This window comes from Pseudomonas sputi (genome assembly GCF_021603585.1).
Classification (GTDB): Bacteria; Pseudomonadota; Gammaproteobacteria; order Pseudomonadales; family Pseudomonadaceae; genus Aquipseudomonas; species Aquipseudomonas sputi.
Genome location: NZ_BQHI01000001.1, coordinates 225,530 through 281,177 on the forward strand (window position 1 = coordinate 225,530; position 55,648 = coordinate 281,177).

Below are 55,648 nucleotides of genomic sequence, written 5' to 3' on the forward strand. Positions count from 1 at the left end.
TTGGCGCGTTTGCCGTGGCTCTGATGATGTCTTCCCTGGTGTTGGCCGAAGGCGGCGGCGACCGCACTTTCGACAGAATGATGGCTGCCAGTGACCGCTCGATGGAGGTGTTTGCTGCGAAGGAAAAGGCCCGTGATCCGGTCGTCGTGAACGACAAGAAGGACGACAAGACCCAAGACCTGTAAGCGTGTCGCCAATGAATGAGCCCGTCATCGCGCATCGATGATGGGTTTTTTTATGAGTCGTGTTTTGAAGGAAACGAATATGAAAACGCTAAAGCTGTTGGCGTTCACCGCTGTCATGGCGATGTCCTTGAATGTGTTGGCCGAAGGCGGTGGCGACAGAACGTTCGACCGGGCGCTCAGCGCCAGCACCAAAGCCATGGAGCAGTACGCGGCCAGTCAGGGCAAAGCGGCGCCGGTGGTCAAGGAATACGAGTACGGAATGAAGCTGGATGTGAAGAAGGTGGTGAGTGTTGTCCGGCCGAAAAATGAATGCGCGGTCGTGCCGGCTGCAATGACTTATGAAGACTCGAAGGGCGAGCTCAATACGGTCATTTACAACGTAATGGGCAATTGTCGTCAGCAGGGTGGCTGACGCTCATTCCGGCTGAAGCGCCCGGTTCATGTTCAGTGAGTCGGGCTTTTTTTCATCCATAAAAAAGGCGTCCCGAAGGACGCCAAAGATTCACCTCTTACCAAAGGAGCAAGGAGCTTCTAAAGGTGAATGGGCATTGCTCGTGAAACTCAGAGAATCGCCAGCGGGTATTCGACGATTACCCGCACTTCATCCAGATCCGACTCGAATGCGGTGGCCCGGGTCGTGGCCTGGCGCAGACGCAGCGACAGGTCTTTCATCGAACCGCTTTGCACCACGTATTTGACTTCGATATCACGCTCCCAGCGCTTTTGGTCGGTCAGCGGATTGCCGTCGGCATCGCGGCGCATGTACACGGCGTTGGCGTTGGAGTAATCGGCGTCGGTGCCGCGTGCGTAACGGGTCATGAACGACAGGCCTGGCACGCCATAGGGGGTCATGTCGAGGTCGTAGCGCGCCATCCACGAACGCTCTTTCGGCGAGTTGAAGTCGCTGTACTGGATCGAGTTGTCGAGGAAGATCGAGTCGGACTGGCGCAGATAATCGAAGTCGTCGTTGCCGTTGTTGCGCTGGTGGGAGAGGGCGACGGAGTGGGCGCCGAGCTTCACGCCAACGCGGCCGCTCCAGATGTTGTTGTCGAACTCGCCGAGCAACCGTTTACCTTCGTCGACCGCCTTGTAGTAATTCAGGCCGCCGAACAGCGACAGGTCATCCGACAGCGGATACGTCCAGGCGGTGCCGGCGTAATACTGGTTCCAGGCATCTTTGAGGCGGCTGGAGTACAGGCTGAAACTGAGGTTTTTGTTCAGCGCGTAATCGCCGCCGCCGTAAGCGATCCACGGCGAATTGACCGGGCCGGCATAGAAGGTCGCGAAGTTCTCGCGCAGGTCGCTGGACACCGGTTGGCTCATCGCATGCAACCGCCCGCCCTGAATCGACAGACCTTCGATGCTGGTGTTGGACGCCGTCACACCGCGAAAGCTTTCCGGCAGCAATCGCGAATCGCCCGCCGCGACCACCGGGTTGGCCGGGAACACATCGCCGACCTTCACCACGGTATCGAAAGCGCGCACTTTGGCGGCGCCACCGACCTTGGTGTATTCGTCCCGCGCTTTACCGTCGCTGTTGACCGGCAGTACATCGAACGAACTGCGGCCACCGTTGCGGCCGTCGCCGGTGTCGAGCTTCAGGCCGATCATCGCAAACGCATCCACCCCGACCCCGACGGTGCCCTGGGTGAAGCCGGATTCGAACTTGCCGATGATGCCGTGGGCCCAGGCTGCGGAATATCCATTGCCGGTGGGGCTGGACTGGCCGTTGCGGTGGTCACGGTTGAAGTAAAGGTTACGGTTGAGCACCGTCAGGCTGCTGCCTTCGATAAACCCTTCGGGTTTTTCTTCTGCAAACACCGTGGACGGCCCGGCACCGACAACCACTGCCAGAGCGGCCATCGATATTTTTGTGTTGTTAACCATCAATCACTCCTTGGGTTCGGCAGAACGGGAACGTGCGTCGGCGTGGGTTTTATTGTTCGACGGGCAAGGGCCCGCCGGCATGGTCGCCGGGTGACATCGTTGCAGGCTGCGGATAACGCGGAGGTGATGGGGGAATTACAATTTTGTTAGATCCCGGAAGTCAGGTCAGTGCCGCAAGGTGGTCGATCGTTTGTGGAAAACGCTCGACCAGTCGAATGAGTGTCGTCGCTTGGGCATTTGGCGTTGCTCGACCTTGTTCCCAGTTTTCGAGGGTTCGAGTGTTGGTTCGCAGGTACATGGCGAAAACTGACCGGGAGAGGTTGAGTTGCTGGCGGATCGCAACAACTTCCTCGGCAGTGATCGGCAATAGTTTGGGTAACTGGACTTTGTGGGTGCGAAGGGTGACCTTGCCTTGGCGCTCGTCGGCCAAAGCCTCAAGGCCCTCCATCAGTTCGGAAAAAATGTCACGTTTCATATTTGGGTTCTCGTGTTGATTTCTGTATCCAGCGCCTGTTTGAAGACTCTTTTCTGGGAAGGCAACAGATCGTCTTGCTCGTTTTTGCTGTACACGGTGAACAACCAGAACTGGTCGAAACCAGACCACCAGTAATAAATCACTCGTAATCCGCTGCGCTTGCCCTTACCGCGTCGTTGGTCGCAGAAGCGAATTTTACGCAGCCCGCCCGTGCCTTCGATGAGATCGCCCGCTTCAGGATTTTTCAGCAGCTCCAACTGAAAGCTGCGGAACAGATCATCATCCAAGTAGTCGTCCCGGTGCTTCTGGAACGCGGGTAATTCGATAAAAAGAGCATCCATGTTCTGTACGTTACCTGCGTATAGTTTTGTCCCGATGATCGAATTGGTCAAGGCCTCCAGGCCATCCTTTTCGCCCCCTTTTCAACGGTAGTCACCAATAGTAAAAACACCTGTAGGACGAGTCGGCCACTGTGGTGGGAACGTTCGACTGTTTAGGGAAGAGCCTTGCGATTGACGCGCCGGAACAATCCGCAGCACTATCTGCCCATGACTGCCCAACTTCAAAAAACCATGATGTGCTCCTCTATGACCGCTTCCGGCGGGCCATAAGGTCATGCATGTCTGGTCAATGACGTGTAACCCTAAGCCCCGCCAGAAATGGACGGGGCTTTTTCATTGCCCGTCCGCACATGGCTCAAGGAGAGAGAAATGTTCGAAATGAAAAGAGCCAACCCGGACGATGCCGGAATAGCGTTCGAGATTCGGCGACTGGCGATCCGGCATCAATGCATCGGTGCCTACAGCGAGCAGCAAATGCTCGACTGGACAAAGGGCTCGGCGGCAGACGGTTATGACACGCTCATGCAAAAGCATTTCTATCTGGGTTGCGTTGAGGGTGAGCCCGTGGCAACCGGCATGCTCGATCTGGAGCACTGCGAGATCGGCGCAATCTTCATTCATCCGGATTTCATGCAGCGCGGGCTGGGTAAGCGAGTGCTGCAGTTTCTGGAAGCGCTGGCACAGGATCTGGGACTGGCAGAGGTTTGTCTGGATGCGACGTTGAATGCCGCTGACTTTTATCGGCGTTGCGGTTACGTCGGAGAGGGGAGTGCGATCTATCAATCGCCTTCAGGTCTGCAACTGGTGTGCGTGCCGATGGTGAAAAAATTAAAGACGGTCTAGACGCAAAAACGGCACCCGAAGGTGCCGTTTCTGTTTGTAGCCAACTATCGCTGAGCGATCAGCCCGCCAGGCCCGATTGCTGAACCAGGGTCAGCAACGGCTGCGGGTAAACACCCAGGAAGAACGCAACCACAGCGATCGCCAGCAGCATCACGCCGCCTGCTTTCTGTTCCCAGTGCAGTTGGGCGTCGTGGCGGCGCAGGTTGGGTTCGATCAGGTACAGGGTGACCATCACGCGCAGGTAGTAGAACACGCCGATGGCGCTGCCCAGAACCAGCGAACCGACCAGCCACCATTGGTGCGACTCGACACCGGTGGCGATGATGTAGAACTTGCCGATGAAGCCTGCAGTCAGCGGGATACCGGCCAGGGACAGCATCATCACGGTCAGGACGGCGGTCAGGTACGGACGGCGCCAGAACAGGCCGCGGTACTCGTACAGCGCGTCTGCGTCACGGCCGTTGTACGGCGAGGACATCAGGGTGATCACGCCGAAGGCGCCGAGGCTGGTGATCACGTAGGTGACCAGGTACACGCCGATGGCTTCCACCGCCAGACCCTTGCTCGCCACCAGTGCGATCAGCAGGTAGCCGAAGTGCGCGATGGACGAGTAACCGAGCAGACGCTTGAGGTTGCTCTGGGTCAGGGCCAGCAGGTTACCGAACAGGATCGAGGCGATGGCGATGATGGTCAGCACGTTGCTCAGTACGCCACTGCTGGCGGCAGGGGAGATCTGGAACAGACGAACCATCACGGCGAACACGGCCACTTTCGAAGCGGTGGCGAGGAACGCGGCCACCGGTGCCGGAGCACCTTCGTACACGTCCGGCGTCCACAGGTGGAACGGTACCAGCGACAGCTTGAACGCCAGACCGATCAGCATCATGCCCAGGCCCAGTTGCGCCAGCGAGCTTGGCAGGCCGGTCGCGGCCAGGGCCTGACCGATGCCGACGAAGCTCAGCGAGCCCGAGTCGGCGTACAGCAGCGCCATACCGAACAGCAGGAACGCGGAACCGGCGGCCGACAGCACCATGTACTTGATGCCGGCTTCCAGCGAACGCTTGTTGAAGAAGGCGTAGGCCACCAGACCGTAGACCGGCACCGACAGCAGTTCCAGACCGATGAACAAGCCGGCCAGGTGCTGCGCGCTGACCAGAACCAGGCCACCGGCGGCGGCCATCAGGATCAGCAGGTACAGTTCTTCACGGTTGCCCGGGTAACCCGAACCGCCGTCGCCGAGGTAGGCGTGGGCGAGGGTTACACAGGCGAGGGTGGCGACCAGGATCAGCGCCATGTACAGGCAGGCAAAGGTGTCGATCTGCAGCAACGGGGTCACGGCCAGAGGCGCGACTTTCAGGGCTGGCAGGATCGACAGCAAGGCCAGATTCAGACCCGCCACCGAAATCAGGAAGGTCTGCGAGTGGTTGCGGCGCCAGGCGATTGCCAGCATCACCACGATAATGGTGAGGCTGGTGATCAACAGTGGCGCTAGCGCAATAAAGTGTTGAATCGTGAATTCCATAGCGCTCTTACCGGGCCGAAGCGAGTTGAGTGAAGGCGGTGCCGAGCCACTGCTGCACGCCATGCATCGTGGCGGCGGAGGTGTCGAGGAACGGTTGCGGGTAGACGCCGAGGTAAATCAGCAGTACCGCAAGGCCCAGCACCATGATCAGTTCGCGACCGTCCATGCCGTGCAGGATCGAATCCGATTTCGACGGACCGAAGTAAGCGCGGTGGATCATGATCAGCGAGTAGACCGAACCGAACACCAGACCGGAGGTGGCAATCGCGGTGATCCATGGTGCACTGGCGAACGTACCGATCAGGATCAGGAACTCGCCGACGAAGTTACCGGTGCCCGGCAGACCCAGCGAGGCGGCTGCGAAGAACAGGCTGATCGCCGGCAGGTAAGCGATACGCGACCACAGACCGCCCATCTCACGCATGTCACGAGTATGCAGGCGCTCGTACAGCTGACCGCTGAGGATAAACAGTGCCGCGGCCGACAGACCGTGCGCCAGCATCTGGATCACTGCACCTTGCAGGGCCAGTTGGCTGCCGGAGTAGATGCCGATCAGTACGAAGCCCATGTGGGAAACGGACGAGAAGGCGATCAGACGCTTGATGTCGGTTTGTGCGAACGCCAGGAATGCTCCGTAGAAAATCCCGATCAGACCGAGGGTCATGGCGATCGGCGCGAACTCGGCCGAGGCGTTCGGGAACAGCGGCAGGGCGAAACGCAGCAGACCGTAGGCCGCGGTTTTCAGCAAGATACCGGCGAGGTCGACGGAACCGGCAGTCGGCGCCTGGGCGTGAGCGTCAGGCAGCCAGGAGTGGAACGGAACCACTGGCAGCTTGACCGCGAAGGCGATGAAGAAGCCGAGCATCAGGATGTACTCGGTGGTCATCGACATCTTGGTCTTCAACAGATCGGCGTAGTTGAAGGTGATTACGCCGGTGCTGTTGTAGTTGACCAGGACCAGACCGAGGATCGCCACCAGCATGATCAGGCCGGAAGCCTGAGTGAAGATGAAGAACTTGGTCGCGGCGTAGATCCGGGTTTTCTTGCCGTCCGAAGAACTGTGACCCCAGAGCGCGATGAGGAAGTACATCGGCACCAGCATCATTTCCCAGAAGAAGAAGAACATGAACAGGTCGAGGGCGAGGAACACGCCGACAACGCCGCCCAGGATCCACATCAGGTTCAGGTGGAAGAAGCCAACGTGACGTTGAATCTCTTTCCACGAGCAGAGTACCGACAGAATACCCAGCAGACCGGTCAGCAGGATCATCAGCAGCGACAGGCCGTCGAGGGCCAGGTGCACGTTGATGCCGAAGCGCTGGATCCAGACGTGCTTGAACTCAAGCGCCCAGGTCGGATCGGCGCCAGGCGCCGGTGCAAATGAATAGTCACCGTGGGCCCACAGCCAGAGGCCGAGGGCGAGTTCCAGGGTCATGGTCAACAGCGCAATCCAGCGGGGGAGGGTAGCGCCGAAGCGCTCACCCATCCAGCACAGCAGGCCGCCGATGAAGGGGATCAGGATTAGCCAAGGCAGAATCATGACGGGCTCGTTTCCTTTCGCAAATTCGCAAGGTTCATATCAGACCGCTACCAGCACGACAGCGCCGATGACCAACACGGCACCAGCAGCCATCGAGGCGGCGTACCAACGCAATTGACCGGTTTCGGTACGGCTCAGGGCAGTGTGACCCCCCTTGGCCATGCGCGGGATCAGACCGATGGTCTGGTCGAGCGGGTCTTTGCGCAGCATGTGGCTGATCGCAAGGTACGGCTTGACGAACAGTTTGTCGTAGATCCAGTCGAAGCCCCAGGCAGCGAACCACCAGGCCGAAAGGAGACGGCCGATGCCGCTGTTGGCGATCGCGGTCACGAAGCGACGCTTGCCGAGGAACAGCAGGGCCGCCAGCAGGATACCGGCCAGGGCGATGGCGCCCGAGGCGATTTCCAGACTGTGCTTGGCTTCGCCACCGGCATGGCCAACGCTCTCAGGCAGTACGCCGTGCAGCGGTGGAACGATCATGGCGCCGACGAAAGTCGACAGCACGATCAGCACCGACAGCGGCAGCCAGTGAGCGATGCCGTGACCGGCATGGGCTTCGGTCTTGGCTTCACCGTGGAACGCGATGAAGATCAGGCGGAAGGTGTACAGCGACGTCATGAATGCACCGACCAGACCTGCGTACAGCAGACCGTGGTTGCCGCTGGCGAACGCTTCCCAGAGGATTTCGTCCTTGGAGTAGAAACCGGCGGTCACCAGCGGCAGGGCGGCCAGAGCGGCACCACCGACGATGAAGCTGGCGTAGGCCAGCGGCAGTTTCTTCCACAGGCCGCCCATCTTGAAAATGTTCTGCTCGTGGTGGCAGGCAACGATCACCGCACCGGAAGCAAGGAACAGCAGGGCCTTGAAGAAGGCGTGGGTCATCAGGTGGAAGATCGCGCCTTCCCAGGCGCCAACGCCCAGCGCCAGGAACATGTAGCCGATCTGGCTCATGGTCGAGTAGGCGAGGATACGTTTGATGTCGGTTTGCACCAGCGCAGCGAAACCGGCCAGCACCAGGGTCACACCACCGACGATGCCGACCAGGTGCAGGATATCCGGCGCCAGGGCGAACAGACCGTGGGTACGGGCAATCAGGTAAACACCAGCAGTCACCATCGTTGCGGCGTGGATCAGTGCCGAAACCGGGGTAGGACCGGCCATTGCGTCCGCCAGCCAGGTCTGCAGCGGCAGTTGCGCCGATTTACCGACCGCACCACCCAGCAGCATCAGGGTCGCCAGCACGATCCAGAAATCGCCGACCTTGAAGTGCTCAGGCGCCTTCACCAGCAGTTCCTGGACGTTCAGCGTGCCCAGTTGCTGGAACAGGATGAACAGGCCGATCGCCATGAACACGTCGCCGATGCGGGTGACGATGAAGGCTTTGAGTGCGGCGTTACCGTTGTTGCGGTTGCTGTAGTAGAAACCGATCAACAGGTATGAGCACAGGCCCACGCCTTCCCAACCGAAGTAGATGAACAGCAGGTTATCGCCCAGGATCAGGAACAGCATGCTGGCGATAAACAGGTTGGTGTACGAGAAGAAGCGCGAGTAACCGGCTTCGCCACGCATGTACCAGGAGGCAAACAGGTGGATCAGGAAGCCTACGCCAACCACCACACCGAGCATGGTCACGGACAGACCATCCAGGTACAGCGCGAAGTTGGGCTGGAAACCTTCCACCGACATCCAGCGCCACAGCACCTGGGTGTAGACGCCACCTTCCGGTGGCGCGACGTTGAACTGCCAGATCACGTAGGTCGCGACGATGGCAGACAGGCCGATGGAGCCGACACCGATCAGCGCCGACAGGTTTTCCGAGAAGCGGCCGCGGGAGAACGACAGCAACAGGAACCCGATCAGAGGGAATACGAAAGTCAGAAAGAGTAGGTTCATCCGCGCATCTCACTGGCAGCGTCGATATCGAGCGTGTGGAAGCGGCGATACAGTTGCAGCAGGATCGCCAGGCCAATACTGGCTTCGGCGGCTGCAAGGCTGATCACCAGAATGAACATGATCTGTCCATCCGGTTGCGCCCAGCGGGCGCCCGCAACGATGAAGGCCAGGGCAGAGGCGTTCATCATCACTTCCAGACTCATCAACACGAACAAAATGTTGCGGCGGACCATCAGGCCGACCAGACCAAGGCAGAACAGGATGCCGGCGACGGCCAATCCATGTTCGAGAGGGATAGCAGGCATGTCTTACTCCTTCGCCTCGTTACGGCCCAAATGGAACGCCGTGACGGCTGCGGCGAGCAGCAGCATCGAGGCGAGTTCGACCACCAGCAGATACGGACCGAACAGGCTGATGCCCACGGCTTTTGCATCGACGGTGGTGTGGCCGATGGCCTGACCGCTCTGGTGAGCGAACAGCACATACAGCAGTTCGGCCAGCAGCAGGGCGGCGAGAATCACCGGCCCCGCCCAGATGCCGGGCTTGAGCCAGCTGCGTTCCTGCTGAACCGAGGCGGGACCCAGGTTCAGCATCATCACCACAAACACGAACAGCACCATGATGGCGCCAGCGTAGGCGATCACTTCCAGCACGCCGGCGAACGGCGCGCCGAGTGCGAAGAAGGTCATGGCCACGGCGATCAACGAAATGATCAGGTAGAGCAGGGCGTGCACAGGATTGGTGTTGGTGACCACACGCAGTGTGGACACAACAGCGATACCCGATGCGAAATAGAAAGCGAATTCCATCGTTCTTCCTTAAGGCAGCAAGCTCTTCACGTTGATCGGCTCGGCTTCGTTTTGTGCGGCGCCTTTCGGCTTGCCCGCAACGGCCATACCTGCAACACGATAGAAGTTGTAATCAGGGTTTTTGCCGGGGCCGGAGATCAAAAGATCTTCTTTCTCGTACACCAGGTCCTGACGTTTGAACTCGGCCATCTCGAAATCCGGCGTCAGCTGGATCGCGGTGGTCGGGCAGGCTTCCTCGCAGAGACCGCAGAAAATGCAGCGCGAGAAGTTGATACGGAAGAAGTCCGGGTACCAGCGACCGTCTTCGGTTTCAGCTTTCTGCAGCGAGATGCAACCCACCGGGCACGCCACGGCGCACAGGTTGCAGGCTACGCAGCGTTCTTCGCCATCGGGGTCGCGGGTCAGGACGATACGGCCACGGTAGCGTGGCGGCAGGTAGACCGGCTCTTCCGGGTATTGCAGGGTGTCGCGCTTGCGAAAGCCATGACCGAAGATCATGACCAGGCTGCGCAACTGGGTACCGGTACCCTTAATGATGTCGCCAATATATTTGAACATGGGTCAAATCCTCACTGAACCGCAACTGCAGGCGTGTTCCACAACACGATTGCAGCGGTCACCAGCAAATTGATCAGGGTCAGTGGCAGGCAGAATTTCCAGCTGAAATCCATCACCTGGTCATAGCGCGGACGCGGGATGGAAGCGCGCAGCAGGATGAACAGCATGATGAAGAACGCGGTTTTCAGTGCGAACCAGACGAAGGACAGTTGCGGCAGGATGCCGAACGGACCGTGCCAGCCACCGAAGAACAGGGTGACCAGCAGCGCCGAGATCAGGATGATGCCGATGTATTCACCGACGAAGAACATGCCCCATTTCATACCGGCGTATTCAATGTGGTAGCCGTCGGCCAGTTCCTGTTCCGCTTCCGGCTGGTCGAACGGGTGACGGTGAGTCACGGCCACGCCAGCGATGAAGAAGGTACAGAAGCCGAAAAACTGCGGAATGATGAACCACAGATTCTGCGCCTGGTACTCGACGATGTCGCGCATGTTGAACGAGCCGACCTGCACCACGATGCCCATCAGGGCCAGGCCCATGAACACTTCGTAGGACACGGTCTGCGCCGAGGCACGCAAGCTGCCGAGCAGGGCGAACTTGTTGTTACTGGACCAGCCGGCGAACAGCACCGCGTAGACCGACAGACCGGCCATGGCGAAGAAGAACAGCAGGCCGATGTTCAGATCCGCCACGCCCCAGGTCGGGGTGATCGGGATGATCGCGAACGCGATCAGCAGGGCGGACATGGCCACCACCGGTGCCAGGGTGAAGATCACCTTGTCGGCAAACGGCGGAGTCCAGTCTTCCTTGAAGAACATCTTCAGCATGTCGGCGGCGATCTGGAACATGCCGAACGGGCCAACGCGGTTCGGACCGTAACGGTCCTGCCACCAGCCCAGCAGGCGACGCTCGACAAAGCTGAGCAACGCGCCTGCGACCACCACGGCCAGCAGGATCACGATGGCCTTGATGACCGTCAGGATCACATCGATCACTTCAGGGGTGAACCAGGTCATTGCGCTGCCTCCTGCAGACCATCAACGGTTTGGCCGAAAATCGCCGGCGGAATGCCTGCCAGACCGGCCGGCAGTGCAACCAGGCCAGCGCCCAGCTCTTCATTGATGCGCAGCGGCAGACGCAGGGTCTGGCCGGCAACGTTGAGGCTCAGCAGCGCGCCGTCGTTGACGCCCAGGCGATCCGCTTCGGACTTGGCCAGTGCAACGTAGGCGGCCGGGATACGTTCCTGGACCGGTGCGGCTTTCGACGAGTTCTCGTCGCTGCCGAACAGGTGGTAGAACGGCACGGCTTGCCAGGTGCCCTGGGCCGGGTTGAACGCGCGCGGAACACTGGCGAACCAGTTCAGCGAATCACCGCTGCTTTCGATCAGGCGGGTGCCCGGATCGCCAGCGCGCAGGTGACCACCGACTTCGTCCTGGAACTTGTTCCAGGCTTGCGGCGAGTTCCAGCCCGGCGACCAGGCGAACGGCACCTGCTGACGCGGTTCGGCAGAGCCCGAGTAACCTTCCATCGAGAAGGCGAACGCGGTGTCCTTGTCTTGCGGGGTGCGTGGTTCGTGAACGCTGATGTCGGCGCGCATTGCGGTGCGACCGGAATAACGCAGCGGCTCACGGGCCAGTTTCAGACCCTTGATGCGGAACGAGGCGGACGGCGCGGCGTCGACGATACGGGCCAGTTGCGGGGTGCTCGAAGCAACCGCAGCGGTCACGTGGTCGAGTTGCGTCCAGTCGATCGGCTGGTTCAGCAGGGTGGCGCGCAGGGCATGCAGCCAGCGCCAGCCTTCGTGGACCAGAATGCTCGCGTCCATGTATTGCGGGTCGAAAACCTGGAAGAAGCGCTGGGCGCGACCTTCCTGGCTGACCAGGGTACCGTCGCCTTCAGCGAAGCTGGCGGCTGGCAGCACCAGATGCGCGCGGTCGCTGGTGGCGGTCTTCTGATGATCGGCAACGATCACCACTTGCGCAGCGTTCAGTGCCGCATCGACCTTGGCCTTGGCGGTGCGGGTGTACAGATCGTTTTCCAGCACGACGATGGCGTCGGCCTTGCCGTCAATCACTGCTTGCAGCGCAGCGTCGACCGATTCGCCACCGAGCATGGCCAGACCGAGGCTGTTGGCTTCCGGCACGATCAGGCTGATCGAACCGTTCTTCTCGCGCAGCTTCAGGGCCTTGGCGATATTCGCAGCCGCTTCGATCAAGGCTTTGGAACCCAGCGAAGTACCGGCGATGATCAGTGGACGCTTGGCCGCGAGCAGTGCGTCGGCGATGCGCTTGGCCAGTTCCAGGGCTTCGGCATCCAGACCTTCAACGGCAGGGGCGCTGGCGTCCAGGGCGTGAGCCACGGCGAAACCGATGCGCGCCAGGTCGTCGGGAGCGGCGTGTACGCATTCTTCGGCGATGTCGTCGAGCTTGGTTTCAGCCAGGCTGGCGATGAACAGCGGGTTCAGCTCGTGCTGGCCGATGTTCTTCACGGCGGCGTCGAGCCAAGGCTGGACGCGCATGGCTTCGGCCATGTCTTCGGCCTTGCCTTTTACCGACTGACGCAGGGCCAGGGCCATGCGGGCGGCGGTCTGGGTCAGGTCTTCACCGAGGACGAACACGGCGTCGTGGTCTTCGATGTCGCGCATGTTCGGCACGGGCAACGGGCTGTCTTTCAGCACTTGCAGGACCAGACGGATGCGCTCCAGCTCGGAGGCTTCGATACCGGAGTAGAAGTGCTCGGCGCCCACCAGTTCACGCAACGCGTAGTTGCTTTCGAGGCTGGCACGCGGCGAACCGATACCGACGATGTTGCGACCGCGCAGCAGGTCGGCGGCTTTGTCCAGCGCAGCATCCAGGCCAAGCCTGGTGCCGTCGGCCAGCAGTGGCTGACGTGGACGATCGGTGCGATTGACGTAGCCATAACCGAAACGGCCACGGTCGCACAGAAAGTACTGGTTCACCGAACCGTTGTAACGGTTTTCGATGCGCCGCAGTTCGCCGTAACGCTCGCCCGGGGAGATGTTGCAACCGCTCGAGCAGCCATGGCAGATGCTCGGCGAGAACTGCATGTCCCACTTGCGGTTGTAGCGCTCGGAGTGAGTCTTGTCGGTGAACACACCGGTCGGGCAGACCTCGGTGAGGTTGCCGGAGAACTCGCTTTCGAGGGTGCCGTCTTCAACGCGACCGAAGTACACGTTGTCGTGGGCGCCGAATACACCGAGGTCGGTGCCGCCAGCGTAATCCTTGTAGAAACGCACGCAGCGGTAGCAGGCGATGCAGCGGTTCATCTCGTGGGAAATGAACGGGCCCAGTTGCTGGTTCTGGTGGGTGCGTTTGGTGAAGCGATAACGGCGCTCGTTGTGGCCGGTCATCACGGTCATGTCTTGCAGGTGGCAGTGACCGCCTTCCTCGCACACAGGGCAGTCGTGCGGGTGGTTGGTCATCAGCCATTCGACGACACTGGCGCGAAACGCCTTGGATTCTTCATCGTCGATGGAGATCCAGGTGTTGTCGGTAGCAGGGGTCATGCAGGACATGACGATGCGACCACGGGTGTCGTTCTCGTCGGTGTACTGCTTGACCGCGCACTGGCGGCAGGCCCCGACGCTACCAAGCGCGGGGTGCCAGCAGAAATAAGGGATGTCGAGGCCCAGCGACAGACATGCCTGTAACAGGTTGTCTGCCCCGTCGACTTCGAGCGCTTTGCCGTCTACGTGGATAGTGGCCATGGTTCAAAGGTCTTCGTTGGCCCGGTGTTAGCGGGCGTGGCTAATGGAATCTTGTTATCCGTCCGAATCCAGTCAGCCCCGAAAGGCGTCATCGGACGAAAGGCGAAGGGCACGGACCCTTCGCCTTTTTTAAGCGTTTACGCGCCGACTGTGATCGGCTTCGCCAGAGGCGGGACGGCGGCGCTTGCGGGCGCGATACCGGCTTCGAACTCTGGACGGAAGTATTTGATGGCACTGCCCAACGGTTCCACGGCACCCGGTGCGTGAGCACAGAAGGTCTTGCCCGGGCCGAGGAAGTTGACCAGGCCCAGCAGGGTCTCGATGTCACCCGGCTGGCCGCGGCCTTGTTCGATGGCCATCAGCAGCTTGACGCTCCATGGCAGGCCATCACGGCAAGGGGTGCAGAAACCGCAGGATTCGCGGGCGAAGAACTGCTCCATGTTGCGCAGCAGGGACACCATGTTGACGCTGTCGTCCACCGCCATGGCCAGGCCGGTACCCATACGGGTGCCCACCTTGGCGATGCCGCCGGCGTACATTTGTGCATCGAGGTGTTCCGGCAACAGGAAACCGGTACCGGCGCCACCTGGCTGCCAGGCCTTGAGCTTGTAACCGTCGCGCATGCCGCCGGCGTAGTCTTCGAACAGCTCGCGACCGGTCACGCCGAATGGCAGTTCCCACAGGCCAGGGTTCTTGACCTTGCCGGAGAAGCCCATGAGCTTGGTGCCCATGTCTTCGCTGCCGTCGCGGGCCAACGATTTGTACCAGTCCACGCCGTCGGCAATGATCGCCGGCACGTTGCACAGGGTTTCAACGTTGTTCACGCAGGTCGGTTTGCCCCACACGCCAACGGCGGCAGGGAAGGGCGGCTTGGAGCGCGGGTTGGCGCGGCGACCTTCGAGGGAGTTGATCAGTGCGGTTTCTTCACCGCAGATGTAACGCCCGGCGCCGGTGTGGACGAACAGCTCGAAATCGAAGCCGCTGCCCAGGATGTTCTTGCCCAGCAGGCCCGCTGCCTTGGCTTCTTCCACGGCACGGTTCAGGTGCTTGGCGGCGGTGGTGTACTCGCCACGCAGGAAGATGTAGCCCCGGTAGGTTTTCAGCGCGCGGGCGCTGATCAGCATGCCTTCGATCAGCAGATGGGGCAGTTGCTCCATCAGCATGCGGTCTTTCCAGGTATTCGGCTCCATTTCATCCGCGTTGCACAGCAGGTAGCGGATGTTGATGGATTCGTCCTTTGGCATCAGGCCCCACTTCACGCCAGTGGGGAAGCCTGCACCGCCGCGACCCTTGAGGCCGGCGTCTTTCACGGTCTGGACGATGGCGTCCTGATCCATGTCGGCAAAGGCCTTGCGCGCAGCGGCGTAACCGTTTTTGGCCTGGTACTCGTCGAGCCACACGGCTTCGCCGTCGTCACGCAGGCGCCAGGTCAGCGGGTGAGTCTCGGCCGAACGCTGGATGCGGTTGGCGGGACCGAAAGAAGTCAGGGTCATACGTAGCCCTCGAGCAGTTTGGCAACGCCGGCAGGCTGGACATCGCCAAAGGTGTCGTCATCGATCATCAGCGCCGGTGCCTTGTCGCAATTGCCGAGGCAGCAGACCGGCAGCAGGGTGAAGCGACCGTCGGCAGTGGTCTGACCCAGGCCGATACCCAGGTTGTTCTGGATTTCGCTGACGACCGACTCGTGGCCGCCGATGTAGCAGACCATGCTGTCGCAGACGCGAATGATGTGACGGCCGACCGGCTGACGGAAGATCTGGCTGTAGAACGTGGCCACGCCTTCAACATCGCTGGCCGGGATGCCGAGGATTTCGCCGATGGCGTACAGCGCGCCGTCCGGCACCCAGCCACGTTCCTTCTGGACGATCTTCAGGGCTTCGATCGACGCCGCGCGCGGGTCTTCGTAGTGATGCAGCTCATGCTCGATGGCCGAGCGCTCGGTTTCACTCAGGGTGAAACGGTCTGTCTGGATAAGCGTGCTGTTCATGCTTAGCGGTCCACGTCGGCCATAACGAAATCGATACTACCCAGGTACGCAATCAGGTCCGCGACCATGCTGCCTTTGATCACCGAAGGGATCTGCTGCAGGTGGGCGAAGCTCGGAGTACGGATCCGGGTACGGTAGCTCATGGTGCCGCCGTCGCTCGTCAGGTAATAACTGTTGATGCCCTTGGTCGCTTCGATCATCTGGAAGGATTCGTTGGCCGGCATGACCGGGCCCCACGAAACCTGCAGGAAGTGCGTGATCAGGGTTTCGATGTGCTGCAGCGTGCGCTCTTTCGGCGGCGGCGTGGTCAGCGGGTGATCCGCCTTGTACGGGCCTTCCGGCATGTTGCGCAGGCACTGGTCGATGATTTTGACGCTCTGGCGCATCTCTTCGACGCGAACCATGCAGCGGTCGTAGGCATCGCCGTTGGCGGCCAGCGGCACTTCGAACTCGAAGTTCTCGTAGCCGGAGTATGGGCGCGCTTTACGCAGGTCGAAGTCGCAACCGGTGGAACGCAGGCCGGCACCGGTGACGCCCCATTCCAGGGCCTCTTTGGTGTTGTACTGGGCAACGCCGATGGTACGACCCTTGAGGATGCTGTTCTGCAGGGCGGCCTTGGTGTATTCGTCGAGGCGCTTTGGCAGCCATTCAACGAAGTCTTTCACCAGTTTTTCCCAGCCGCGCGGCAGGTCGTGAGCGACGCCGCCGATACGGTACCAGGCCGGGTGCAGACGGAAACCGGTGATGGCTTCGATCACCGTGTACGCCTTCTGGCGGTCGGTGAAGGTGAAGAACACCGGGGTCATCGCGCCGACGTCCTGGATGTAGGTACCCAGGAACAGCAGGTGACTGGTGATCCGGAAGAACTCGGCCATCATGATGCGGATGACGTCGACCTTCTCGGGCACCTTGATGCCGGCCAGCTTCTCGACCGAGAGCACGTACGGCAGGTTGTTCATCACGCCGCCGAGGTAGTCGATACGGTCGGTGTACGGAATGAAGCTGTGCCAGGACTGACGCTCGGCCATCTTCTCGGCGCCACGGTGGTGGTAACCGATGTCCGGAACGCAATCGACGATCTCTTCGCCGTCCAGTTGCAGGATGATGCGGAACGCACCGTGCGCCGAAGGGTGGTTCGGCCCCAGGTTGAGGAACATGTAGTCCTCGTTCGGGCCGGAACGCTTCATGCCCCAGTCTTCAGGGCGGAAGCGTGCGGCTTCTTCTTCGAGCTGTTGTTTGGCCAGGTTCAGGCTGAACGGATCGAATTCGGTGGCGCGCGCCGGGAAGTCCTTGCGCAGCGGGTGACCTTCCCAGGTCGGCGGCATCATGATGCGCGACAGGTGCGGGTGACCTTTGAAGTCGATGCCGTACATGTCCCAGACTTCACGCTCGTACCAGTTGGCGTTTGGCCAGATGCTGGTGACGGTCGGCAAGCTGAGGTCGCTCTCGGACAAGGCGACCTTGATCATCACGTCACTATTACGTTCCAGCGACATGAGGTGATAGAACACGGTGAAATCGGCACCGCCCGGCAGTCCTTGACGCTTGGTGCGCAGACGCTCGTCCACGCCGTGCAGGTCATAGAGCATGACGTACGGCTTGGGCAGGTTGCGCAGGAAGGTCAGGACTTCGACGAGTTTGGCGCGGGCCACCCACAGCACCGGCATGCCGGTGCGGGTCGGCTGAGCGGTGAACGCTTCGGCGCCAAAACGGTTGTTCAGTTCGACGACCACATCCTGGTCGTCTGCCTTATAAGGCGGGATGTACAGAGCACTGCCTGTAGTCATGGTTATTTTTTCGCTTTCGGTCAACGTAAAGAATGAAGCCAGCTTCTCGTTTCTTTGAAACAGATCTGGATCAGACTTCGTCAGGGCTGCGCAGGTTGGTGACTGCGATTCGCTGTTCGCGGCGCTGTTCCTTCTGCGAAGGCATGTCGGCGCGATAAACGCCTTGATCGCCAACGACCCAGGACAGTGGGCGACGCTCCTGGCCAATGGATTCCTGCAACAGCATCAAGCCTTGCAGAAATGCTTCCGGACGGGGCGGGCAGCCAGGTACGTAGACGTCAACGGGCAGGAACTTGTCCACCCCCTGAACCACGGAGTAGATGTCGTACATGCCGCCGGAGTTGGCGCACGAACCCATCGAGATTACCCACTTGGGCTCGAGCATCTGCTCGTACAGGCGCTGAATGATCGGCGCCATCTTGATGAAGCAGGTCCCGGCGATAACCATGAAGTCGGCCTGACGCGGTGATGCCCGGATAACTTCGGCGCCGAAGCGCGCGATGTCGTGGGGCGCCGTGAAGGCAGTGGTCATTTCCACGTAGCAGCACGACAGGCCGAAGTTGTACGGCCACAGGGAGTTCTTACGTCCCCAGTTGACCGCGCCACTCAGCACGTCTTCCAGCTTGCCCATGAAAATGTTTTTGTGGACTTGATCCTCTAACGGATCGGAAACGGTTTCCCGCTGGCCGATCGGATACTGCTCGTTAGGAGCATCGGGGTCGATTCTGGTGAGATTGTATTGCATTGCCAAAGCCTCATTGTTTCAGCTTCGCCTGCCGCTTGCGACGAGCTTCCGGAGCCCAGTCAAGGGCGCCCACTCGGAACAGGTAGACAAGACCTGCCAACAGAATTGCTATGAAAACGAGAGCTTCGACGAATCCGGTCCAGCCGCTTTCGCGGACGGACACAGACCATGCAAAGAGAAAGAGGGCTTCGATATCGAAGATCACGAACAGCATCGCGACCAGATAGAATTTGGCTGAGAGCCGCAAGCGGGCGCCACCGGTAGGTAGCATGCCGGACTCGAACGGTTCGTTTTTGCTGCGGCCCCAGGCTTTTGACCCGAGGAGGCTGGAGACGCCGAGCATGAAGGCGCACAGGCCGACTACACCCAGAAGGAAAATGGCAAAGCCCCAGTTGTGGGCCATGAGTCCTGTCGCTTCGGGCATGCTGGAAATCCTTAACAGAGAGCAAAGGTCTCTGAGCTTGATAAAGAAATAAGGCAGTGACGATATGTCGCAGCAATCAATCGCGCTGATTTTATGGCTAAACACCCTGCAAGTAAAATTCCTATAGCGAAATTATTTATTGGAATAAGGACATAGCGCACCTCGAAGCTCCCGCAGCCCATGCGTTGCGGGCATTAGCCGGGATTTCACGAATTATGTTTTGTGGGAAATGTAACGAACATAGTTATTGCTAAATGATAATTGATATCGTTTGCAGCGGTTTCGTAACTGTTTAACGGGTCAGTAGTTGGGAAGTTGTCTTATATACGCGTTACTGCAAGTAGCGGCGGCGCCCGTTTTAGCCGATTTTTGCGATGCGGATACCGCTCTGGATCAATGTTTTGCCTGACAGGCTTTGCCAATTGCTGAGGAGTCCGGAAAGGCTCAGGCAAAAAAACGCCCCGAACCAGTCGGGGCGTCAGTTTTTCGGCAATGCGGTTAGCTTTCTATACGATCCGCAAAGGCCGTTCGCTCAGTCGAAGTCGATCAGTGGAACTGTTCTTCTTCGGTCGAACCGGTCAGCGCGGTCACCGAGGACGTGCCGCCCTGGATCACGGTGGTCATGTCGTCGAAGTAGCCGGTGCCCACTTCCTGCTGGTGAGCCACGAAGGTGTAACCCTTGGCGGCGTCAGCGAATTCCTGCTCTTGCAGCTTCACGTAGGCAGTCATGTCGTTGCGGGCGTAGTCGTGCGCCAGGTTGAACATGCTGTGCCACATGTTGTGAATGCCGGCCAGGGTGATGAACTGGTGCTTGTAACCCATGGCGGACAGTTCGCGCTGGAACTTGGCGATGGTCGCGTCGTCCAGGTTTTTCTTCCAGTTGAAGGAAGGCGAGCAGTTGTACGACAGGATCTGGTCCGGGTATTCCTTTTTGATCGCTTCAGCGAAACGACGGGCTTCTTCCAGGTCCGGCTTGGCGGTTTCGCACCAGATCAGGTCGGCGTACGGCGCGTAGGCCAGGCCACGGGCGATTGCCTGGTCCAGGCCGGCACGAACCTTGTAGAAGCCTTCCTGGGTACGGGTGCCCGTCACGAACGGCTGGTCGTAAGGGTCGCAGTCGGAAGTCAGCAGGTCGGCGGCGTTGGCGTCGGTACGGGCCAGAATGATGGTCGGTACACCGGCAACGTCGGCAGCCAGACGAGCAGCGGTCAGCTTCTGCACGGCTTCCTGGGTTGGAACCAGAACCTTGCCGCCCATGTGGCCGCATTTCTTCACGGAAGCCAGTTGGTCTTCGAAGTGAACGCCGGCGGCGCCTGCTTCGATCATGCTCTTCATCAACTCGTAGGCGTTCAGTACGCCGCCGAAACCGGCTTCAGCGTCAGCCACGATTGGCGCGAAGTAGTCGATGTAGCCTTCGTCGCCAGGGTTCTTGCCGGCTTTCCACTGGATCTGGTCGGCACGACGGAACGAGTTGTTGATGCGCTTGACCACGGTTGGAACCGAGTCCACCGGGTACAGCGACTGGTCCGGGTACATCGATTCGGCGGAGTTGTTGTCTGCCGCAACTTGCCAGCCCGACAGGTAGATCGCCTGGATCCCCGCTTTAACCTGCTGCACAGCCTGGCCGCCGGTCAGGGCGCCCATGCAGTTGACGAAATCTTTCTCTGGGCGGAAGGACGGCTTGGCACCCTGGGTGACCAGGTTCCACAGTTTTTCGGCGCCCATTTTTGCAAAGGTGTGCTCTGGTTGAACCGAGCCACGCAGACGGACGACGTCAGCAGCGGAGTAATTGCGAGTCACGCCTTTCCAGCGCGGGTTTTCAGCCCAGTCTTTTTCAAGGGCTGCAATTTGCTGTTCGCGTGTCAGTGCCATGGAGATAAACCTCGTCGCGTCTTTATGAAAAGTTGTTCTGCGGTGGAAAATTCCTTGCGCTCGCTGACCAGAAGCTTAGGCGGTCAGGTCGGGTTCGGCGGGGCAGGCGACGGGATGAACGATGGGCTCGAGGGGAAGTGAGCAGGTAAAGGCGAACTGGTGGGCGCATTCGGGCGTCGTGGGCCTTTATACGAACGACAGTGTAAAGCCGGGTTACCTAATTACGCTTCCGTCCCTCGGGACAACTTCGTTCCAGTCGGCAACCTCGTCAAACACGCCTTGTGGGCGGTACAGACACGAAACGGCTCGCGGGGGTGGTTGCGAGCAGCGCTTCGAAGGCCCTTGCCAGGGCCTCTGATTAGCGGGAGCGAGGCCATCATGCCTTTGCTTTTTTGGCTCGTCAAACGTTTTGTAGTGCTTTTTTTCAAGCACTACATCTTTCGTCTAATACGACTAATCAGTCAGTTTTTGGTGCTTTAGTCCAGCGTGTCGACTTTCACCCGCAACGTCATGTCATCCCGGCCCTGAGTCGAGTAGCTGCGGGCCAGGCCCTGTTTGTCAGCCTGGGTCTGGCGATTCACGCCGGCGAGGGTGATCCACTCACCCAGGCGTCCGGTGACAGTTGTGTCGGTGCTTTGCACGTTCACTACATCGGGACGTTCCTGGCTCATGCGGTCACGGTTGGTACTGATTGCCAGGTGAACGGTTTCGCCGGTGACGCTGGCGGTGACATAAAACCCTTGAGTGACGTTGCGATATTGCGTCTGGCTGCTGTAACCGCCATACGAATCGCTCTGGCTGCTGGTGATCGGCACGCTCTGGCCGACCTGGATCAGCGCCGGTGCGCCTTCGCTGGCCTGGATCTGCTGAATGCCGCCGTCACGGCTGGCGGTGCTGCGGCTGATGATCCGGGTCTGCGCGCCATTGACTGAATAACCTTCGTCGCCACGGCCGTTGTTTTCGTTGGTGTCGACCGTGATCAGCAGGCGCTTGGGCGCGGTGTCGAGCTGCGAAAGCAGGTCCTTGAGTTCTTCGATCTTGCCGGGCTCCGCTTTGACGATCAGTTGGTTGCCATAGGCGCTGACCTGGCCGTCCTTACCGATAAAGTCCTGGGCCACCGGCAGCATGTCGGCGCTGGTGTGGTACTTGAGAGGTAAGACTTCTGTGGCTGCCATCACCGAAAAACTGCAGCCGAGCAGCAAGGTGGTGAGCAGGGTGCGTAGGGACATGTCCGTTATCTCCGCTTTCGAAAGGCTTGATATTGCCAGTTTGTCGGCCCGGGGTGGGGCAAGTTGAATCGTAGACAGCAAAACGCCCCGGCATCGTGAGATGGCGGGGCGTTTTACGTGATCGTTCCCCCGCAGAGCGTAGGAGCGATCGGTGCCTCGGTCTTAAGCCGAGTGACGAACCATGTCTACGTGGGGAATCCCTGCTTCCAGAAACTCCTCGCTGACCAGATTGAAGCCCAGACGCTCATAGAACGCCGTGGCCTGCACCTGGGCGCTGAGCTTCTGCTGTTGCAGTCCGCGGGCTTCCGCTTCGGCGATGACCGCTTGCATCAGCGCATCGCCGACCTTCAGGCCACGCCAGTCCTTCAGCACCGAAACCCGGCCCACATGCCCGTCGGGCAAGAGGCGGGCGGTGCCGATCGGAAAGTCACCTTCGAAGGCCAGGAAGTGCACCGCCGTGGCGTCGTCGGCGTCCCACTCAAGTTCGGGTGGAACCGATTGTTCGGCAATGAACACCGTTTCGCGAATGCGGCGGATCTCGGCGTTGTCCTTTTGCCAGTCTGCAACACGTACGCGAATCTTATTCATCGTCGGCGAACCCCAGGCTTCCCTGTTTGACCAGTTCGCACAGCAGGCCGCGACCGTCTTCGTCGCTCAGCCAGTCACCAAGGTTGTCGGTGTGCAGGGCGTCGGCGGAGCAGATCAGCTTCAGCAGTTCGCGCAGCTTGCCCGGCAGGTAGCGGCTCTGGCCGCTGGCGAACAGCAGCAGATCGTCATCAACGTCCGACCACGCCAGGCGCGCGCTCGGGTTGCGGATCAGGATGGCGCCATCTTCGAGCGCGCCGAGGAGGTCTTCTTCCTCGACTTCTTCCGGGCCGACCACCAGCTCTGGATAACGTGGTTCGGTCATGTACTGGCCGAACCAGGTCAACAGCAGGCGTTCATCGCTCATGTGCTCGGCGAGCAGCGCTTTCAGGCGGTCGAGTGCATCGTGCTGGATCTGATGTGGGTCATCGCTGACCGGTTTCGCATCGGCGTCGGTGTAGCGCTCTTCGTCAGTCAGGAACTGGCTGAGGAAATCGGTGAAGTGAGTCAGCACTTCAGCGGCGCTTGGTGCGCGGAAGCCGACCGAATAGGTCATGCAGTCATCAACGGCAACGCCGCAGTGAGCCAGGCGCGGCGGCAGATATAGCATGTCGCCCGGTTCCAGTACCCACTCTTCGGTCTGGTTGAATTCGGCGAGGATACGCAGGTCCGCGTGTTGCAGCAGCGGGCTTTCGGAGTCGCACATCTGGCCGATTTTCCAGTTGCGCTTGCCGTGGCCTTGCAGCAGGAACACGTCGTAGTTGTCGAAGTGCGGACCGACGCTGCCACCCGGGGCGGCGAAGCTGATCATCACGTCGTCGACGCGCCAGCTCGGCAGGAAGCGGAAATTCTCCAGCAACTCGCTGACTTCCGGCACGAACTGATCGACCGCCTGCACCAGCAGGGTCCACTCACGCTCCGGCAGCTTGCTGAATTCGTCTTCGGCGAACGGGCCGCGGCGCAGTTCCCAAGGACGCTCGCCGTGCTCGATCACCAGGCGCGATTCAACTTCTTCTTCCAGGGCCAGGCCGGCGAGTTCGTCGGCGTCGATCGGGCTTTCGAAATCAGGAAATGCCTGGCGGATCAGCAGTGGTTTTTTCTGCCAGTAATCGCGCATGAATTCGCGCGCCGTAAGACCACCCAGAAGTTGAAGAGGAATATCGGGATTCATATGTAACCTATTGAAAAAAAGCATTTTTCAGACGGGAATAAAAACGCCCGGCGCGGCCGGGCGTCTCAAGCGGGTCATGCGGTCGATCAGATGCGTTTGGCTTGCGCTACAGCGTTGCCGATGTAGTTGGCCGGGGTCAGTTGCTTGAGCTCGGCTTTCGCTGCGGCCGGCATGTCCAGACCATCGATGAAAGTCTGCAACGCTTCAGGGCTGATGCCCTTGCCGCGTGTCAGTTCTTTCAGCTTCTCGTACGGGTTTTCGATGTTGTAGCGGCGCATCACGGTCTGGATCGGCTCGGCCAGGACTTCCCAGCAAGCGTCCAGATCGGCAGCAATCTTGTCAGCGTTCAGTTCAAGCTTGCTGATGCCTTTGAGGCTCGCTTCGTATGCGATCACGCTGTGGGCGAAGCCGACGCCGAGGTTGCGCAGAACGGTGGAGTCGGTCAGGTCGCGCTGCCAGCGGGAAATTGGCAGTTTGCTCGCCAGGTGCTGGAACAGTGCGTTGGCGATGCCCAGGTTGCCTTCGGAGTTTTCGAAGTCGATCGGGTTGACCTTGTGCGGCATGGTCGACGAACCGATTTCGCCGGCGATGGTGCGCTGCTTGAAGTAACCCAGGGAGATGTAGCCCCAGATGTCACGGTCGAAGTCGATCAGGATGGTGTTGAAGCGCGCGATGGCGTCGAACAGCTCGGCGATGTAGTCGTGCGGCTCGATCTGCGTGGTGTACGGGTTGAAGCTCAGGCCCAGTTCGTCTTCGATGAAGGCGCGGGCGTTGGCTTCCCAGTCGATCTGCGGGTAGGCCGACAGGTGAGCGTTGTAGTTGCCGACAGCGCCGTTGATCTTGCCCAGCAGCGGAACGGCCGCAACCTGAGCGATCTGACGCTCGAGGCGGTAAACCACGTTCGCCAGCTCTTTACCCAGAGTGGTCGGCGAAGCTGGCTGGCCGTGGGTGCGCGACAGCATCGGCACGTCGGCGAAGCGCAGGGCCAGTTCGCGGATGGCGTTGGCCGTCTGGCGCATCAGCGGCAGCATCACGTCGTCACGGCCTTCACGCAGCATCAGGGCGTGGGACAGGTTGTTGATGTCCTCGCTGGTGCAGGCGAAGTGGATGAATTCGCTGACCTTGGCCAGCTCCGGCAGCTTGGCCGCCTGCTCCTTGAGCAGGTATTCGATCGCTTTCACGTCGTGGTTGGTGGTGCGCTCGATCTCTTTCACGCGCTCGGCGTGCTCCAGCGAGAAGTTCTCGGCCAGTTCGTTCAGAACGGCATTGGCTTCGGCGGAGAAGGCTGGCACTTCCGGGATGCCGGCGTGAGCGGCCAGGCGCTGGAGCCAGCGCACTTCAACCAGAACGCGGGCACGGATCAGACCGTACTCGCTGAAAATCGGGCGCAGGGCCTGGGTTTTGCCGGCGTAGCGGCCGTCAACAGGGGAAACCGCAGTGAGCGAAGAGAGCTGCATGGGGTGTTCTCGGACAGTCGGGCAACGAAATGGGGCGCGTATCATACATGAAAAAATCCGCCGGTCCGTCGCCAACTGACCGGCGTATTACGCGTTACAGACTACAAAGCTTTTATTGCGTGGCGATTTACTCGCTGCGCATCAACGGATACAGCTCTTTGAGCAATTTGCGCCGGCTCACGACCAGTTGCCAGCGGTGACCGCCAAGTTGGCGCCACAGGCGTGCCGAACGAATGCCGGCGAGCAGCAGGGCGCGGATCTTCGAGGCGTTGCTCGGCTGCTGCAGATTGCGCATGTCGCCATGCACCTGAATGCGTTGGCGCAGTGTGCTCAGGGTGTCCTGGTACAGCGCACCGCAGGCCGCGATCACGTTTTCGTGGGCCGTGCCGAAATGCTCGACCTGCGACTGAATCTGCGGCAAGCGTTTGCCGATGACGTCGAGCATGTCGTTGCGCTTGGCCAGTTGCCGCTCAAGGCCGAGCATGGACAGGGCGTAGCGCAGCGGCTCGCGCTGCAAGGTACTCGGGTCGCGCTCGAGGGCGCCGATCAGCGCGCGGTAACCCTCGCGCAGGTTGATGTCGTCGCCGCCATATACATCCAGCGTGTCTTTCGGGTCGCGAACCAGCAGGCTGCCGAGCATGCAGCTCAGGCCGGCTTCGTTGGTCTGGCCGGTCCTGGCGATCCGGTCCACCAGCACGGCGGCGAGAAACACGCCGCCCAGAGCGGTCAATTGCTCCTGAGTCGGGCTCATGTCTGGTCGCTCCACGGCTCGGCGACTTCAATCACGCCGCCACCGAGGCAGATTTCACCGTCATAGAACACCACCGACTGACCCGGCGTGACCGCGCGTTGCGGCTCGTCGAACACGGCGCGATAGCCGGTCGCGGTTTTTTCCAGCGTGCAGGCCTGATCGCCCTGGCGATAACGAACCTTGGCGGTCAGGCGCAGTGGCTGGCTCAGATCGATCGGGTTGACCCAATAGATTTCCGAAGCGAGCAGGGCGCTGGAAAACAGCCACGGATGGTTGTTGCCCTGGCCGACGATCAGCTCGTTGGTGTCCAGATCCTTGCGCAGCACGTACCACGGCTCGTCGCCGGCGTCTTTCAGACCGCCGATGCCCAGGCCCTGACGCTGGCCGATGGTGTGGTACATCAGGCCGTGGTGACGGCCGATGACTTCGCCTTCGGTGGTCTTGATCTCGCCCGGTTGCGCCGGCAGGTATTGCTTGAGGAAATCGCTGAAACGGCGCTCGCCGATGAAGCAGATTCCGGTGGAATCCTTCTTTTTGGCCGTCGCCAGCTCGTATTTCTCGGCAATTGCACGGACTTGCGGTTTTTCCAGCTCGCCGACCGGGAACAGGGTCTTGGCGATCTGTTCACCCCCAACGGCGTGCAGGAAGTAGCTCTGATCCTTGTTCGGATCCAGGCCCTTGAGCAGTTCGGTGCGGCCGTCAATGTCGCGGCGGCGCACGTAGTGGCCGGTGGCAATCAGATCGGCGCCAAGCATCATGGCGTAGTCGAGAAACGCCTTGAACTTGATCTCGCGGTTGCACAGGATGTCCGGATTCGGCGTGCGGCCGGCCTTGTATTCGGCCAGGAAGTGTTCGAATACGTTGTCCCAGTACTCGGCGGCGAAGTTGGCGGTGTGCAGCTTGATACCGATCTTGTCGCAAACGGCCTGGGCATCCGCCAGGTCGTCCATGGCGGTGCAGTATTCCGTTCCGTCGTCTTCTTCCCAGTTCTTCATGAACAGGCCTTCCACTTCATAGCCCTGCTCGATCAGCAGGAGAGCGGAAACGGAAGAGTCCACGCCGCCGGACATGCCGACAATGACGCGCTTCTTGGATGTGTCAGAAGGGGCTGGATCACGCATAGGGATTCAATGAGTGTCTTGAAAAAGGACGCGATTCTATCAGGCTCACGGCCTCAAGGCTAAAGGGAAGGGCGGATCAGTTCGAGACCGAAGCGATTGCCGGCCAGATAATCGTCGATGCAGCGGATGATCAGCTCGCTGCGCCAGTTGTCGCGCTGGGTCAATAATTCGTCGCGGGTCAGCCACTTGGCGCCGACGATGCCGTCGTCCAGCTGATATTCCGGGTGATGTTTGACGGCTTTGGCGCTGAAGCACACGCGCTGGTAAGTCACGCCGTTGCTCGGGGCGGTATACAGATAAATGCCGATTACGCTGGTGGGTTCGACGTCCCAGCCGGTTTCTTCGAGGGTTTCGCGCACGGCGGCTTCGATCAGGGTTTCGTCCGGATCCAGATGGCCGGCCGGCTGATTGAGCACGTTACGCCCGGCCTTGTGTTCCTCGACCATCAGGAAACGACCGTTGTCCTCGACGATGGTGGCGACGGTGATGTGGGGTTGCCAGTTCATGGGCTGCTCTTGCTCGGAGGGGGGGGGCGCAAGTAAACAACAAGGCGTTGTAGTCCTCAACCGATTCATGCAGTTCTGTTTAATAAGGCATAGTCATAAAGTTTTTTGATTGAAAGCCATAATTTTTCAGGAAAGCCGAGATTTTTGAAATCTGTTCACTTGTAAGCGCAGGTATTAATGAAATGACATTAACCACTTGAACATTGCCCGCAAAACAGTGCCACTCGACAAGTACGTAGGGATCCGCCCAAACAAACCGAGAGGGAATGTCTGTGCCTCCAAAGCCATAAGGAGCCGATCCCGGGCTTGGATTGACAATGTTGACACTCAAGTCAGTAGCGATGAGGTTTTTGGGGATGGCTTGTACGTAATACCATTTATCGACGGGGGTGTGGTCGTAGACATCAACTTTTCCCACCGCCCAGAATAGTGGAGCCAGCAAGTCCGGGAATGTCACTCTGGGTTTGGTGGCAAAAATTTGGGATTCATCTGTCGCTGCCACGCCACCATTGATTTTCTGATGGATCCAGCGGTAATAAGCCTTATTCCCAAAAGGTAAATAGACTCTGAAGCCTTGAGGTAGGCCTTTCAGGGTGTTGAAGAATTGTAGCGGGATCTGGAGGGCGGGAGGGTCGGTGCATGGCCCATCACTGATTGCCGGGTCATTCCATGAGAGCGTGTCGGCAGATGCTGACGATGTAAACGCAGCCAATGCAAAACTGACGAGCAGGCTCAGCGGTTTCATTCTTATCACCTTGCGAGGCTTGTAAGTATCTAAAAAACGTTCTCTCTCAAAGTTCTTGTGGGAACTCGGATGTCTGCATCGGTGATACGTGGTGTTATTTCGACTCACTCATTATTTATTCTTGGGCCATAGCTGCTTGGTTATAGGGGGGATTTTGGCCGGGAATATTATGTGAGTGACGGTGGCAGATGTTTTATTTCGTGTGTTCTGAGATTAGTGGCTTGCTCGAGTCTTGTGACCTGTCAACTTTGACAGTTGATTATGCTCTTTTGCGATCATCTATTGCGGCGATGTGGAATAAGGCTCGGTTCTCAGGGGTGGCGTAAGTAAGACCGGAAACAAAATTTCAGCCTTTTGAAAAAAGCAAACCCCGGCACAGAGCCGGGGTTTGTTTGCAGCGCTACAACCTTATACCAGCGCAGCAATCGCCGCGTTGAAGGTTGCGCTTGGGCGCATGGCCTTGCTGATCAGCTCGGCGTCGGCGTGGTAGTAACCGCCGATGTCCACTGGCTTGCCTTGAACGGCGTTGAGCTCGGCGACGATGGTCGCTTCGTTCTCGGTCAGGGTCTTGGCCAGGGTTGCGAACTGCGATTGCAGTGCGGCGTCTTCAGTCTGGGCGGCCAGGGCTTGTGCCCAGTACATCGCCAGGTAGAAGTGGCTGCCGCGGTTGTCGATGTTGCCGACTTTGCGCGATGGCGACTTGTTGTTGTCGAGGAACTGGCCAGTGGCCTGATCCAGGGTCTTGGACAGCACCAGCGCTTTCGGGTTGTTGTAGTTGACACCCAGGTGCTCAAGAGAGGCGGCCAGGGCCAGGAATTCACCCAGCGAATCCCAGCGCAGGAAGTTCTCTTCGACCAGTTGTTGCACGTGCTTCGGAGCCGAACCGCCGGCGCCGGTTTCGAACAGGCCACCGCCATTCATCAGCGGCACGATCGACAGCATCTTGGCGCTGGTGCCCAGTTCCATGATCGGGAACAAGTCGGTCAGGTAGTCGCGCAGTACGTTGCCGGTCACCGAAATGGTGTCCTTGCCTTCGCGGGTGCGTTGCAGGGTGTACTTCATGGCGTCGACCGGCGCCATGATCTGGATGTCCAGACCAGCGGTGTCGTGATCCTTCAGGTAAGCCTGAACCTTCTCGATCACCACGCCGTCGTGGGCGCGCATCGGGTCCAGCCAGAAGATGGCCGGGGTGCTGCTTGCGCGAGCACGGTTGACGGCCAGTTTGACCCAGTCCTGGATCGGCGCGTCTTTGGTCTGGCACATGCGGAAGATGTCGCCGGCTTCAACAGCCTGTTCCATCAGCAGGGTGCCTTTGCTGTCGGTCACGCGAACCACGCCGTCGGCCTTGATCTGGAAGGTCTTGTCGTGGGAGCCGTACTCTTCAGCCTTTTTCGCCATCAGGCCAACGTTTGGCACGCTGCCCATGGTGGTCGGATCGAAAGCGCCATTGGCTTTGCAATCTTCGATCACAGCCTGGTAGATGGTGGCGTAGCAACGATCCGGGATCACAGCCTTGGTGTCGTGCAGCTGGCCATCGGTGCCCCACATCTTGCCGGAGTCACGGATCATGGCCGGCATCGAGGCGTCGACGATTACGTCGCTCGGCACGTGCAGGTTGGTGATGCCTTTGTCGGAGTTGACCATCGCCAGCGACGGACGAACGGCGTAGACCGCTTGAATGTCGGCTTCGATCTGGGCTTGTTGCTCGGCCGGCAGGGATTTGATGCGAGCGTACAGGTCGCCGATGCCGTTGTTCAGGTTGAAGCCGACCTCGGCCAACACGTCGGCGTGCTTGGTCAGAGCGTCCTTGTAGAACTCGGCAACGATCTGGCCGAACATGATCGGGTCGGAGACCTTCATCATGGTGGCTTTCAGGTGAACCGACAGCAGCACGCCTTGTTGCTTGGCGTTGTCGATTTCAGCGGCGATGAACGCGCGCAGGGCCTTTTTGCTCATCACCGAGCAGTCGAGGATCTCGCCCGCCTGAACGGTGGTTTTTTCTTTCAGGACGGTAGCGGTGCCGTCATTGGCGATCAGCTCGATCTTCACGGCGTCGGCGGCGTCGATCAGGGCAGCCTTTTCGCTGCCGTAGAAATCGCCGGTGCTCATGTGAGCGACGTGGGACTTGGAGTCCTTGGCCCAGGCGCCCATTTTGTGCGGGTGCTTGCGCGCGTAGTTCTTGACCGACAGTGGAGCGCGGCGGTCGGAGTTGCCTTCGCGCAGAACCGGGTTCACGGCGCTGCCCTTGACCTTGTCGTAGCGCGCCTTGGCGTCTTTGTCGGCGTCGCTGGTCACGGTTTCCGGGTAGTCCGGCAGGTTGTAGCCCTGGGCTTGCAGTTCTTTGATCGCGGCTTGCAGCTGCGGAACCGAGGCGCTGATGTTCGGCAGCTTGATGATGTTGGCTTCAGGCGTAACGGCCAGGTCGCCCAGTTCGGCGAGGTGGTCGGCTACGGCTTTGTCGCCCAGTTGCTCGGGGAAGCTGGCCAGAATACGTGCTGCAAGAGAGATATCGCGGGTTTCCACGGCGATATCGGCCGAGGCGGTGTAAGCCTCGATGATCGGCAGCAGGGAATAGGTGGCGAGGGCTGGAGCTTCGTCGGTGAAGGTATAGATGATCTTCGAGCGGGTGGGCATATTCGGATTAACTCTCTCTTCTTTGCTAAAGCGTGCGCAGAAACTCGAGGGGCGCCGGGTAAGCGCGTTCGTTCAAAGTCATCCATGAACCGAATGTCGAGAATCTTCGCGGTGATGTTGGGTGCATCAGTAGAGCGTCAAGCAGTCGGACTGCGGTAACAACCCGACCAATCAGGCGGAAAGTCTCGTGCTAGAGAGGCCAGCCGTCGTGACCCTTTGGTCAGCGGGCGGCATTATACATAGGTAGCTGGCAATCTGCCGATGGTTCATACGCAACGATTCTCGTCCATTGGTCTAAAGGTCGCAGGGCGGGGTGGGGCGTAGAGTCGCCGTGAATGCTTGAGATTGGCGCTTTTCCCTTTGCTTTCAGGCTTGTACGAAACGAGATGTGGCCGCGCCCGGAACAGAGGGTTTGCGTGTTGATTCAACTGGGTTACGCTCGAACCAAGCCAGATGTTCAATCCAAACAATGGAGTTCAGCATGGGTTACAAGAAGATTCAGGTTCCAGCCGTCGGCGACAAAATCACCGTCAACGCAGACCATTCTCTCAATGTCCCTGATAACCCGATCATTCCCTTCATCGAAGGTGACGGCATTGGCGTCGACGTCAGCCCTGTGATGATCAAAGTGGTTGATGCTGCCGTAGAAAAAGCCTACGGGGGCAAGCGCAAGATTTCCTGGATGGAGGTTTATGCTGGCGAAAAAGCAACCCAGGTTTATGACCAGGACACCTGGCTGCCGCAGGAAACTCTGGACGCGGTCAAGGATTACGTGGTTTCCATCAAGGGCCCGCTGACCACCCCGGTCGGTGGCGGCATCCGCTCCCTCAACGTTGCCCTGCGTCAACAGCTCGATCTCTATGTCTGCCTGCGCCCGGTGGTGTGGTTCGAAGGCGTGCCAAGCCCGGTGAAAAAGCCCGGCGACGTCGACATGGTGATCTTCCGCGAAAACTCCGAAGACATTTATGCCGGTATCGAATGGAAGGCCGGCTCCCCCGAGGCCACCAAGGTCATCAAGTTCCTGAAAGAAGAAATGGGCGTCACCAAGATCCGTTTCGATCAGGACTGCGGCATCGGCATCAAGCCGGTTTCGAAAGAAGGCACCAAGCGTCTGGTGCGCAAGGCCCTGCAATACGTAGTGGATAACGACCGCAAGTCGCTGACCATCGTGCACAAGGGCAACATCATGAAATTCACCGAAGGTGCCTTCAAGGACTGGGGTTACGAGGTGGCGAAGGAAGAATTCGGCGCCGAGCTGCTCGATGGCGGACCATGGATGAAATTCAAGAACCCGAAAACCGGCCGCGAAGTCGTCGTCAAGGACGCCATCGCCGACGCCATGCTCCAGCAGATCCTGCTGCGTCCGGCCGAATACGATGTGATCGCCACCCTCAACCTCAACGGTGACTACCTGTCCGACGCCCTGGCGGCGGAAGTGGGCGGTATCGGTATCGCGCCGGGTGCCAACCTGTCCGACACCGTGGCCATGTTCGAGGCAACCCACGGTACCGCGCCGAAATATGCCGGCAAGGACCAGGTCAACCCGGGCTCGGTGATTCTGTCGGCGGAGATGATGCTGCGCCACCTGGGCTGGACCGAGGCGGCCGACCTGATCATCAAGGGCACCAATGGCGCAATCAAGGCCAAGACCGTGACCTACGACTTCGAACGTCTGATGGAAGGCGCCACGCTGGTGTCTTCTTCGGGCTTCGGTGAAGCGCTGATCAAGCACATGTAAGAAAGGCAGTTGCAACGAAACCGCCCGGCTCGAGTAATCGAGCCGGGCGGTTTGTTTTCTGGCAAGTATTCGGGTTGCTTCAGCTGGTCACTGACTGGTGTTGAGCGGCTGCCGCAGCAACGGCGGCCGAGGCGGGATCTTTCGCGGCCTCGACATTCTGAATATTTGTGGCATGCAGGCCTTTGGGCCCTTGTATGATATCGAATTTGACGATTTGCCCGGCTTTGAGGGTTTTGTATCCGTCCATTTTAATGGCGGAATAGTGGGCAAAGAAATCGATCTCCTTGCCGTCCTCGTCCTTCCCCTCGCGGGAGTCGGTATTGATGAAACCGAACCCCTTGGCATTGTTGAACCATTTCACCTTGCCGACAGCCATGCTCAAATCCCTCTGCAACAGTCTCCATCGCTGGAGTATCATCCAATTCATCCGCAGTCGAATCCGTTAAAAAGATTGACTCCGCGGATCTTTTTTACCCACTGTGGGTTCTATTGGTTGTAACACCGTTTTCCCGATAGTCAAGGTGACCGGGCAGTCGGAGTTGAAAACGTGTCAAGCCGCCCCCACCACTGTATTTGCACAACTGACGAACCTTTCTTTCCATGCATGCAATCAGCCAGATTCGACTAACATTCAATCAGGATCGCCCGCTTCTCCAAAAGGATCTTCCACAGGAGCACGACGACGATTCGGCAGGCGTTGCTGTTCAGGAAGCAAAGCCTGCGTTACAGGCGCCGCCGATGTACAAGGTGGTTTTGTTCAACGATGACTACACACCGATGGATTTCGTCGTCGAAGTGCTCGAGGTGTTTTTTAACCTGAATCGCGAGCTGGCGACCAAGGTCATGCTGGCCGTCCATACAGAAGGGCGGGCAGTATGTGGAGTGTTTACCCGCGACATCGCCGAGACAAAGGCCATGCAGGTCAACCAGTACGCCAGGGAAAGCCAGCATCCGCTACTCTGTGAAATCGAGAAGGACGGTTAATCGCCGACCACTTGGGTATGAGGTGAAGCTATGTTAAACCGCGAGCTCGAAGTCACCCTCAATCTTGCCTTCAAGGAGGCACGTTCGAAGCGTCATGAATTCATGACCGTCGAACACCTGCTGCTGGCCCTATTGGACAATGAGGCTGCCGCCACCGTATTACGTGCCTGCGGCGCAAACCTCGACAAACTCAAGCACGACCTGCAGGAGTTCATCGACTCCACCACGCCACTGATCCCCGTCCATGACGAGGATCGCGAAACCCAGCCAACCCTGGGCTTCCAGCGTGTGCTGCAACGTGCTGTCTTTCATGTGCAGAGCTCGGGCAAACGCGAAGTGACCGGCGCCAACGTGCTGGTTGCAATCTTCAGTGAGCAAGAGAGTCAGGCGGTGTTCCTGCTGAAACAGCAGAGCGTTGCACGCATTGATGTCGTCAATTACATCGCCCACGGTATTTCCAAAGTGCCGGGGCATGGCGATCACTCTGAAGGTGAACAAGATATGCAGGACGATGAGGGCGGTGAGTCTTCTTCTTCAGGCAATCCGCTGGACGCTTATGCCAGCAATCTCAACGAACTCGCACGCCAGGGCCGGATCGATCCGCTGGTCGGGCGTGAAACGGAAGTCGAGCGTGTCGCGCAGATTCTGGCGCGTCGTCGCAAGAACAATCCGCTGCTGGTGGGCGAGGCAGGCGTGGGTAAAACCGCGATTGCCGAAGGCCTTGCCAAGCGTATTGTTGACAACCAGGTGCCAGACCTGCTGGCCAACAGCGTCGTTTATTCCCTCGATCTGGGCGCTCTGCTCGCGGGCACCAAGTATCGCGGTGATTTCGAGAAGCGCTTCAAGGCGCTGCTCAATGAGCTGAAAAAACGTCCGCAGGCCATCCTGTTCATCGACGAGATCCACACCATTATCGGTGCGGGTGCTGCGTCCGGTGGCGTGATGGACGCCTCGAACCTGCTCAAGCCGCTGCTGTCGTCCGGCGACATTCGCTGCATCGGCTCGACCACGTTCCAGGAATTTCGTGGCATCTTCGAAAAAGACCGCGCCCTGGCGCGTCGCTTCCAGAAGGTCGATGTCGTCGAGCCGTCGGTGGAAGACACCATCGGAATCCTGCGTGGCCTGAAAGGTCGCTTCGAACAGCATCACAACATCGAATACAGCGATGAGTCGTTGCGCGCCGCTGCGGAACTGGCTTCGCGCTACATCAATGACCGGCACATGCCGGACAAGGCCATCGACGTGATCGACGAGGCGGGCGCCTACCAGCGTCTGCAACCGGTCGAGAAGCGCGTGAAACGCATCGAAGTGCCTGAAGTCGAGGACATCGTTGCGAAAATTGCGCGGATTCCGCCGAAGCACGTCACCAGCTCCGACAAGGAGCTGCTGCGCAACCTCGAGCGTGACCTGAAACTCACGGTGTTCGGTCAGGATGCGGCGATCGATTCGCTGTCGACTGCGATCAAGCTGTCCCGTGCCGGTCTCAAGTCGCCTGACAAGCCTGTCGGTTCGTTCCTGTTCGCAGGGCCGACCGGCGTCGGTAAAACCGAAGCCGCGCGTCAATTGGCCAAGGCGTTGGGGATCGAACTGGTTCGCTTCGACATGTCCGAGTACATGGAGCGCCACACCGTATCGCGTTTGATCGGTGCGCCTCCGGGTTACGTCGGTTTCGATCAGGGCGGTCTGTTGACCGAGGCGATCACCAAGCAACCGCATTGCGTATTGCTGCTCGATGAAATCGAGAAGGCGCATCCGGAAGTCTTCAACCTGCTGTTGCAGGTGATGGACCACGGTACGCTGACCGACAACAACGGGCGCAAGGCGGATTTCCGCAACGTGATCGTGATCATGACCACCAACGCCGGTGCTGAAACGGCGGCGAGAGCTTCGATCGGTTTCACCCATCAGGACCATTCGTCCGATGCGATGGAAGTGATCAAGAAGAGCTTCACGCCGGAATTCCGCAACCGCCTGGATACCATCATTCAGTTTGGTCGCCTCAGTCATGAGGTTATCAAGAGCGTGGTGGACAAGTTCCTCACCGAGCTTCAGGCGCAGCTGGAAGACAAGCGGGTGCTTCTGGAAGTGACCGATGCGGCGCGCAGCTGGCTGGCGGCCGGTGGTTACGATTCGGCCATGGGCGCCCGTCCGATGGCACGTCTGATCCAGGACAAGATCAAGCGTCCGCTGGCGGAGGAGATTCTGTTTGGCGAGCTGGCCGAGCATGGCGGTGTGGTTCACATCGACATCAAGGATGGTGAGCTGACGTTTGACTTCGAGACCACTGCGGAAATGGCCTGATGGTTGTTGGTCTGTTGTAAAGCGAGAGGCGCCTTCGGGCGCCTTTTTGCTGTTTGCGGGTTTGGTTTTTGGGGTATGTCCGTTACCGCAGCAACGGATATTCACCCAAACCCCAAAAAACATGCACACACAAAAACGCCCGGCATTAAGCCGGGCGTCTTGTATTGACTTGATTAGCGAGCGCGGTAAGTAATACGCCCTTTGCTCAAGTCATAGGGCGTCAGCTCGACGCGCACTTTGTCACCGGTAAGAATACGAATGTAGTTCTTGCGCATCTTGCCGGAAATATGCGCGGTTACGACGTGCCCATTTTCCAACTCCACACGAAACATGGTGTTGGGCAGGGTGTCGACGACAGTGCCTTCCATTTCGAAGCTGTCTTCTTTCGACATGCAGTAAAGCCCTCGGTATCCAATGAATGGCCCGGTGCAACTGCGCCAGGCAAAAGCGGCGTGCATTGTGCCCGAAAAATGGGGTTTACGCCAAGGGGTTTAGGGTTTGCATTCAGTTCAGGACGACCCAGCGCTGATTGATCAGCAGTTCGATAGGCCGATATTGGGTCTTGTAGTTCATCTTTTTGCAGTTTTTGATCCAGTATCCGAGGTAAACCGCTTCAAGCCCCAAGCGCTGGGCTTCGGCGATTTGCCAGAGGATGGCGTAGCGGCCCAGACTGCGGCGTTCCTCGGTCGGCTCGTAAAACGTGTAGACCGCCGACAGGCCATTGGGCAGCAGATCGGTGACGGCGACTGCCAGCAACCGCCCGTCGAGCCGGAACTCGTAAAAGCGTGAGAAGGGCAGGTCGCGCACCAGAAACGTCGAGAATTGATCGCGGCTCGGCGGATACATGTCGCCGTCGGCATGGCGTTGTTCGATGTAGCGCTGATAGAGGTCGAAATATTCTTCGCTGAACGCAGGCTTGACCGGTCGTACCTGTAAATCGGTGTTGCGTTTGAAAATGCGTTTCTGCTGCCGGTTGGGGTTGAACGGTGCCACCGGGATGCGCGCGGGCACGCAGGCATTGCAGTTCTGACAATGCGGACGGTACAGATGGTCACCGCTGCGACGAAAGCCCATTTCCGACAGGTCTGCGTAGACATGCACATCCATGGGCTGGCTCGGATCGAGAAACAGGGTCGTCGCCTGTTCCTCGGGCAGATAACTGCAGGAGTGAGGCTGAGTGGCATAGAACTTCAAGCGCGCCAACTCGGTCATGATCAACCCTCAAGGGTAAGCTGGTGAATTAAGTGTAAGCCACGCGCGCAAAAGGCGCTCAGCAAACCCAGGTCGCGTGATTGGGTTGATCGAGGTGCCGGGACAGATACTCGGCAAATGTCTGCCGTGAAATGGCCCGGGCGCCGAGGCTGTGCAGGTGGTCGGTCGGCATCTGGCAGTCGATCAGTACGAAACCCGCTTCTTTCAGATGTTGCACCAGTGTCGCAAAGCCGTACTTGGAAGCATTGTCCGCGCGGCTGAACATTGACTCGCCGAAGAACAGTTGCCCCATCGCCAGGCCGTACAGGCCGCCGACCAGTTCGCCCTGATCCCAGACTTCTACCGAGTGGGCAAGGCCACGCCGATGCAATTGGATATAGGCGTCCTGCATCGCCTCTGTTATCCAGGTGCCATCGGCATATTCCCTTGGCGCGGCGCAGGCGCGGATCACGGCGTCGAAATCCTGATCGAAGGTGACTTGATAGCGCTGCTTGCGCATCAATTTGCCAAGGCTGCGCGAGACGTGCAGTTCGTCGGGAAAAAGGACGGTGCGCGGATCCGGCGACCACCAGAGAATCGGCTGGCCTTCGGAAAACCATGGAAAGCAGCCATGGCGATAGGCCTGGATCAAGCGGTCGGCGGACAGGTCGCCACCGGCCGCCAGCAATCCGTTGGGATCGCGCATGGCTTTTTCCAGTGGCGGGAAAGTCAGTGAGTTGCGTTGTAACCAAGTCAGCATGGCGTCCGGGCTGGCAGAAGGGGAGGGCGGTGGGCAGTGAGCCCGCAGTAAAGTGTGCCGGGAAATGACGCGAATGTCCTCCGTTGTGCTGCGCTGTCTGTGCGGCTGCAACTTGAGCATCCGGATGCGGTCGTAATCGGGCGCAGCGCTGCTGCAGGCCAGCTTGCCGATGTCGTTGGGCGGCACTCAGGGGGAAGGAGGTGCGAATGCTTCGCTACGTTCATCAAATACACCTCATAAGCCTTTGTCACAAAAGACAATGCATGCTCAAATTGAACGCCGGGTGTTGTACGTTTGGCTATGCTTGAACCAGAGGCCTGGAAGCATGGCATCGAACGCGCAAACCCGTACAATGCCGGGCTGTTACAGAATATTCGCCGCGTACCGTGTTTATAAAAGACGGGGCGCAGTGTTAAAAGTAGTCTCCGTTGCGCCCGTCAATTTTTTTACCTGCCTGGATTGGGCAGTTTTTTATTGTCATTCAATAGATGGACGCGCCTCTGGCGCAGGAAAAGAAGCGTTTTGAAGAAATCCACGGAAGCACCAAAAACAGTCGTTCCGCTCTGGCGTCAACAGTTGCACTACCGGCTCAAGGAAGGTGCATTGATCGCCATCGGCGCCTTGTGCCTGTTCCTGATGATGGCGTTGCTGACTTACGGCAAGGACGATCCGGGCTGGAGCCACAACAGCAAGATCGACGACGTGCAGAATTTCGGCGGTCCCGCCGGTTCCTACAGCGCCGACATCCTGTTCATGGTGCTGGGTTACTTCGCCTACATCTTCCCGTTGCTGCTGGCGATCAAGGCCTATCAGATCTTCCGTCAGCGTCACGAACCGTGGCAGTGGAGCGGCTGGCTGTTTTCCTGGCGCCTGATCGGTCTGGTGTTTCTGGTGTTGTCCGGTGCCGCGCTGGCGCACATTCATTTCCATGCTCCCACGGGGCTGCCGGCCGGCGCCGGTGGGGCCCTGGGCGAAAGTCTTGGCGATCTGGCTCGCAACGCCCTGAATATTCAGGGCAGCACGTTGCTGTTCATCGCCCTGTTTCTGTTCGGCCTGACGGTGTTCACCGATCTTTCATGGTTCAAGGTGATGGACGTCACCGGCAAGATCACCCTCGATCTGTTCGAACTGTTCCAGGGCGCGATCAACCGCTGGTGGTCGGCGCGTACCGAGCGCAAGCAACTGGTCGCGCAATTGCGTGAAGTCGACGATCGCGTGCATGACGTGGTTGCGCCGACGGTCACCGACAAGCGCGAGCAGGCCAAGGTCAAGGAGCGTCTGATCGAGCGTGAGCAAGCGCTGAGCAAGCACATGTCCGAGCGCGAGAAACAGGTGCCGCCAGTGATCGCCCCGGCTCCGGTCAAGGCGCCAGAGCCAAGCAAGCGCGTGCAGAAAGAGAAGCAGGTGCCGTTGTTTGTCGACAGCGCCGTGGAAGGCACCTTGCCGCCGATCTCGATTCTCGACCCTGCGGAAAAGAAACAGCTCAATTATTCGCCTGAATCCCTGGCGGCGGTCGGCCATTTGCTGGAAATCAAGCTCAAGGAGTTCGGCGTCGAAGTCACCGTGGATTCGATCCATCCCGGCCCGGTCATTACCCGTTACGAAATCCAGCCTGCTGCGGGCGTGAAGGTCAGCCGTATCGCCAACCTGGCGAAGGACCTTGCACGTTCGCTGGCCGTGACCAGCGTGCGGGTGGTGGAAGTGATTCCGGGCAAGACCACGGTCGGTATCGAGATTCCCAACGAAGACCGGCAGATCGTGCGCTTTTCCGAAGTGCTGTCGACGCCGGAGTACGACAACTTCAAATCGCCGGTCACCCTGGCTCTGGGCCACGATATCGGCGGCAAACCGGTCATCACTGACCTGGCGAAAATGCCGCACCTGCTGGTGGCCGGTACCACCGGTTCCGGTAAGTCGGTGGGTGTGAATGCGATGATCCTGTCGATCCTGTTCAAGTCCGGCCCGGACGACGCCAAGCTGATCATGATCGACCCGAAAATGCTCGAACTGTCGATCTACGAAGGCATTCCGCACCTGCTGTGCCCGGTCGTGACCGACATGAAGGACGCCGCCAACGCCCTGCGCTGGAGCGTGGCCGAGATGGAGCGTCGCTACAAGCTGATGGCGAAGATGGGCGTGCGAAACCTGTCCGGCTTCAACGCCAAGGTCAAGGAAGCCCAGGACGCCGGCGAGCCGTTGAGCGATCCGCTGTACAAACGCGAAAGCATCCACGACGAAGCGCCGCTGCTGCAGAAGCTGCCGACCATCGTCGTGGTCGTGGACGAATTCGCCGACATGATGATGATCGTCGGCAAGAAAGTTGAAGAACTGATCGCCCGTATCGCCCAGAAGGCGCGTGCGGCCGGTATCCACCTGATCCTCGCGACCCAGCGGCCGTCGGTGGACGTGATCACCGGTCTGATCAAGGCCAACATCCCGACGCGGATGGCGTTCCAGGTATCGAGCAAGATCGACTCCCGGACCATCATCGACCAGGGCGGCGCCGAACAATTGCTTGGCCACGGCGACATGCTCTACATGCCGCCGGGCACCAGCCTGCCGATCCGGGTTCACGGCGCATTCGTGTCCGACGATGAAGTTCACCGGGTGGTGGAAGCGTGGAAACTGCGCGGCGCGCCGGAATACAACGACGACATCCTCAACGGTGTCGAAGAGGCGGGCAGTGGTTTCGAAGGCAGCAGCGGCGGCGGTGACGGCGACGATCCGGAAGCCGACGCGCTGTACGACGAAGCCGTGCAGTTCGTACTGGAAAGCCGTCGCGCCTCCATCTCCGCTGTACAGCGCAAGCTGAAGATCGGCTACAACCGTGCCGCGCGCATGATCGAAGCCATGGAAATGGCCGGGGTCGTGACGTCGATGAACACCAACGGTTCCCGCGAAGTCCTGGCCCCTGGCCCGGTGCGCGACTGATTCGATACCCTGATCCAAATGCAATGGGCGGTGCATCAAGCGCCGTCCACTTTCCCACGAATATTCAAGAGGACTCCCATGCGTCTTATCCGCATGTTGCTGCCGGTACTGGCTCTGACCACCCTCACGGCTCACGCCGATGACAAGGATGTGGCTCGCCTGACCCAATTGCTTGAAACTTCCAGGACCCTGACTGCCAATTTCTCCCAGCTGACCCTCGACGGCAGTGGCACCCAGTTGCAGGAAACCACCGGCGACATGACCCTGCAGCGTCCGGGACTGTTCTACTGGCACACCAATGCGCCCGCCGAGCAGACCATGGTGTCCGACGGCAAGAAAGTCACCCTGTGGGACCCGGACCTGGAACAGGCCACGATCAAGAAGCTCGATGAGCGTTTGACCCAGACCCCGGCCCTGTTGCTGTCCGGCGACGTATCGAAGATCAGCCAGAGCTTCGACATCACCGCCAAAGAGGCGGGTGGCGTGATCGACTTCACCCTGAAACCGAAAACCAAGGACACGCTGTTCGACAGCCTGCGTCTGTCGTTCCGCAACGGCCTGGTCAATGACATGCAACTGATCGACAGTGTCGGCCAGCGCACCAACATCCTGTTCACTGGGGTGAAGGCCAACGAAGCGGTCCCGGCCTCGAAATTCAAGTTCGACATCCCCAAGGGTGCCGATGTGATCCAGGAATAAACACAGAGGTTTGAACGGTACGTGATGGATCTGTTTCGCAGTGCACCGATCGCCCAGCCACTGGCCGCCCGTTTGCGGGCGACCAATCTGGATGAGTACGTCGGTCAGGAACACGTGCTCGCTCGCGGCAAGCCTCTGCGCGAAGCGCTGGAGCAGGGTGCCCTGCATTCGATGATCTTCTGGGGCCCGCCGGGCGTGGGCAAAACCACGCTGGCGCGGTTGCTGGCGGAAGTCTCGGATGCGCACTTCGAAACGGTTTCGGCGGTGCTGGCCGGGGTCAAGGAGATCCGTCAGGCGGTGGAAATCGCCAAGCAGCAGGCCGGCCAGTACGGCAAGCGCACGATCCTGTTTGTCGATGAAGTGCACCGTTTCAACAAGTCGCAACAGGACGCCTTCCTGCCGTACGTTGAAGACGGCACCTTGATCTTCATCGGCGCCACCACTGAGAACCCTTCGTTCGAACTGAACAACGCATTGCTGTCGCGGGCGCGGGTCTACGTACTCAAAAGCCTCGACGAGGCGGCGTTGCGCAAGTTGGTGCACCGCGCGCTGACTGAAGAGCGTGGCCTGGGCAAGCGTCATCTGACCCTCAGCGATGAAGGCTTCCAGATGCTGCTGTCCGCTGCCGACGGCGATGGCCGGCGCCTGCTGAACCTGCTGGAAAACGCCTCAGACCTGGCCGAAGACAACAGCGAGATGGGCACCGAGCTGCTGCAAAGTCTGCTCGGTGACACCCGCCGACGTTTCGACAAGGGGGGTGAAGCCTTCTATGACCAGATTTCCGCGCTGCACAAATCGGTGCGAGGCTCCAATCCGGACGGCGCACTGTATTGGTTTGCGCGAATGATCGACGGCGGCTGCGATCCGCTGTATCTGGCCCGGCGCGTGGTGCGCATGGCCAGCGAAGACATCGGCAACGCCGATCCTCGGGCCTTAAGCCTGTGCCTCGCCGCGTGGGAAGTCCAGGAGCGTCTCGGCAGCCCGGAAGGTGAGTTGGCGGTGGCACAGGCCATCACTTATCTGGCGTGCGCGCCGAAGAGCAATGCGGTGTACATGGGCTTCAAGACCGCGCTGCGCGCCGCCGCCGAACATGGCTCGCTGGAAGTGCCGCTGCACCTGCGCAATGCGCCGACCAAATTGATGAAGCAATTGGGTTACGGCGACGAATACCGCTATGCCCACGACGAACCGGACGCCTACGCGGCCGGTGAAGACTATTTCCCGGAAGAGCTCGACCCCATTCCGTTCTACCAGCCGGTGCCCCGTGGCCTGGAGCTGAAGATCGGCGAGAAGCTCAACCACCTCGCCCAACTTGATCGTTTAAGCCCACGGCAGCGGAGAAAATAGTGGTCCCATTGATTGTTGCAGTCTCCGTCGGCGGGATTGCCGGCACCTTGTTGCGCTTCGCCACCGGTAATTGGGTCAACGCCAATTGGCCGCGGCACTTCTATACCGCGACGCTGGCCGTTAATATCGTGGGCTGTCTGCTGATTGGCGTGTTGTACGGCCTGTTTTTGATACGCCCGGAAGTACCGATCGAGGTACGCGCCGGGTTGATGGTCGGCTTCCTCGGGGGGCTGACGACTTTTTCATCCTTTTCACTGGATACGGTGCGTCTGCTGGAAAGCGGGCAAGTGCCGCTGGCCCTGGGCTATGCGGCCATCAGCGTATTCGGCGGGCTGCTCGCGACCTGGGCCGGCCTGTCCCTGACCAAACTTTGATAACGAGAAACCGACATGCTCGATTCCAAACTGTTACGTAGCAACCTTCAGGACGTAGCGGACCGCCTGGCTTCCCGTGGCTTTGCCCTGGATGTCGCGCGCATCGAAGCGCTGGAAGAACAGCGCAAGACCGTCCAGACCCGCACTGAAGCACTGCAGGCTGAGCGTAACGCGCGTTCCAAATCCATCGGTCAGGCCAAGCAGCGCGGCGAAGACATCGCGCCGCTGATGGCGGACGTCGAGCGCATGGCGGGCGAACTGAGCGCCGGTAAAGTCGAGCTGGACGCGATCCAGACTGAACTCGATTCGATCCTGCTGGGCATCCCGAACCTGCCGCACGAATCGGTGCCGGTTGGCGAAGACGAAGACGGCAACGTCGAAGTCCGTCGCTGGGGCACTCCGACCGCTTTCGATTTCCCGGTTCAGGACCACGTGGCCCTGGGCGAGAAATTCGGCTGGCTCGACTTCGAAACCGCCGCCAAGCTGTCCGGCGCGCGTTTCGCCCTGTTGCGCGGCCCGATTGCCCGTCTGCACCGCGCACTGGCGCAGTTCATGATCAACCTGCACGTCACCGAGCACGGCTACGAAGAGGCCTACACGCCTTATCTGGTTCAGGCCCCGGCACTGCAAGGCACCGGTCAACTGCCCAAGTTCGAAGAAGACCTGTTCAAGATCGGTCGCGAAGGTGAAGCCGATCTGTACCTGATCCCGACCGCCGAAGTGTCGCTGACCAACATCGTGGCCGGTGAAATCGTCGATGCGAAACAATTGCCGATCAAGTTCGTTGCTCACACCCCGTGCTTCCGCAGCGAAGCCGGCGCGTCGGGTCGCGACACCCGCGGCATGATCCGCCAGCACCAGTTCGACAAGGTCGAGATGGTGCAGATCGTCGAGCCGTCGAAATCGATGGAAGCGCTCGAGAGCCTGACCTCCAACGCCGAGAAAGTCCTGCAACTGCTGGGCCTGCCTTACCGCACCCTGGCGCTGTGCACCGGCGACATGGGCTTCAGCGCGGTCAAGACGTACGACCTGGAAGTGTGGATCCCGAGCCAGGACAAATACCGTGAAATCTCGTCGTGCTCCAACTGCGGCGACTTCCAGGCCCGCCGTATGCAGGCGCGTTTCCGCAACCCGGAAACCGGCAAGCCTGAGCTGGTGCACACCCTGAACGGTTCCGGCCTGGCGGTCGGTCGTACCCTGGTGGCTGTGCTGGAAAATTACCAGCAGGCCGACGGTTCGATCCGTGTACCGGACGTGCTGAAGCCGTACATGGGTGGCCTTGAGGTCATCGGCTAAATGAAATATCTGCCGCTGTTTCACAACCTGCGCGGCAGTCGTGTGTTGGTTGTCGGTGGGGGGGAGATTGCCTTGCGCAAATCCCGCCTGCTGGCCGATGCCGGTGCGCTGCTGCGGGTGGTCGCACCTGAAATCGAAGCGCAACTGCGCGAACTGGTCGCCGCCAGCGGTGGCGAATGCCTGCTGCGTGGCTACGCCGAAACGGATCTGGACGGTTGCGGGTTGATCATTGCCGCCACCGACGACGAAGCGTTGAACGCGCAAGTCTCCGCCGATGCCCATCGGCGCTGCGTGCCGGTCAACGTGGTCGATGCGCCGGCGCTGTGCAGCGTGATTTTCCCGGCGATCGTCGATCGTTCGCCGCTGATCATCGCGGTCTCCAGCGGCGGCGATGCGCCGGTGCTGGCCCGGCTGATCCGCGCCAAGATCGAAACCTGGATTCCCTCGACCTACGGCCATCTGGCCGGTCTGGCCGCGCGGTTTCGCGATCAGGTCAAAGGCCTGTTTCCCGATGTGCAGCAGCGTCGCGGTTTTTGGGAAGACGTGTTCCAGGGGCCGATCGCCGACCGGCAGCTGGCAGGACAGGGCGCCGAAGCCGAACGTCTGCTGCAAGCCAAGATTGACGGCGAGGCGATGGTCACGACCGGTGAGGTTTATCTGGTCGGGGCAGGTCCGGGCGATCCGGATTTGCTGACCTTCCGTGCCTTGCGGCTGATGCAGCAAGCGGATGTGGTGTTGTACGACCGCTTGGTGGCGCCGGCAATTCTTGAACTGTGTCGTCGCGATGCCGAGCGGGTTTACGTCGGCAAGCGTCGCGCCGAACATACCGTGCCGCAGGATCAGATCAACCAGCAACTGGTGGATCTGGCCAAGGCCGGCAAACGCGTAGTGCGGTTGAAGGGCGGGGATCCGTTCATCTTCGGCCGTGGTGGCGAAGAAATCGAGGAACTGGCAGCCCATGGCATCCCGTTTCAGGTGGTGCCGGGTATCACGGCGGCCAGCGGTTGCGCGGCCTATGCCGGGATTCCGCTGACCCATCGCGATTACGCGCAGTCGGTGCGTTTCGTCACCGGGCACCTCAAGGACGGTTCGACCGATCTGCCGTGGGCCGACCTTGTCGCGCCGGCGCAGACCCTGGTGTTCTACATGGGGCTGGTGGGATTGCCGATCATCTGCGAGCAGTTGATCAAGCATGGTCGCGCAGCCGAAACACCGGCGGCATTGATCCAGCAAGGCACCACGGTCAATCAGCGGGTCTTCACCGGTACGCTGGCCGACCTGCCGCGTCTGGTGGCGGAGCATGAAGTGCATGCGCCGACGCTGGTGATCGTCGGCGAAGTGGTGCAGCTACGCGAGAAACTGGCGTGGTTCGAGGGTGCTCAGGGTCAAATCTGACGACTCTGAGGGGATCGTTCCCACGCTGTGGGAACGATCCTGCTCTCAACCTCTGCGCCAGACTCCTTTGCCGCCCAACCGGTCCCGGTCATGGGCAACATTGAAGTCCTGCTCCGGCCCTTTCGGCACCACCCCGGTCGGGTTGATGGTCTTGTGGCTGCCGTAGTAGTGATTCTTGATGTGCTGGAAATCCACGGTCTCGGCAACGCCCGGCCACTGGTACATGTCCCGCAGCCAGTTCGACAGGTTCGGATAATCGCTGATCCGCCGCAGATTGCATTTGAAATGCCCGTGGTACACCGCGTCGAAACGAATCAGCGTGGTAAACAATCGCACGTCTGCCTCGGTCAAGTATTCGCCCGTCAGATAACGGTTGGCGCCCAGCACCTGCTCCAAATGATTCAGTTCGGAAAACACGTCATCGAACGCTTCTTCATAGGCCTTTTGCGAGGTGGCGAACCCGGCGCGGTACACGCCGTTGTTCACGGCAGGGTAGATCCGTTCGTTCAGCGCATCGATCTCGCCGCGCAATGGCGCCGGATAGAAGTCCAGCTCGTTGCCGGTCAGGTCATCGAAGGCGCTGTTGAACATGCGGATGATCTCCGCCGATTCGTTGCTGACGATGCGTTTTAGCTTCTTGTCCCACAGCACCGGCACGGTGACGCGGCCGGTGTAGTCGGCAGTGTCGGCGGTGTAGCGCTGGTGCATGAAGTCAAAGTGGTCGAGTTTGTCGCCGGTCGAACCGAGGTTCTGGTCGAAGGTCCAGCCGTTTTCCAGCATCAGCCAACTGACGACGGAAACGTCGATCAGGCTTTCCAGGCCTTTGAGCTTGCGCAGGATCAGCGTGCGATGCGCCCACGGGCACGCCAGGGAGACGTAAAGGTGATAACGCCCGGCCTCGGCGGCGAAACCGCCTTCACCGCTCGGGCCGGGCTCGCCGTTGCGAGTGACCCAGTTGCGACGCTGCGCCTGTTCGCGCTGGAACGCGCCGTCCTTGCTGCTTTCGTACCACTTGTCCTGCCAGCGGCCGTCGACGAGTAAACCCATGATCAAGACTCCAGAAACCAATATTCGTTGGAGCCGAGTCTATTCCGATGAGTTCGAACAAAAAGCGCAAAGATCGGGGGTTAATGATCGGTTAAATCGATTTGTTCCGTGCGGACCAGTATTTTTCGGCATTTTCGAAAGCCTGTTCACGACTTTGGCCGAGGCCGCGCAGTGCCAACGCCATGGTCGAGATCAGCGCCATCTGCGGATAACTGTCCACCACATCACCGCGCCAGACGGCCTTCAGGTGCTCGATATCCAGCGACGCCGGTTTGACGTGACGTTGCGCCGACAGCTGTGGCCATTCCTCATCCCAGCTCTCGCCGCCGGTCGTGCCGTACAGGTGACTGCCGGCATCCGGGTTGATCTCGATTTCCCCGCCGTCGCCCTTGATCACGATCGCCGTGTCGCCCAGCAGGCCGCTGGCATCGCGATGCACCGCTTGATAGCCGGGATGGAAAATACTCTGCAGACCGCAACGCGCGCCCAAAGGATTGAGAATCCGTGCCAGCGAATGAATAGGCGAGCGCAGGCCGAGGGTGTTGCGCAGGTCGATCATTCGTTGCAACTGTGGCGCCCAGTCCACCAGCGGCATGAACGCCAGACCGCCGCTTTCCAGCGCCGCGCCGACTTGTTGCCAGTTGCGACACAGCGGGATGTTCAGCTCGCCGAGCAGTTGTTCGGAGTACAAACGGCCGGCTGTATGGGCGCCGCCACCGTGCATGAAGATGCGCAAGCCGTTCTGCGCCAGGCACTTGGCCGCCAGCAGATACCACGGCAGGTGACGCTTCTTGCCGGCGTAAGTTGGCCAATCCAGATCGACCTTCAGCGCCGGTGCCTGCAAGCGTTCACGCAGGGCTTCGGTGAAACCGGCCATCTCCTCGGCGCTTTCTTCCTTGTGCCGCAGCAACATCAGGAAGGCGCCGAGCTGGGTTTCTTCGACCGTTTCGTCGAGCACCATGCCCATGGCTTGCCGGGCTTCCTCGCGGGTCAGGTCGCGGGCGCCGCGCTTGCCCTTGCCGAGGATGCGCACGAACTGGGCGAACGGGTGCTCGGCGGGCGTTTCGAGGGTCAGCGCTGGATAGTCGGTCATAGGCAATTCGTCGGTTTGGGCAGGCCCGCCAGTTTCGCGGCGAGTTTGGCAGGGGTGCCTTTGAACAGTCGGTTCAGGTGCAGGCTGTTGCCTTTCTCCGCGCCGAGCTTGAGCGCGGTGTACTTGATCAGCGGCCGGGTCGCCGGCGACAGCTGGAATTCGGCATAGAAGCTGCGCAGCAGTTCGAGGACTTCCCAGTGCTCCGGGCTCAATTCGATGTCTTCGGCAGCGGCGAGGGCGCTGGCGACATCGGCCGACCAGTCGTTGAGGTCGACCAGAAAGCCGTCCTTGTCCAGTTCAATGGCGCGGGCGCCGACGGTCAGCGCATTCATAGCCAGGAATTGACCTTGTCGTGGTGAATCGACAGCTCGACGAAAGCCGGGTAATCGATGGCTTCGGCCCAGTCCGGAACCTGTACGGCACGGGCTTGCGCATCTTCGGCCAGGACAAAGAGTGGCACCCGACGGGTTTCCAGCGCGCTGAACGGCGCAGTGCCCGGTTGCAGCGCATACGCGGCATCGCCAGACAGCAACAGCGCATCGCTGGCACCCAGCAGGCGCAGGCAACTGCTCAGGCGTTCGTCACCGAACGGGGAATGGGACAACACATGCAAAGTCGACATCAGAGGGTGATCACCTGGTCGTAACGGTCAATAAGGGCGGTGATTTGCTCGGCGGCCAAAGGCTGCGCCTCGTCCAGCGAACGATCGCCGAGACCGCGAACACTGGCGCTGTCGGCGCAGTAGAACAGCTCTTCGACGCCGAACATCGGCAGCGCTTGCAGGTTGGCACTCAGGTCTTTCTGTTGCAGGGCCCTGGCGTTTTGGCCGGCCGCCAGTTGCAACACGCCGTCGTCGAGAAACAGCAGGCCGATGGGCAGATCGAAGGCGCCGCCGGCGAGCACGATGTCCAGCGCTTCACGGGCGCCGGGGCCGGACCACGGCGATTGACGGCTGATAATCAGAAGGGACTTGGCCATGTCATGCGCCTCCGAAACAGATGAGGCGGTCGGCGTCCTGCACCGCGTCGTGCAACTGACCGAGGCCGGACAGTTCCCAGGGGGCGCTGACGGCTACGGCATCACGCTGATAGCGCCCGGCTTCCTCGGCATTCAACACGCCACGGCGCAGGGCGGCGGCGATGCACACCACGCCGTCGAGGTTTTGTTCGGTGATGAAATTGCGCCACTGTCTGGGCAGGTCCAGTTCGTCCTGCGGCGTGACCACGGCGTCGGACGCGTTGTGGACACCGTCCTGATAGAAAAACAGCCGGACAATTTCATGCCCGCCGGCCAGCGCCGCCTGGGCGAACAGCAGGGCGCGGCGCGAGGAGGGCGCATGGGCGGCGGAAAACAGCGCAATGGCGAACTTCATGACGGACTCGATCAGCAAAACTGCGGCCATGATAAAGCTTTCTCGGCGGGGCGGCGAAGTCGATGTTGCCCGCGCCTGTCTCGATGCGAACAGGTGTCTGTCAGCGCGGCATGTAGCCTAGCTGCCAGCGTCGTGGAATTTTCAGGGTCAAAAGCCCCAGAACACCAGCGAACAGACCACTGACCAACATCGCCTTGAGGCCCAGATGATGTTCCAGCACCGCCCCCAGAATGGCCCCGATCAACATCCCGCTCCAAGGCACCAGTTGCACTCGCCAACCACTTCTTCGTTCGCCGAGTACCCACCGCCCCAATCCACGGCCGAATCGGGACAGAGCACCGGTGACGTACGTCAGCCCGACCGGCAGTCCGTTCACTTCTTCCACCGCTGCGTTGAGCATGCCCATCGCAATGATCGCCGCCAGCAGCGCCGGCAGTTGCGTGTCAAAGGGCCAGGCCGCGGCACAGAGCAGAGCAGCGATGGACAACAGCAATGGCAGCGCCCGCCGACCACCCAGTCGGCTGACCACAACCCCGAGGGCATTGCCGACAATGAACGTCGTGACGAGCAGGATCAGCCGCCCTGTCAGTGCGCTGTCGCCATCGCTGATCGCCACCGCCAGCCGCGTGGTGTTGCCGCTCATGAAGGAAACGAAATCGCCGCTGGCCATGAAGCCGATGGCGTCGGTCATGCCGGCCAGTACCGACAGGCTGGCAACCAGTGCCAGCCCCACACGGCCACGCCATTTCTGTTTATGAACATGTCCGGGGCTGGCGCGGTGAGTTGAAGTGGAAGGCAGCATCGAGGCAGCATCCTTGTACAGGGTTACGGTTCTATGCCATACAGATCGCAATATTCCAGCCAGTCCATCCCGGCCATTTCCGCCACTTCGCGATGCACTTCCAGGCGTTGTGCCTGATACTCATCGGGCGTCGCGGCAGTGAGTTGCAACGTCAGTTCCCAGGCAAACAGACCCTGGCTTTCGGCCTCGGCTTCAAAGGCTTCGTGCAGGCGTTCTTCGCGATACTGCGCCGCAGTTTCACCCTTGGCCTGGGCCAGCAACGGATTGAGGTGGTCAAGGGCTTCGCGCAGTTCGGGGCGTGCATCGAGAAACAGTTTCAGAGCCTGTTCGTGTCGCTGGTCAGTAGGCGCCATGGCTTTTCCTTGTGAGGCTGATGACCGTTAATGTGCCGCAGCGGCCGGCACGTGTCGCGCACTAAATGCACTAAAGCAGAACGATTTTTCCTGTTGCGGTGATACAGTCCGCTTTTTTCCGAATGAGCGAATGCAATGCGAATGCTGATGGTGGCGCTGGCGGCAACCCTGCTGGCCGGTTGCGCGGGTTCGGCGATGGAAGACGCCCGCACGCAAACCCCTTACAAGACCCTGAACTCGGAAAAGCCCGAAAAAGACGTGGCCCGGTGCGTGCAATTTGCCTGGCAGGATGAAGCGGTGTTTGGCGTGGACGCGGCGGCGTATCTGCAACCGGGCAAGAAGGGCGGTTCGACGGTCTACACGCGTTCGGCGGAGTCGTTTGTCGACTTGACCACCGATGCGTCCGGCACCGTGCTGAATTACTACGCGCAGAAGGATGATTTTGTGGCCAAGCGCCGCTTGGCAGCGCTGGCGACCTGTCTGTAACGGGCAGTTGAATGCGTTGACGCTACGCGACCCTCGCCAGCCTGCGGGCGAGGGCGCGTGGAGCTTAATCAATCAAGCGCTTCTGGAAAAAATGCCGCTTGTGCCCCAGCGGATAATCCACAATCTCGCCACACTCGGTATACCCCAGTTTTTTGTAGAACCCGGGCGCCTGAAAATCGAAGGTATCGAGCCAGATCCCTACGCAGTCTTTTTCCCGGGCGAATTCCTCGACCCTGTTCATCAGCTTCGAGCCGATGCCCTGTCCCCGGCCTTGTTCCGGCACCGCCAGCAACTCGATAAACAGCCACCGATAGAATGTGTGCCCATAAAGGCCGCCGAGGATCGCGTCGTTGTCGTCGCGCACCAGCAGCGCGACCGGTTCGTACAGCGACGGCCCGGCGTTGGCGATGTTGTAGGCACGCAGCGGCGCCAGAATGGCCGCGCGCTGTTCTTCGGTGGGGTCCTGCGACAGCTCGATCCGCAACGTCATGTTGTCTTCCTTGTCGTAATGAATTGGCAGCCTATCGCGTCACCGTCGGTTGAAGCAATCGCTTGGAACCGTCGCTCCTGCGCCGCGGTCTAGCCTTTCAGGGCGTCCATCCGGAACGCGTTTGCCTGGGAGATTCCATGAACATTTTCGAAGCCCTGCGTGAAAGTCACGACCGTCAGCGGACCTACGCGAAATCGTTGATCAAGACCAGCGGTGACACCCCGCAAAGGGTTGAGGCGTACAAGCAGTTGAAGGCTGAGCTGCAGGCCCACGAAACGGCTGAAGAGCGTCATTTCTATATCCCGCTGATGGAGTTCGACAAGGGTGTTGACCTCAGTCGCCATGCCATCGCCGAGCACCATGAAATGGACGAAATGATGGAAGAACTCGACGCGACCGAGATGTCCAGCCCGGCCTGGCTGGTCACGGCGAAAAAACTGTCGGATAAGGTCCACCATCACTTGCAGGAAGAAGAGCAGAAATTCTTCCAGATGGCCGGCAAGCTGCTCGACGACAAGCAAAAGGAACAGCTCGCCGGGCAGTATGAAAAGGAGTTCAAGGCGCAGCTTCCCTGAGCCGGTGAATGCAGGTTTTTGTAATGACGCGGTGTAGTCTTTTTGCCATGCGTCGGGTGAGCGTCATCGCAATGCACTGTGTTTATATACAGTGTTTTCGGCAATTTTCGAGTTTCGCCGAGGCCGACTACGACAAAACCGCCGATGGACAAAAAATCCCCCTCCGTTAGCTTGAAGGCCTCTCCTCGGACAGGAGAGTTCTTAAATCAACGGAGTGAAAAACATGAACCAACCACAAGCTCAAACCCAACTGCGACACGGTCGCGTCATTTCCCCTGCAAGCCGCGGCGCGGTGGCCATCGAGCAAGGATTGCTCGGCGGCTGGCAGGTCAATGAAATGGAAGGCGGCAAGAACTTCCCGGCGCTGGCGGCCGGCCCGTTCCCGGCGCCCTTCGAAAGCGACAACCCGAGCGTCGTACCGCCCGCTGACGGCTATATTCTCAGTGGCGGCAAGAACGACGCACGTGACTGTGTGAACTTCACCGCAGAAGAAATGAGCAAGAAACTCGGGCGTCCATTCTCCTGGCCGCTGCTCAATGTCACCCCCGGCCAGACCCTTGAGGTCAAATGGGAGTACACCGCGCCGCACACCACCCGCGGTTATCGCTGGCTGATCACCAAGGATGGCTGGGATCCGAAACAACGCATCACCCGAGCGCAACTGGAGGCGCAACCGTTCGCCGAGGATTTCTATCCGCAAGTGCCGTACTACAGCCATGCGGCGGAATTGAAAGCCAAGGTCAATCACGCGGTGAAACTGCCGGACAACAAGCAGGGTCATCACGTCATCGTCCTGATGTGGATCGTCGCCAATACCGGCAACGCCTTCTATCAGGCCTTCGATGTGGACTTCAAATAAGCCCGCAACGTCAAACTCACACGTTCTGAAGGATTAGAACATGTCAAACATCGACTTCACGCTATTGAAAAACCAGGCCAGCGATGCGGCTTCGCTGATGCCGAGCCTTGCCGGCAAGAAGATCCTCATGGGCTTCTGGCACAACTGGCCGGCCGGCCCGAGCGATGGCTACCAGCGCGGCCAGTTCGCCAACATCGCCCTGGAGCATGTGCCCAAGGAATACAACGTGGTCGCGGTGGCTTTCATGAAGGGCGGCGGGATTCCGACCTTCAAACCGTTCAACGTCTCCGATGCCGAGTTCCGCCGTCAGGTCGGCGTGCTCAACAGTCAGGGGCGGGCCGTGCTGATCTCCCTGGGGGGCGCGGATGCGCACATCGAGTTGCGCGCCGGCCAGGAGCAACCGCTGGCCAACGAAATCATCCGTCTGGTGGAAACCTACGGCTTCGACGGCCTGGACATCGATCTTGAACAGAGCGCGATTGATTTCGCTGCCAACAAGACCGTCCTGCCGGCGGCGCTAAAACTGGTCAAGGATCACTACGCAGGCCAAGGCAAGCATTTCATCATCAGCATGGCGCCGGAGTTTCCGTACCTGACCACTTCCGGCAAATACGTCGGTTACCTGCAGGCGCTGGAAGGCTATTACGACTTCATCGCTCCGCAGTTCTACAACCAGGGTGGCGACGGGGTCTGGGTGCCGGAAGCCAATAACGGCAACGGCGCGTGGATTGCCCAGAACAACGACGCGATGAAAGAGGACTTTCTCTATTACCTGACCGAGAGTCTGGTGACCGGTACTCGCGGCTTCACGAAGATCCCGGCGGACAAATTCGTCATCGGCCTGCCGGCCAACGTCGATGCCGCCGCCACCGGTTACGTGATCGACAAGACGGTGGTCGGTAACGCGATGAAACGCCTGGCGGTCAAAGGGCATCCGATCAAGGGCCTGATGACCTGGTCGGTGAACTGGGACAACGGCACCAGCAAGGATCGTGTGTCGTACAACTGGGAGTTCAGTCGGCGTTATGGGCCGCTGATTCACGGGGCGCCATCTGCGGCGCAGGGTGCTGATGCAGCAACGGTGAACGTGGCACATCAGTAGTCAATGAAGGAAAGCCCGGTAGCGCTGCCGGGCTTTTTTTCGTCGGCGGTTCGCATCATTTCACCTACCATGGCTATCTTCCGATGACAGAAAAGGATCAGGCGTCATGTCCGACACAGCCGAGCGGGTCAACATCGTCGATACCCAGGTGTTGTCCCACGACTGGTATCTACTGAAGAAAATCACCTTCGACTATCGCCGCAACAAAGGTGACTGGCAGCGTCAGACTCGCGAGGTCTACGACCGTGGCAATGGCGCGGCGATTCTGCTGTTCAACCGCGAGCAGCGCACCGTGGTGCTGACCCGCCAGTTCCGCCTGCCGGTGTTCGTCAACGGTCACGACGGTTTGCTGATTGAAGTGGCAGCCGGATTGCTTGAAGGGGTGGCGCCGGAACAGCGCATCCGCGACGAGGCCGAGGAAGAAACCGGATATCGCGTGCATGACGTGAAGAAGGTGTTCGAGGCTTACATGAGCCCCGGGTCGGTGACCGAGAAGTTGCACTTTTTCATTGCCGAGTACGATGCCTCGTCAAAGGTCAGTGAAGGCGGCGGTCTGGAAGAAGAGACCGAAGAACTTGAAGTGCTGGAGTGGCGTTTCGACGAGGCGCTGGCGGCATTCCAGCGCGGCGAAATCTGCGATGCCAAGACCATCATGCTGCTGCAGTACGCGGCGATGAATAACCTGTTTGGCGTTTAGAACAGTTCACCGGTTCTACCGATGCCGGACCATTGGCCACCCTCCAGGGTCAGCAAGCGCTCCTTGGCTTCCAGGCCGCCGGCAAACCCGGTCAACTTTCCTGAGGCGCCGATGACTCGATGGCACGGCGCAATGATCGAAATCGGGTTGCGCCCGTTCGCCGCGCCGACGGCACGCACCGCGCTCGGGTGGCCGATCTGTTCGGCGATCTGGCGGTAGGTCCGGGTTTCGCCAAACGGAATGGTCAGCAACGCGGCCCAGACTTTTTTCTGGAACTCGGTGCCGGCAAAGTCCAGCTCCAGATCGAACGCGCTTCGCGTTCCTGCAAAATATTCTTCCAGCTGTCGTGCAGTTTTCATCAGCACCGGATTGTCCGGTGCCTCGCTCATCGGCCCGAGACGCACCCGGTTCGGTTTGTCGTTTTCCCAGAGGATGGCGGCCAGACGTGAACCGTTCGCGACCAGCTTCAGCTCGCCGACGGGTGAGGGCAGGGTGATGAACGTGTAGGCCATGGGAAAACTCCGGGAGATGGGCGGAAACATTGCCCAGCATACGACCGGATCGGGGAGGCGCAAACTGCAATCGCGACCATACTGGCTGATGCTCTTGAAGCGCTTTCCTACCTTATAAAAAGAAGAGACCGACTCATGAAGTACGAACCTTTTGCCAAATCGCTGATGGCGACCTCATTGGTGCTCAGCTGCCTCATGGCCCATGCAGCTTCGGTTGCCCCGGTGGCCGCCGAAAACGGCATGGTGGTCACCGCCCAGCACTTGGCCACTCACGTGGGCGTCGACGTGCTGAAAAGTGGCGGCAACGCGGTGGATGCGGCGGTCGCTGTAGGCTATGCACTGGCGGTGGTTTACCCGGCGGCAGGCAACCTCGGTGGAGGTGGTTTCATGACTATTCAACTGGCGGACGGACGCAAGACCTTCCTCGACTTCCGGGAAAAAGCCCCG

The 55,648-nt window shown here is 59.8% G+C and carries 57 protein-coding genes and 1 pseudogene (2 of these 58 cut by a window edge); 18 read left to right on the forward strand and 40 right to left on the reverse strand.

The features are described 5' to 3' along the window. Window positions 1-185, forward strand: partial view of a co-regulatory protein PtrA N-terminal domain-containing protein gene (locus L6D81_RS01025; protein ID WP_236177545.1) — the 3' portion only. 16 nt of this gene lie to the left of the window's left edge; the window shows 185 of its 201 coding nt (coding positions 17-201); its start codon lies beyond the left edge, outside the window; it ends in the stop codon at window positions 183-185. A 79-nt stretch (window positions 186-264) separates the two neighbouring features. Next, window positions 265-597: a DUF2790 domain-containing protein gene (locus L6D81_RS01030; protein WP_236177546.1), complete on the forward strand. Its 333-nt coding sequence runs from the start codon at window positions 265-267 to the stop codon at window positions 595-597. A gap of 149 nt (window positions 598-746) precedes the next feature. Here L6D81_RS01030 and L6D81_RS01035 read toward each other — a convergent pair whose 3' ends face one another. From L6D81_RS01035 to L6D81_RS01045, 3 genes are all read right to left on the reverse strand, one after another. Next, window positions 747-2,072, reverse strand: a complete 1,326-nt coding sequence (locus tag L6D81_RS01035; protein WP_236177547.1) for an OprD family porin — start codon at window positions 2,070-2,072, stop codon at window positions 747-749. A 160-nt stretch (window positions 2,073-2,232) separates the two neighbouring features. Further along, window positions 2,233-2,547 carry a helix-turn-helix domain-containing protein gene (locus L6D81_RS01040; RefSeq protein WP_007951468.1) on the reverse strand — a complete coding sequence of 105 codons (315 nt, stop codon included), beginning with the start codon at window positions 2,545-2,547 and terminating at the stop codon, window positions 2,233-2,235. Next, window positions 2,544-2,888: a toxin gene (locus tag L6D81_RS01045; RefSeq protein WP_096822369.1), complete on the reverse strand. Its 345-nt coding sequence runs from the start codon at window positions 2,886-2,888 to the stop codon at window positions 2,544-2,546. The genes L6D81_RS01040 and L6D81_RS01045 overlap by 4 nt, the downstream gene beginning before the upstream one ends. A 369-nt stretch (window positions 2,889-3,257) precedes the next feature. Between L6D81_RS01045 and L6D81_RS01050 the strand changes: the two genes are divergently transcribed. Then, window positions 3,258-3,731, forward strand: a complete 474-nt coding sequence (locus L6D81_RS01050) for a GNAT family N-acetyltransferase (RefSeq protein WP_236177548.1) — start codon at window positions 3,258-3,260, stop codon at window positions 3,729-3,731. 58 nt (window positions 3,732-3,789) lie between these two features. Here the strand turns inward: L6D81_RS01050 and nuoN are convergent, their stop codons facing one another. From nuoN to L6D81_RS01165, 23 genes are all read right to left on the reverse strand, one after another. Beyond that, window positions 3,790-5,253 (reverse strand): NADH-quinone oxidoreductase subunit NuoN, encoded by a 1,464-nt coding sequence (gene nuoN, locus L6D81_RS01055; protein WP_011334964.1) that lies wholly within the window; start codon window positions 5,251-5,253, stop codon window positions 3,790-3,792. Window positions 5,254-5,260: 7 nt separating this feature from the next. Continuing rightward, window positions 5,261-6,793: an NADH-quinone oxidoreductase subunit M gene (gene nuoM, locus L6D81_RS01060; RefSeq protein WP_007951464.1), complete on the reverse strand. Its 1,533-nt coding sequence runs from the start codon at window positions 6,791-6,793 to the stop codon at window positions 5,261-5,263. Window positions 6,794-6,832: 39 nt separating this feature from the next. Next, window positions 6,833-8,686, reverse strand: coding sequence for an NADH-quinone oxidoreductase subunit L (nuoL, locus tag L6D81_RS01065; protein ID WP_236177549.1), 1,854 nt, complete (start codon window positions 8,684-8,686; stop codon window positions 6,833-6,835). Continuing rightward, window positions 8,683-8,991, reverse strand: a complete 309-nt coding sequence (gene nuoK / locus L6D81_RS01070; RefSeq protein WP_003180046.1) for an NADH-quinone oxidoreductase subunit NuoK — start codon at window positions 8,989-8,991, stop codon at window positions 8,683-8,685. The genes nuoL and nuoK overlap by 4 nt, the downstream gene beginning before the upstream one ends. A 3-nt stretch (window positions 8,992-8,994) precedes the next feature. After that, window positions 8,995-9,495, reverse strand: coding sequence for an NADH-quinone oxidoreductase subunit J (gene nuoJ, locus L6D81_RS01075; protein ID WP_025108991.1), 501 nt, complete (start codon window positions 9,493-9,495; stop codon window positions 8,995-8,997). Window positions 9,496-9,504: 9 nt separating this feature from the next. Beyond that, entirely contained in the window at window positions 9,505-10,053 is a 549-nt protein-coding gene (gene nuoI, locus L6D81_RS01080) for an NADH-quinone oxidoreductase subunit NuoI (protein WP_085712394.1), read from the reverse strand. An 11-nt stretch (window positions 10,054-10,064) separates the two neighbouring features. Beyond that, a complete protein-coding gene (gene nuoH, locus L6D81_RS01085) occupies window positions 10,065-11,072 on the reverse strand; it encodes an NADH-quinone oxidoreductase subunit NuoH (protein WP_007951460.1) in 1,008 nt (335 codons plus the stop codon). Further along, window positions 11,069-13,783, reverse strand: a complete 2,715-nt coding sequence (gene nuoG, locus L6D81_RS01090) for an NADH-quinone oxidoreductase subunit NuoG (RefSeq protein WP_236177550.1) — start codon at window positions 13,781-13,783, stop codon at window positions 11,069-11,071. The genes nuoH and nuoG overlap by 4 nt, the downstream gene beginning before the upstream one ends. Before the next feature lie 137 nt (window positions 13,784-13,920). Beyond that, the gene (gene nuoF, locus L6D81_RS01095; protein WP_064597744.1) at window positions 13,921-15,276 is read right to left on the reverse strand and encodes an NADH-quinone oxidoreductase subunit NuoF; all 1,356 of its coding nucleotides are present in this window, start codon (window positions 15,274-15,276) and stop codon (window positions 13,921-13,923) included. Further along, window positions 15,273-15,770: an NADH-quinone oxidoreductase subunit NuoE gene (gene nuoE, locus L6D81_RS01100; RefSeq protein WP_003223804.1), complete on the reverse strand. Its 498-nt coding sequence runs from the start codon at window positions 15,768-15,770 to the stop codon at window positions 15,273-15,275. Before nuoE ends, nuoF begins: the two co-directional genes overlap by 4 nt. A gap of 2 nt (window positions 15,771-15,772) precedes the next feature. Then, the gene (nuoC, locus tag L6D81_RS01105; RefSeq protein ID WP_236177551.1) at window positions 15,773-17,557 is read right to left on the reverse strand and encodes an NADH-quinone oxidoreductase subunit C/D; all 1,785 of its coding nucleotides are present in this window, start codon (window positions 17,555-17,557) and stop codon (window positions 15,773-15,775) included. Window positions 17,558-17,627: 70 nt separating this feature from the next. Then, window positions 17,628-18,302 carry a NuoB/complex I 20 kDa subunit family protein gene (locus tag L6D81_RS01110; protein WP_007951456.1) on the reverse strand — a complete coding sequence of 225 codons (675 nt, stop codon included), beginning with the start codon at window positions 18,300-18,302 and terminating at the stop codon, window positions 17,628-17,630. Between the two features lie 10 nt (window positions 18,303-18,312). Continuing rightward, window positions 18,313-18,726, reverse strand: a complete 414-nt coding sequence (locus tag L6D81_RS01115; RefSeq protein WP_003223812.1) for an NADH-quinone oxidoreductase subunit A — start codon at window positions 18,724-18,726, stop codon at window positions 18,313-18,315. A gap of 546 nt (window positions 18,727-19,272) precedes the next feature. Then, window positions 19,273-20,598, reverse strand: coding sequence for an isocitrate lyase (gene aceA, locus L6D81_RS01120; RefSeq protein ID WP_039767419.1), 1,326 nt, complete (start codon window positions 20,596-20,598; stop codon window positions 19,273-19,275). A gap of 476 nt (window positions 20,599-21,074) precedes the next feature. After that, complete coding sequence (locus L6D81_RS01125) at window positions 21,075-21,827, reverse strand: secretin N-terminal domain-containing protein (protein ID WP_236177552.1); 753 nt, start codon at window positions 21,825-21,827, stop codon at window positions 21,075-21,077. A 162-nt stretch (window positions 21,828-21,989) separates the two neighbouring features. Further along, entirely contained in the window at window positions 21,990-22,415 is a 426-nt protein-coding gene (locus tag L6D81_RS01130) for a GNAT family N-acetyltransferase (RefSeq protein WP_236177553.1), read from the reverse strand. Further along, complete coding sequence (locus L6D81_RS01135) at window positions 22,408-23,583, reverse strand: ribosomal protein uL16 3-hydroxylase (protein ID WP_236177554.1); 1,176 nt, start codon at window positions 23,581-23,583, stop codon at window positions 22,408-22,410. The genes L6D81_RS01130 and L6D81_RS01135 overlap by 8 nt, the downstream gene beginning before the upstream one ends. 86 nt (window positions 23,584-23,669) lie before the next feature. Beyond that, complete coding sequence (gene purB / locus L6D81_RS01140; protein ID WP_236177555.1) at window positions 23,670-25,040, reverse strand: adenylosuccinate lyase; 1,371 nt, start codon at window positions 25,038-25,040, stop codon at window positions 23,670-23,672. A gap of 127 nt (window positions 25,041-25,167) precedes the next feature. Next, window positions 25,168-25,791, reverse strand: a complete 624-nt coding sequence (gene hflD, locus L6D81_RS01145; RefSeq protein WP_236177556.1) for a high frequency lysogenization protein HflD — start codon at window positions 25,789-25,791, stop codon at window positions 25,168-25,170. Next, the gene (gene mnmA / locus L6D81_RS01150) at window positions 25,788-26,912 is read right to left on the reverse strand and encodes a tRNA 2-thiouridine(34) synthase MnmA (protein WP_236177557.1); all 1,125 of its coding nucleotides are present in this window, start codon (window positions 26,910-26,912) and stop codon (window positions 25,788-25,790) included. The genes hflD and mnmA overlap by 4 nt, the downstream gene beginning before the upstream one ends. Before the next feature lie 59 nt (window positions 26,913-26,971). Continuing rightward, complete coding sequence (locus L6D81_RS01155) at window positions 26,972-27,418, reverse strand: NUDIX hydrolase (RefSeq protein ID WP_236177558.1); 447 nt, start codon at window positions 27,416-27,418, stop codon at window positions 26,972-26,974. Window positions 27,419-27,497: 79 nt separating this feature from the next. Further along, window positions 27,498-28,163 (reverse strand): hypothetical protein, encoded by a 666-nt coding sequence (locus tag L6D81_RS01160; RefSeq protein WP_236177559.1) that lies wholly within the window; start codon window positions 28,161-28,163, stop codon window positions 27,498-27,500. A gap of 408 nt (window positions 28,164-28,571) precedes the next feature. Next, window positions 28,572-30,797, reverse strand: a complete 2,226-nt coding sequence (locus L6D81_RS01165) for an NADP-dependent isocitrate dehydrogenase (protein ID WP_236177560.1) — start codon at window positions 30,795-30,797, stop codon at window positions 28,572-28,574. Between the two features lie 481 nt (window positions 30,798-31,278). Here L6D81_RS01165 and icd point away from each other — a divergent pair, with 481 nt between their 5' ends. Continuing rightward, on the forward strand, window positions 31,279-32,535 hold the full coding sequence (gene icd, locus L6D81_RS01170; RefSeq protein ID WP_007951441.1) for an NADP-dependent isocitrate dehydrogenase: 1,257 nt from the start codon (window positions 31,279-31,281) through the stop codon (window positions 32,533-32,535). A 79-nt stretch (window positions 32,536-32,614) separates the two neighbouring features. On the opposite strand, the gene L6D81_RS01175 is transcribed toward icd, so the two are convergent. Continuing rightward, window positions 32,615-32,911 carry a cold shock domain-containing protein gene (locus L6D81_RS01175; protein WP_276574190.1) on the reverse strand — a complete coding sequence of 99 codons (297 nt, stop codon included), beginning with the start codon at window positions 32,909-32,911 and terminating at the stop codon, window positions 32,615-32,617. A gap of 224 nt (window positions 32,912-33,135) precedes the next feature. On the opposite strand from L6D81_RS01175, the gene clpS reads away from it, so the two are divergent. Then, window positions 33,136-33,519 (forward strand): ATP-dependent Clp protease adapter ClpS, encoded by a 384-nt coding sequence (gene clpS / locus L6D81_RS01180; protein ID WP_011334948.1) that lies wholly within the window; start codon window positions 33,136-33,138, stop codon window positions 33,517-33,519. Between the two features lie 30 nt (window positions 33,520-33,549). Beyond that, entirely contained in the window at window positions 33,550-35,820 is a 2,271-nt protein-coding gene (gene clpA / locus L6D81_RS01185; protein ID WP_007951436.1) for an ATP-dependent Clp protease ATP-binding subunit ClpA, read from the forward strand. Window positions 35,821-35,993: 173 nt separating this feature from the next. On the opposite strand, the gene infA is transcribed toward clpA, so the two are convergent. The 3 genes from infA to aat form a co-directional block, all read right to left on the reverse strand. Further along, window positions 35,994-36,212 (reverse strand): translation initiation factor IF-1, encoded by a 219-nt coding sequence (gene infA / locus L6D81_RS01190; RefSeq protein ID WP_002553999.1) that lies wholly within the window; start codon window positions 36,210-36,212, stop codon window positions 35,994-35,996. Between the two features lie 112 nt (window positions 36,213-36,324). Continuing rightward, window positions 36,325-37,032, reverse strand: a complete 708-nt coding sequence (locus tag L6D81_RS01195; protein WP_236177561.1) for an arginyltransferase — start codon at window positions 37,030-37,032, stop codon at window positions 36,325-36,327. Window positions 37,033-37,090: 58 nt separating this feature from the next. Beyond that, window positions 37,091-37,771: a leucyl/phenylalanyl-tRNA--protein transferase gene (gene aat / locus L6D81_RS01200; protein WP_236177562.1), complete on the reverse strand. Its 681-nt coding sequence runs from the start codon at window positions 37,769-37,771 to the stop codon at window positions 37,091-37,093. A 522-nt stretch (window positions 37,772-38,293) separates the two neighbouring features. On the opposite strand from aat, the gene L6D81_RS01205 reads away from it, so the two are divergent. From L6D81_RS01205 to cysG, 6 genes are all read left to right on the forward strand, one after another. Next, complete coding sequence (locus tag L6D81_RS01205; RefSeq protein WP_236177563.1) at window positions 38,294-40,702, forward strand: DNA translocase FtsK; 2,409 nt, start codon at window positions 38,294-38,296, stop codon at window positions 40,700-40,702. Between the two features lie 78 nt (window positions 40,703-40,780). Continuing rightward, window positions 40,781-41,401: an outer membrane lipoprotein periplasmic chaperone LolA gene (gene lolA / locus L6D81_RS01210; protein ID WP_065259163.1), complete on the forward strand. Its 621-nt coding sequence runs from the start codon at window positions 40,781-40,783 to the stop codon at window positions 41,399-41,401. A 24-nt stretch (window positions 41,402-41,425) separates the two neighbouring features. Next, complete coding sequence (locus tag L6D81_RS01215; RefSeq protein WP_007958186.1) at window positions 41,426-42,748, forward strand: replication-associated recombination protein A; 1,323 nt, start codon at window positions 41,426-41,428, stop codon at window positions 42,746-42,748. Beyond that, window positions 42,748-43,122, forward strand: a complete 375-nt coding sequence (crcB, locus tag L6D81_RS01220) for a fluoride efflux transporter CrcB (RefSeq protein WP_007958188.1) — start codon at window positions 42,748-42,750, stop codon at window positions 43,120-43,122. Before L6D81_RS01215 ends, crcB begins: the two co-directional genes overlap by 1 nt. 15 nt (window positions 43,123-43,137) lie before the next feature. Further along, on the forward strand, window positions 43,138-44,418 hold the full coding sequence (gene serS, locus L6D81_RS01225) for a serine--tRNA ligase (RefSeq protein WP_236177564.1): 1,281 nt from the start codon (window positions 43,138-43,140) through the stop codon (window positions 44,416-44,418). Next, entirely contained in the window at window positions 44,419-45,813 is a 1,395-nt protein-coding gene (gene cysG / locus L6D81_RS01230; RefSeq protein ID WP_236177565.1) for a siroheme synthase CysG, read from the forward strand. Window positions 45,814-45,858: 45 nt separating this feature from the next. Here the strand turns inward: cysG and L6D81_RS01235 are convergent, their stop codons facing one another. From L6D81_RS01235 to L6D81_RS01270, 8 genes are all read right to left on the reverse strand, one after another. Beyond that, on the reverse strand, window positions 45,859-46,860 hold the full coding sequence (locus tag L6D81_RS01235) for a glutathione S-transferase family protein (protein ID WP_236177566.1): 1,002 nt from the start codon (window positions 46,858-46,860) through the stop codon (window positions 45,859-45,861). Window positions 46,861-46,951: 91 nt separating this feature from the next. Further along, window positions 46,952-47,953 carry a glycosyl transferase family protein gene (locus L6D81_RS01240; RefSeq protein ID WP_236177567.1) on the reverse strand — a complete coding sequence of 334 codons (1,002 nt, stop codon included), beginning with the start codon at window positions 47,951-47,953 and terminating at the stop codon, window positions 46,952-46,954. After that, on the reverse strand, window positions 47,950-48,285 hold the full coding sequence (locus L6D81_RS01245; protein ID WP_236177568.1) for a TusE/DsrC/DsvC family sulfur relay protein: 336 nt from the start codon (window positions 48,283-48,285) through the stop codon (window positions 47,950-47,952). The genes L6D81_RS01240 and L6D81_RS01245 overlap by 4 nt, the downstream gene beginning before the upstream one ends. Continuing rightward, window positions 48,282-48,575, reverse strand: a complete 294-nt coding sequence (gene tusB / locus L6D81_RS01250) for a sulfurtransferase complex subunit TusB (RefSeq protein ID WP_236177569.1) — start codon at window positions 48,573-48,575, stop codon at window positions 48,282-48,284. Before tusB ends, L6D81_RS01245 begins: the two co-directional genes overlap by 4 nt. Beyond that, window positions 48,575-48,931 (reverse strand): sulfurtransferase complex subunit TusC, encoded by a 357-nt coding sequence (tusC, locus tag L6D81_RS01255; RefSeq protein WP_236177570.1) that lies wholly within the window; start codon window positions 48,929-48,931, stop codon window positions 48,575-48,577. The genes tusB and tusC overlap by 1 nt, the downstream gene beginning before the upstream one ends. Window position 48,932: 1 nt before the next feature. Further along, on the reverse strand, window positions 48,933-49,325 hold the full coding sequence (gene tusD / locus L6D81_RS01260) for a sulfurtransferase complex subunit TusD (RefSeq protein WP_236177782.1): 393 nt from the start codon (window positions 49,323-49,325) through the stop codon (window positions 48,933-48,935). A 100-nt stretch (window positions 49,326-49,425) separates the two neighbouring features. Further along, entirely contained in the window at window positions 49,426-50,127 is a 702-nt protein-coding gene (locus L6D81_RS01265) for a YoaK family protein (protein ID WP_236177571.1), read from the reverse strand. A 23-nt stretch (window positions 50,128-50,150) separates the two neighbouring features. Further along, window positions 50,151-50,480, reverse strand: coding sequence for a DUF6388 family protein (locus L6D81_RS01270; protein ID WP_236177572.1), 330 nt, complete (start codon window positions 50,478-50,480; stop codon window positions 50,151-50,153). A gap of 135 nt (window positions 50,481-50,615) precedes the next feature. On the opposite strand from L6D81_RS01270, the gene L6D81_RS01275 reads away from it, so the two are divergent. After that, window positions 50,616-50,966 carry a hypothetical protein gene (locus L6D81_RS01275; RefSeq protein WP_236177573.1) on the forward strand — a complete coding sequence of 117 codons (351 nt, stop codon included), beginning with the start codon at window positions 50,616-50,618 and terminating at the stop codon, window positions 50,964-50,966. A gap of 64 nt (window positions 50,967-51,030) precedes the next feature. Here the strand turns inward: L6D81_RS01275 and L6D81_RS01280 are convergent, their stop codons facing one another. Then, entirely contained in the window at window positions 51,031-51,456 is a 426-nt protein-coding gene (locus tag L6D81_RS01280) for a GNAT family N-acetyltransferase (RefSeq protein ID WP_236177574.1), read from the reverse strand. 137 nt (window positions 51,457-51,593) lie between these two features. Between L6D81_RS01280 and L6D81_RS01285 the strand changes: the two genes are divergently transcribed. The 4 genes and pseudogenes from L6D81_RS01285 (at window position 51,594) to L6D81_RS01300 (ending at window position 54,689) form a co-directional block, all read left to right on the forward strand. Further along, a complete protein-coding gene (locus tag L6D81_RS01285; protein WP_236177575.1) occupies window positions 51,594-52,031 on the forward strand; it encodes a hemerythrin domain-containing protein in 438 nt (145 codons plus the stop codon). Window positions 52,032-52,254: 223 nt separating this feature from the next. After that, entirely contained in the window at window positions 52,255-52,890 is a 636-nt protein-coding gene (locus tag L6D81_RS01290; protein WP_197867493.1) for a lytic polysaccharide monooxygenase auxiliary activity family 9 protein, read from the forward strand. Window positions 52,891-52,930: 40 nt separating this feature from the next. Beyond that, window positions 52,931-53,956 (forward strand): annotated as a pseudogene (locus L6D81_RS01295) (chitinase); the annotation flags it as partial. Window positions 53,957-54,098: 142 nt separating this feature from the next. After that, window positions 54,099-54,689, forward strand: a complete 591-nt coding sequence (locus L6D81_RS01300; protein WP_236177576.1) for an NUDIX domain-containing protein — start codon at window positions 54,099-54,101, stop codon at window positions 54,687-54,689. Here the strand turns inward: L6D81_RS01300 and L6D81_RS01305 are convergent. Next, window positions 54,686-55,201 carry a methylated-DNA--[protein]-cysteine S-methyltransferase gene (locus L6D81_RS01305; protein ID WP_236177577.1) on the reverse strand — a complete coding sequence of 172 codons (516 nt, stop codon included), beginning with the start codon at window positions 55,199-55,201 and terminating at the stop codon, window positions 54,686-54,688. The two genes, L6D81_RS01300 and L6D81_RS01305, sit on opposite strands and share 4 nt — an antisense overlap. Window positions 55,202-55,336: 135 nt before the next feature. Between L6D81_RS01305 and ggt the strand changes: the two genes are divergently transcribed. Beyond that, window positions 55,337-55,648 carry the beginning of a gamma-glutamyltransferase gene (gene ggt / locus L6D81_RS01310; RefSeq protein WP_236177578.1) on the forward strand. Its footprint extends 1,416 nt past the window's final position, so 312 of the gene's 1,728 nt are visible here — the first part of the coding sequence; the start codon lies at window positions 55,337-55,339; its stop codon lies off the right edge, out of view.

Excerpts from the sequence above, each read along its gene's own strand:
- L6D81_RS01280 (WP_236177574.1), bottom strand. The coding sequence starts at position 51,456 with ATGACGTTGCGGATCGAGCTGTCGCAGGACCCCACCGAAGAACAGCGC.
- nuoH (WP_007951460.1), bottom strand. The coding sequence starts at position 11,072 with ATGACCTGGTTCACCCCTGAAGTGATCGATGTGATCCTGACGGTCATC.
- nuoM (WP_007951464.1), bottom strand. The coding sequence starts at position 6,793 with ATGATTCTGCCTTGGCTAATCCTGATCCCCTTCATCGGCGGCCTGCTG.
- nuoF (WP_064597744.1), bottom strand. The coding sequence starts at position 15,276 with ATGACCCTGACTTCTTTCGGTCCCGCCAACCGCATCCAGCGTTCGGCC.
- tusC (WP_236177570.1), bottom strand. The coding sequence starts at position 48,931 with ATGGCCAAGTCCCTTCTGATTATCAGCCGTCAATCGCCGTGGTCCGGC.
- tusD (WP_236177782.1), bottom strand. The coding sequence starts at position 49,325 with ATGAAGTTCGCCATTGCGCTGTTTTCCGCCGCCCATGCGCCCTCCTCG.
- L6D81_RS01285 (WP_236177575.1), top strand. The coding sequence starts at position 51,594 with ATGAACATTTTCGAAGCCCTGCGTGAAAGTCACGACCGTCAGCGGACC.
- L6D81_RS01265 (WP_236177571.1), bottom strand. The coding sequence starts at position 50,127 with ATGCTGCCTTCCACTTCAACTCACCGCGCCAGCCCCGGACATGTTCAT.
- L6D81_RS01235 (WP_236177566.1), bottom strand. The coding sequence starts at position 46,860 with ATGGGTTTACTCGTCGACGGCCGCTGGCAGGACAAGTGGTACGAAAGC.
- L6D81_RS01300 (WP_236177576.1), top strand. The coding sequence starts at position 54,099 with ATGTCCGACACAGCCGAGCGGGTCAACATCGTCGATACCCAGGTGTTG.
- L6D81_RS01275 (WP_236177573.1), top strand. The coding sequence starts at position 50,616 with ATGCGAATGCTGATGGTGGCGCTGGCGGCAACCCTGCTGGCCGGTTGC.
- infA (WP_002553999.1), bottom strand. The coding sequence starts at position 36,212 with ATGTCGAAAGAAGACAGCTTCGAAATGGAAGGCACTGTCGTCGACACC.
- L6D81_RS01115 (WP_003223812.1), bottom strand. The coding sequence starts at position 18,726 with ATGCCCGAAGCGACAGGACTCATGGCCCACAACTGGGGCTTTGCCATT.
- L6D81_RS01305 (WP_236177577.1), bottom strand. The coding sequence starts at position 55,201 with ATGGCCTACACGTTCATCACCCTGCCCTCACCCGTCGGCGAGCTGAAG.
- L6D81_RS01245 (WP_236177568.1), bottom strand. The coding sequence starts at position 48,285 with ATGAATGCGCTGACCGTCGGCGCCCGCGCCATTGAACTGGACAAGGAC.
- nuoL (WP_236177549.1), bottom strand. The coding sequence starts at position 8,686 with ATGAACCTACTCTTTCTGACTTTCGTATTCCCTCTGATCGGGTTCCTG.
- L6D81_RS01240 (WP_236177567.1), bottom strand. The coding sequence starts at position 47,953 with ATGACCGACTATCCAGCGCTGACCCTCGAAACGCCCGCCGAGCACCCG.
- nuoJ (WP_025108991.1), bottom strand. The coding sequence starts at position 9,495 with ATGGAATTCGCTTTCTATTTCGCATCGGGTATCGCTGTTGTGTCCACA.
- L6D81_RS01040 (WP_007951468.1), bottom strand. The coding sequence starts at position 2,547 with ATGAAACGTGACATTTTTTCCGAACTGATGGAGGGCCTTGAGGCTTTG.
- L6D81_RS01130 (WP_236177553.1), bottom strand. The coding sequence starts at position 22,415 with ATGAATAAGATTCGCGTACGTGTTGCAGACTGGCAAAAGGACAACGCC.
- L6D81_RS01110 (WP_007951456.1), bottom strand. The coding sequence starts at position 18,302 with ATGCAATACAATCTCACCAGAATCGACCCCGATGCTCCTAACGAGCAG.
- lolA (WP_065259163.1), top strand. The coding sequence starts at position 40,781 with ATGCGTCTTATCCGCATGTTGCTGCCGGTACTGGCTCTGACCACCCTC.
- L6D81_RS01175 (WP_276574190.1), bottom strand. The coding sequence starts at position 32,911 with ATGGCTGTCGGCAAGGTGAAATGGTTCAACAATGCCAAGGGGTTCGGT.
- L6D81_RS01165 (WP_236177560.1), bottom strand. The coding sequence starts at position 30,797 with ATGCCCACCCGCTCGAAGATCATCTATACCTTCACCGACGAAGCTCCA.
- tusB (WP_236177569.1), bottom strand. The coding sequence starts at position 48,575 with ATGTCGACTTTGCATGTGTTGTCCCATTCCCCGTTCGGTGACGAACGC.
- clpA (WP_007951436.1), top strand. The coding sequence starts at position 33,550 with ATGTTAAACCGCGAGCTCGAAGTCACCCTCAATCTTGCCTTCAAGGAG.
- L6D81_RS01135 (WP_236177554.1), bottom strand. The coding sequence starts at position 23,583 with ATGAATCCCGATATTCCTCTTCAACTTCTGGGTGGTCTTACGGCGCGC.
- L6D81_RS01125 (WP_236177552.1), bottom strand. The coding sequence starts at position 21,827 with ATGTCCCTACGCACCCTGCTCACCACCTTGCTGCTCGGCTGCAGTTTT.
- L6D81_RS01035 (WP_236177547.1), bottom strand. The coding sequence starts at position 2,072 with ATGGTTAACAACACAAAAATATCGATGGCCGCTCTGGCAGTGGTTGTC.
- nuoK (WP_003180046.1), bottom strand. The coding sequence starts at position 8,991 with ATGCCTGCTATCCCTCTCGAACATGGATTGGCCGTCGCCGGCATCCTG.
- nuoE (WP_003223804.1), bottom strand. The coding sequence starts at position 15,770 with ATGAACAGCACGCTTATCCAGACAGACCGTTTCACCCTGAGTGAAACC.
- serS (WP_236177564.1), top strand. The coding sequence starts at position 43,138 with ATGCTCGATTCCAAACTGTTACGTAGCAACCTTCAGGACGTAGCGGAC.
- hflD (WP_236177556.1), bottom strand. The coding sequence starts at position 25,791 with ATGAGCCCGACTCAGGAGCAATTGACCGCTCTGGGCGGCGTGTTTCTC.
- L6D81_RS01270 (WP_236177572.1), bottom strand. The coding sequence starts at position 50,480 with ATGGCGCCTACTGACCAGCGACACGAACAGGCTCTGAAACTGTTTCTC.
- aat (WP_236177562.1), bottom strand. The coding sequence starts at position 37,771 with ATGCTGACTTGGTTACAACGCAACTCACTGACTTTCCCGCCACTGGAA.
- L6D81_RS01290 (WP_197867493.1), top strand. The coding sequence starts at position 52,255 with ATGAACCAACCACAAGCTCAAACCCAACTGCGACACGGTCGCGTCATT.
- L6D81_RS01160 (WP_236177559.1), bottom strand. The coding sequence starts at position 28,163 with ATGAAACCGCTGAGCCTGCTCGTCAGTTTTGCATTGGCTGCGTTTACA.
- L6D81_RS01045 (WP_096822369.1), bottom strand. The coding sequence starts at position 2,888 with ATGGATGCTCTTTTTATCGAATTACCCGCGTTCCAGAAGCACCGGGAC.
- L6D81_RS01155 (WP_236177558.1), bottom strand. The coding sequence starts at position 27,418 with ATGAACTGGCAACCCCACATCACCGTCGCCACCATCGTCGAGGACAAC.
- L6D81_RS01050 (WP_236177548.1), top strand. The coding sequence starts at position 3,258 with ATGTTCGAAATGAAAAGAGCCAACCCGGACGATGCCGGAATAGCGTTC.
- nuoG (WP_236177550.1), bottom strand. The coding sequence starts at position 13,783 with ATGGCCACTATCCACGTAGACGGCAAAGCGCTCGAAGTCGACGGGGCA.
- nuoC (WP_236177551.1), bottom strand. The coding sequence starts at position 17,557 with ATGACTACAGGCAGTGCTCTGTACATCCCGCCTTATAAGGCAGACGAC.
- nuoN (WP_011334964.1), bottom strand. The coding sequence starts at position 5,253 with ATGGAATTCACGATTCAACACTTTATTGCGCTAGCGCCACTGTTGATC.
- L6D81_RS01030 (WP_236177546.1), top strand. The coding sequence starts at position 265 with ATGAAAACGCTAAAGCTGTTGGCGTTCACCGCTGTCATGGCGATGTCC.
- purB (WP_236177555.1), bottom strand. The coding sequence starts at position 25,040 with ATGCAGCTCTCTTCGCTCACTGCGGTTTCCCCTGTTGACGGCCGCTAC.
- mnmA (WP_236177557.1), bottom strand. The coding sequence starts at position 26,912 with ATGCGTGATCCAGCCCCTTCTGACACATCCAAGAAGCGCGTCATTGTC.
- icd (WP_007951441.1), top strand. The coding sequence starts at position 31,279 with ATGGGTTACAAGAAGATTCAGGTTCCAGCCGTCGGCGACAAAATCACC.
- L6D81_RS01215 (WP_007958186.1), top strand. The coding sequence starts at position 41,426 with ATGGATCTGTTTCGCAGTGCACCGATCGCCCAGCCACTGGCCGCCCGT.
- aceA (WP_039767419.1), bottom strand. The coding sequence starts at position 20,598 with ATGGCACTGACACGCGAACAGCAAATTGCAGCCCTTGAAAAAGACTGG.
- cysG (WP_236177565.1), top strand. The coding sequence starts at position 44,419 with ATGAAATATCTGCCGCTGTTTCACAACCTGCGCGGCAGTCGTGTGTTG.
- nuoI (WP_085712394.1), bottom strand. The coding sequence starts at position 10,053 with ATGTTCAAATATATTGGCGACATCATTAAGGGTACCGGTACCCAGTTG.
- L6D81_RS01195 (WP_236177561.1), bottom strand. The coding sequence starts at position 37,032 with ATGACCGAGTTGGCGCGCTTGAAGTTCTATGCCACTCAGCCTCACTCC.
- clpS (WP_011334948.1), top strand. The coding sequence starts at position 33,136 with ATGCATGCAATCAGCCAGATTCGACTAACATTCAATCAGGATCGCCCG.